This window comes from Pseudarthrobacter sp. H2 (genome assembly GCF_050157045.1).
Classification (GTDB): Bacteria; Actinomycetota; Actinomycetes; order Actinomycetales; family Micrococcaceae; genus Arthrobacter.
Genome location: NZ_CP189594.1, coordinates 4,703,632 through 4,761,302, shown reverse-complemented (window position 1 = coordinate 4,761,302; position 57,671 = coordinate 4,703,632). Strand labels below are relative to the sequence as shown.

The following is a 57,671-nucleotide window of genomic DNA, read 5'->3' as shown; positions in this document are numbered from 1 at the left end:
TTAGCATCACCGTGAGGATGGACAGGACGGCGAACACCGAGATGATCGTCGCAATCACGGGCAGCCCGACGCCGTTGAAGGCGGAGGCGAAGCCTGCCTTCGGGTCGATGTCCCGGTAGTTCTGCATTCCGGTGAGCACCAGCGTGGCGGCGACGTAGAGCAGCATGGCGATGATCAGCGAGAGGATGATGGCCTTGGGCATGTGCTTCTTGCCGTCCGTGGCTTCTTCCGCCGCCGTGCTCATGGCGTCGTAGCCGAACACGGCGAAGAACACGGTGGCTGAACCTGCCAGCACCGGGCCGAAGCCGCTGGGCATGAACGGGCTGTAGTTGTTGGTATTGATGTAGAAGATGCCCAGCCCGATGATGAACAGGATCAGGACCACCTTGATGGCCACGGCCACGAGCTCGAAGCGGCCGAAGGCCTTGGTGCCGCGGGACAGGATCCAGGTCACGATCAGGCAGACCACGATCGCCGGAAGGTTGATGATGCCGCCCTTGCCCTCGTCAGCCGTCGACGTCATCCAGACGGGCATGTGGACCCCGATTCCGGAGAGGAACGCGTCGAAGTAGCCGGAGATGCCGATCGCGACGACGGCCACGATCGCGGTGTACTCGAGCAGCAGATCCCAGCCGATGAACCAGCCGATCACTTCACCCAGCGCCACGTAACCATAGGTGTAGGCGGATCCGGCCCGCGGGATCATGCCGGCGAACTCCGCATAGGACAGAGCGGCCGCTGCCGAGGCCAGGCCCGCGATCAGGAAGGAAAACAGCACCGCGGGCCCCACACCCGGGTTGTCTCCGCTGCCGGCCGCCACCAGCCCGGCCAGCGAGAAAATACCGACGCCGATGATGCCGCCGACGCCGATGGCCGTCAGCTGCCAGAGCCCCAGGCTCTTGAACAAACCGCTGTGTTTGTTTTCCTCTTCGATGTCGTCAATGGGCTTGCGCCGCATGATGGACCGGGTCAAATCGTTTGTGCTCATCACGGTCTCCTGCTTAGGTCATGCCCATCAATCCACCCTGTGATGGGGGTTACTCAGGGACAACAGTATGCAAGCCCGGTTGCATTAGATAAAGTGAATTTTTCTTATCAATAACCATTGGGTTTCACGAAGGAACAGCGATGCTCGACGTCCGGCGATTGCGGCTGCTCCGTGAACTGAAGATCCGCGGAACCCTGGCTGAGGTGGCCGAAGCGCTCCAGTACAGCCCGTCCTCAGTCTCCCAGCAACTGGCGCTGCTTGAAAAGGAAGCGGGCGTCGCACTCCTGCGGAAAACCGGTCGCCGCGTGCAGCTCACGCCCCAGGCCGAAGTCCTGGTGGCCCACACGGCCCAGCTGCTCGAAACCCTCGAACAGGCCGAGGCCGACCTCGCGGCTTCCCTGACCACGGTCACCGGCACGGTGCGGATAGCCGTCTTCCAGTCGGCCGCCCTGGCGCTCATGCCGGACGCCCTGAGCCGGATGTCCGCCAGCTACCCGGAGGTGCGGGTGGAAATGACCCAGCGGGAGCCTGAAACGGCACTCCACGAGACCTGGGCGCGCGACTTCGACCTCGTGATCGCCGAGCAGTACCCCGGCCACGCGGCCCCCCGCTACGCCGAACTGGACCGCATCCCGCTGACCAGCGACGCCATCCGGCTGGCCGTCCCGCCGCCCTCGCCGGACCGGCCGGCCATCATGACCCTTGCGGATACGGCAGAGCTGCCCTGGGTGATGGAGCCGCGCGGGGCGGCGTCGCGGCACTGGGCCGAACAGGCGTGCCGGAGCGCCGGCTTCGAACCCGATGTCCGCTTTGAAACAGCGGACCTGCAGGCGCAGATCCGGCTGATCGAATCAGGCAACGCCGTGGCCCTGATGCCGGATCTCGTCTGGACGGGCCGGGGAACCACAGCCCGTCTGCTGGGCCTGCCCGGCGATCCGCACCGGACCGTCTTCACCTCCGTGCGCCGCTCCAGCGCGAAGCGGCCGGCCATCCTCGCCGCCCGCGAGATCCTGGCCGAGACGGCCGCCGCCCTCGGCCCCGCGGGGCGGCCGCCGGCCGGGACCACCGGGACGGCAGGGACGGCAGGGACCGCCGGGGCGGCCGCCGCCGTCGGCCGGGCCGTAACATCCGTCACAGCGCACCGGGCACCCCCGCGCTAGACTGTTCACGTTATGAATCGCACAATATTCAAATCCAAGATCCACCGCGCCACGGTCACGCACGCGGACCTTCACTATGTCGGGTCCGTCACCGTGGACCTGGATCTGCTGGAGGCCGCCGACATCCTCCCCGGCGAGCTCGTGGCGATCGTCGACGTCACCAATGGCGCCCGGCTGGAGACGTACACGATTGCCGGCGAGCGCGGTTCCGGCGTCATCGGGATCAACGGCGCGGCCGCACACCTGATGCACGTAAACGACATCGTCATCCTGATCACCTACGCCCAGATGACCACCGAAGAGGCACGGGCCTACATGCCCAAGGTCGTCCACGTGGACAGGGACAACAGGATCGTCCAGATCGGCAGTGACCCCGCCGAGGGACATACGCCCGGCCTCATGCGTCCGCCGCACGCCCTGGACAACGCCTCCCTGAACTGACCGGACTGACGCCCCAGGCCCTTGGCCGCCCACCTGCCCAGGCTCCCGGTGTCGCACCGTAACACCCCCGGCCGGATAAAAAGCTGATTACTCTGGGATGGTGACTGCCTCCCCTTATCCGCCTGGACCGCCGCGGACCACCGCGTGCTAGGCGTCCTCGCCGGCTTCTTCGTCGTCTGGTGCATCATCCTGGTCGGCATGTTCGTCGGCCGGCGCAATATTCTGGGGGACAACGCCCGCTCCGTGCTCAGCGCGCTGACCTTCTTTGTCGCGAGCCCCGCCCTGCTGTTCGAGACCCTGAGCAGGGCCAAACTCGTCGACGTCTTTGCGGCGCCGCTGCTGGTGAGCGCCGTCGGCGCCATCGCGACCGCGGCACTGTTCTTCGGCATTGTCCGGCTCCTGCTCAAACGCTCCCTGCCGGAATCCCTGACGTCCGCCATGAGCGCGTCCCTGGCCAACTCGGCGAACCTGGGCATCCCGATCGCCGTCTTCGTCCTGGGCGATGCCAGCTATGTGGCGCCCCTGCTGATCTTCCAGCTGGCCTTCTTCACGCCGGTGTTCCTGATGGCCCTCGATTCCACCACCAGCGCGCATCGGACCACTCCGATGAGCTTCGTGCTGATGATCCTGCGGAATCCGATGATCGTGGGGTCCGCCCTGGGCCTCGTGGTGGCCGGGACCGGCTGGCAGGTGCCCGAGCTCGTGATGCAGCCGATCCACCTGATCGGGGGCGCCGCCATTCCGGCGATGCTGATCGCTTTCGGCATGAGCCTCAACGGTTCCAGGCCCCTGCAGGCCCTGGAGGGACGCCGGCTCGACATCCTGCTGGCCAGCGGATTCAAGCTCATCGTGCACCCGCTGCTGGCCTACCTGTTCGCCCGCTTTGCGCTGGGAATGGACGGGCAGGGACTCTTCGCCGTCGTCGTAACCTCCGCCCTGCCCACCGCCCAGAATGTGTTTGTGATCGCCAGCCGCTACCGGATCGGCCTCGCCGTGGCCAAGGACACGGTGCTGATCACCACCGTGGTTGCGGTGCCGGCCCTGATCGGCGTGGCCCTGCTGCTCGCCTGATACCCGCACGTCGCGCACATCCCTGCGGGAGCTGCGGGAGGGTCGCCGGCAGCTGATCGGCGCGGCACTCCACCCCGGCCCGGCTGCCGCCGCTAGGCTGGAACTGGTCGTGCCAAGCGACCTGCACTCACACATGTATTGGGGAACAATTGCACAGCCTCCGGGAACAGACAGCACGCCGCCGCGGAATCGGAAAGAGCCACGGAATCGGGGCGGTGGACTGGATCGCGGGCAGCCTGGCCGGGCTGCTGCTCATTTCCGCGACTGCCTGCGCCCCGGCCGCCGGCAGTTCGCCGCCCGCTCCCGCAGCCGCCGTCGAAAGCTCCGCGGCCGGCGCTTCGTCCGCCCCGACGGCGAGCGCAACGCCGCCGGAGACCGACGCCGCCCCGCTCGATCCCGAGTCGACGCCCGGAGTCACCCTGTCCGGCGCCAGCGCCCCGCACCAGCAGCCCGCCTACGCCAGCAAGGCCCTGGACGTGCTGGCCGCCCTCCCGGTCAAGGGCCGGGCACCCAAGACCGGATACTCCCGCGACCAGTTCGGCCAGGCCTGGGCCGACGTCGACCGCAACGGCTGCGACACCCGCAATGACACGCTCCGCAGGGACCTCACCGCCATCGCCCTCAAGCCCGGGACCCACGACTGCGTGGTGCTCTCCGGCGTGCTCAACGACCCCTACACGGCGACCCTGATCAACTTCCTCCGCGGCAACACCACCAGCGCCGCGGTGCAGATCGACCACGTCGTCGCCCTCAGTGACGCCTGGCAGAAGGGCGCCCAGCAGCTCAGCGCCGCACAGCGGCTCTCCTTCGCCAACGATCCGCTGAACCTGCTCGCCGTGGACGGCCCCAGCAACCTCAGGAAGAGCGACGGCGACGCCGCCACCTGGCTGCCCCCGAACAAGTCCTACCGCTGCGCCTACGTCGCGCGGCAGATCTCGGTGAAATCCAGCTACGGGCTCTGGGTCACGCAGGCCGAACACGACGCCATGGCACGGGCCCTGGGTGACTGCCCGGACGCCCTGGCACCCACGAGCCTGGCAGCACCCCCGGCGCAGGCGGCACCGGCACCCGGGCTCGTCCCGGCGCAGGCCCCCGTCCCAGTGCCCCCGGCACCCGCCGCCGCCTACTACGCGAACTGCGCCGCTGTCCGCGCAGCCGGCGCGGCGCCCATCCGCGCGGGCCAACCGGGCTACAGCAGCAAGCTGGACCGTGACGGGGACGGCGTCGGCTGCGAGTAACGGGCTGGACAGGCCGGGCCCGATCTGGCGCGTCGGATCGTGAATCCCCGGCAGAAGGGGATCCGCAGCGGCCAGGGCCAGCTGCGCTTATGCCGGCCGGACCAGGCACTCTCCGGTGAGCGTGCCGTTTCTGATGACCATGCCGTTCGCGTCGGTTCTGTTCTCGGAGAGCTGCGCGAAGTACCTGACGGTGGTGCCGGCCCGCCGGTGCAGAAACATGATAACGGTGACGTCTTCGTTTGACTGCACCCCGGTGAAGGCTCCCGTACCGGCTACCTCGCCGTCAAACGTGGGTCCTGTGGTGAGTGTGTCGAACAGGTTGCTCGTTCCCCGGCGCGTCCAGACGACGTCGGCGGCGGGTATGGTCTCGGCGATGCCGGAGACCGGACGCTCCTGGACAAGGAGCCGTGCGGCCTGTGAGGCGAAGGTAGCGAACCGGGGCACGGCGGCCAGTTCCGCCATTGACTCCACCGGGGCCCTGACTGAACCGACTTCGAAACCCCTCAGCTTTGGCAGCCCCAGCAGCGGTGCCACGGTGGAAACCGGGCTGCCCGTGAGGATCACGGAGCGTAAGTCCTGCAGGGCGGCCAACGGTGACAGGTCGGTGATCCCTGCACCCGTGATGCTGATTTCCCGCAGTTTCACCAGCCCTCTCAGGGGCGACAGGTCCGTAACGGGGCCTTCCAGGGTGATTTCTTTGAGCTGCGCCAGGCCCGCCAGCGGGCCAACGTCTTCGACCCTGGTGTTGCCGATGGACAGCTTGGCCAGGTCCGGGAGCCCGGCCACCGGGCCCAGGTCCATATCGAGTTTGTGGCAGGCCCAGCTCGAGAGTGACTGCAGCCGGGGCGTGAACCGCAAGGGCCGGAAGTCTTCGGGGTCTTCATCGCCTGCGCAGCTAAGCGACAGGGCGGTGATCTTGGATTCGGCCATGACGGACCACGCGTTGCTGTTGAACATCTGGGCGGATACGCCGGTCGGGTATCCCCCGTCCATCAGGGCGAGTTTTTGCTGGAGTGCCAGTCCTTGGTCTTCGATGGCGTTGAAATCCACGAAGTCCGCGATCAGGGGCGCGGCGATGTCCTGCAGCGCGTCACGGTCTTTGACCTGCATCTGGGGCAGATTACGCATGTCCCACCATTGCGCGAAGCTTTCCGGGCGCACATCGAACTCTTCCGGAGTGAAGTCCTGCAGCTGTTCGATGACCTCGGCGACTTTGCCGGCGGCGCGGGCGAAGTCGGTGTAACAGACATTTGCGGCTTCCTGGATCAGCGACAGGTTCCGCCCGACGGTTCTCTGCAGGTTCTTGAAATGTTCGAGCTGCCGGGGTGACAGCCTGACCGGTCCGTTGAGGATGCGGCTGACCCGCCGCATGTATCGGGCGTTCTTTTCAAACTCGTCGCTGATCAGCCGCCGTGCCAGGCGCACACCGTCCCCTATGACGGGAGGCACGGAGAACAGGCCAAGTTCTGCCCAGGGGGAGGTCAGGTACGACAGCTGGGCCGGGCCGCCCGGCGAATCCAGAGGCATTTCCGGATCGACCTGGTCCGTGAATTGTTCCCTCCCGTACTTCACGGCTGCATTCAATGCCGCCAGCACCGCTTCGGGATTCTGGAGGGAAGCGACCAGCAGAGGGGCGCCTCCGGGATCGGTTCCGAATACCTCGGAGAGCTTGCGCACGTCCCCGCCGAGCTGGAACGCGGAGAGGCTCAGGCTCGCCGTCTTGCCGAAGCGCTGCGAGGCCATCCGCAGCGAGGCTTCCACCTCCACCGGCGGCCCCTGGAAGTTCACCTCGCCGCTGAAGGCCTGCTTGTCTTCCCGGGTTGCGAATTCGACCTTCACCGCGACCAGGAGCTTCGCGCCCAGGGTGATCTGCGAGACGTATTCGTGGCCGCAGGTGATCGGCCAGTTCTCGCCCACGAACGTGCCCCCGGAGGTGCCGCGGGCCGCCTGGCCCTCGGGCGTCAGGCCGGTGTCGAGGCCGGGGAAACGGAACTTCGCGTTCTTGAAGCTGATCACATGGCTGTAGATCGTCACGTCCGAGTAGTCCGAGGACGCGGACTCGGACGCAAATGTCGCGGCGACACTGCCGGAGAAGAGGCCATACCGCGCTTTGACGCCTACCTCGAATCCGAGCTCGGAAGCGGCTGCGTCCTCGCTCATGCTCCGGTCGAACGTGAGTTGGGACTGCTGGTTGCCGGCAAATTCCATCCCTCCACGCACGCATTGGCCGCAGAACTCTTCGGCCTCAACGTTGTACCCCTGCCCCAGGGAAGCCTTCTCGCTCAAGCTCGCTGACTGTATCTCCATCGATGGTCCCCGAATCGCTTTTCAGAACAAGGCGGCGAACGCCGGAACGCTGATGACCCCCGGACTTCAGGTCAGGACAGCTGCTGGGGCAAAAAATACACCTACCAGCGCACCCCGGCAAGAGCCGATCCCCTGCGCCGCCAACCGAACAGTGAGGAATACGTGCCTGCCCGTAACGGCCTCCCGCGTGTCATGAACCGGTTCCGGTCCGTGGCTAGCTCTTCTGGTGCCGGTCCAGCAGGCGCGCGCAGCGGATGAAACCGAGGTGTGAATACGCCTGGGGATGGTTGCCGAGGTGCGTTTCGGTGCCGGGATCGTATTCCTCCGGCAGCAGTCCGGTGGGGCCGAACAGGTTCACCAGCTGGTCGAACAGGTCCCAGGCCTCCTCGATCCGGCCCACCGCGACATAGGCCTCGATCAGCCAGGTGGTGCAGATGTGGAACCCGCCCTCCAGGCCCGGGAGCCCGTCGTCGTACCGGTACCGGAAGACGGTGGGTCCCACCCGCAGTTCACGCTCCACGGCCGTGACGGTGTCCACGAAGCGCTGGTCGTTGACGTCCAGGAGGCCGGAGAGGCCGATGTGCAGCACCGCCGCGTCCAGATCCGGGCTGTCGTAGGCCACGGTGTAGGAGTTGGCGGTGTCGTCCCAGCCCTCGCGCAGGACTTCCTCCCGGATGGCGGCGGCGGCGGGTTCCCAGTCCGGCAGCGGCGTCCGGCCGTGGCGTGCCGCCGTGTGCAGGGCCCGATCCAGCGTCACCCAGCACATCACCTTCGTGTAGACATGGTGCCGGGGCGCCCGCCGGGCCTCCCAGATCCCGTGGTCCGGTTCGGGCCAGCGGGCCAGGACGGCCGAGGCCATCTGGACCATCAGCTCCCAATGGGGATCCGACAGGACACCCTTCCGTGCGCTCAGCGCAGCGATCAGCTCGGCGATCGGCCCGAACACGTCCAGCTGGACCTGGTGGTCGGCCGCGTTGCCGATCCGGACCGGGCGGGATCCGGCGTAGCCGGGCAGGCTTTCGATGATGGCCTCGGTGGACAGCGGCGCCCCGGTCACCGAGTACAGCGGATGGAGCCATTCCGGTCCGGGCGCATGGGCCAGGATCCGGCCCAGCCAGGCCAGGAATCCGTCGGCCTCCACCGTGGAGCCGAGGTCCACGAGCGCGTTGACGGTCATCGACCCGTCACGCAGCCAGCAGTACCGGTAGTCCCAGTTCCGCGTGCCGCCGATCCCCTCGGGCAGCGAGGTGGTGGGCGCTGCCAGCACCGCGCCGGTGGGTTCGTGGACCAGGGCACGCAGCACCAGCGCCGAGCGCCGGACCAGGGACGGCTTCACGCCGGGCAGCTGCAGGTCCTGGACCCAGCGCCGGGAATGATGCGCGACGGCGGTGCGCCGCCCGGTTTCGTCGTCGGCTGCAGCGGGCTGGGGTCCGGTGTCCCCGCAGCGCAGGTTGAGCACGACGGCGCCCTGCCGGAGGTCGATGTCCGCCGTGGCGGTGGCGTGCCGGCCGTCGGAGGTGATGGTGAAGCTGACGCCGGGCGCCCGCAGGATGATGGGATCCGCCGTCCCCACGATATGCAGCTCCGCCCCGCGGGCCTCCATGCTGAAGGGGGCATTGGCGTAGTCCGGCCGCGGCGCAAACACGATCCTGGCCCCGCCCGTGCCGGAGAGCACCCGGACCAGGCTCGTGACGCCCTCCGGGGCCGGCTCCAGGTAATCGGTCACCGTGACGTCCGCCCAGCGGGTTTCCACGATCATGGTGCTGTCCACATAGCGCTGCCCCAGGACCTGGGAGGGCTTCACCGGCTCCACGGAAAAGTGCCCGGCCGCGTCCCCGCCGAGGAGATGGGCGAAGAGTGAGCCGGAGTCTGGCAGCGGGTGGCTCATCCAACAGATCTTGGCGTCCGGCGTGATGAGGGCCGTGGAGGAACCGTTGCCGATCATGGAGTGGCGTTCCAGGCCCACGGCATCCTCGCCGAAGAGCCAGGCCCGCCGCAGTTCAAAGAGGATGGCCAGGACCCGGGCGAAGGATTCCGGGTCGCGGAGCCGGTGGCCGGCCGCCGTGGGGCCCTCCCCCACCCGCAACCCCATGTCCGGTCCGCGCAGGGTGGCCATGGCGAGCTCATCGCTGAGGGCGTCTCCCGCGTAGAGGGCGGCGCTCACGCCGAGCACTGAGCGCAGGTGCTCGAGCGCGGCGGCCTTGGACGGCTCCACCACGGACAGGTCCAGGACCGAGCCGTCCACGATAAAGAACAGGCCGTGGGCCCGGGCGATGTCCTCCGACTGTTGCGTCGCCTTCCCCACGATCTCCGCCGACGCTTGATGAGTGTGGACTGCCACCGCCGCGGGTTTGCGCTCGATGCTGATACCCCGGTAGGCGCCCACGGTTTCGGCGAGCGCCTGGCTGGCCTGCTGGAGCACGGATTCGGTGGCCAGGGACAGCCCGTATGCATAGCCCATGTCGAATTCGGCGCCGTGCGAGCCGACGAGGTGCACCTCCGCGGGCAGGCGCGAGACGGCGGCCAAGTCGCGCAGGGACCGGCCCGAGATGACGGCCGCGTGGGTGTTGGGGAGGGCCGCCAGCGCGCGGAGGGCGATGGCGGCGCTGGCCAGCGGCAGTGTCTCGGTCGAAATGCCTTCCGCTGCGCACAGCGTCCCGCCGTAGTTGCAGGCGACCAGCAGCCCCGGAGTGCGGGCCAGGATCTTGAGGTCAGCCAGCAGCTGCGGCGTCAGGCCGTCGTCGGCGGCATTCGTCTGCACGAAGGCGCGGAGCAGGCCCAGCGGCAGGGATTTCGTCAGGAGGGCAGAGTCAGCCAGGGACTGGTTGAGCGGAGTGGGCATACGCGGAGTCCTTCGGATAGTCCCCAATGCCTGCATGAGAATCGTCCGTCAGAGGACATGACTCAATTATCCGCCGCAGCCCGTTTCGCGCGGGTGTCCCTGCGGTTCCAACCGTGTAACATCCGCCGGCCTTCGGCTAGCAGTTGCCCGGGCGGTACTCGTAGGCGCCGGAATCAGCCGAACCGTCGCCGGTGCAGTCCCCGTTCACGGCCGCGCCTTGCCCGTCGAGATCCATGGTCGAGGCGCCGGTGCCCGCACGGTCTATCGCGGGGCTCGAGCCGGTCAGGTGCAAATCAGCCGGGGCGTTCACGAAGCCTGCCGGCGCGGTGGTTGAGGTGCTGTCCGGCGCCACGTTGGCGGGCCCGTTGAGGACGTTCTGTTGTTCGGTCCAGCCCGAACCGTCGATCCACAAGGCGTTGCGTACGGCGACCAGGATGTTGCCCCGGATTATTGTCGACGCAGGGCATGTTGCATGGCAGACAACTGCCTGGGAATCCGGCCCGTCCAGCCAGACGGTGTTGTGTTCAAAGGTGGTGTTGTTGGTCGGGCCGAAGGAAGACCTGGGCCCGCGTGCGATCAGGCCCACGGCCTTGGAGCAGTTGGCGCCGCAGGTGGAGCGGATGAGGTTGTACCGGTAGGTGTTTCCGTCCGCGGCGGCTCCCTTGGATCGTCCTATCTCGGAGAAAACGTTGTTGTCCACGGCCGTGTTGTGGTGGATGTTGTTGCGGCTGCCGTTGAATATCTCAAAGGCGCTGCCGTCACGGATGAAGTCGTAGGACTCGGCCGTGGAGCCGGTGATGGTGTTTCCCGAGAATTCGTTGTCGCTGCCGTTAATGAGAATGCCGAAAGCCCCCGAATCGTCGTTGCATTGAACTGCTGCGGGGGTACCGCAGGCCGTCCCCGGGGTATTGGCGTTCATGACGTTGTTGTCGGTCAGGGTGTTGTTCGCGTAAAGGCCGAAATCCGAGCCTTCGCCGACCTTGATGCCGGCAGCATTTTGCGCGGCGGCGGAATTCCTGATCACGTTGTGGTCGCCGGCGACACTGAAGCCCGCGTATCCGCAGGCCTCGGCCCGCAGACCGTCCACCGTGATGTAGTCGCCGTCTATCTTGACGCAGGTTCCGTCCTGCCCGGCGACGATGGTGGGCACGCTTCCGCTGCCGTAACTGCCCAGGGTGATTCCGGACCTGGCCGTCCCGCTGTGGCCGGCCACAAGGACGCCGGTCCACACATCGCCCCTGCGGAAACTGACGGAATCGCCGGGTTGCAGCAAGGTCTCATTGATCTTCGAAAGCGACTTCCACGGGGATTCGACAGACTTCCCGTCATTGTTGTCATCGCCGGCATCGCTGACGAAGTAGGTCGTGCCGGCGGCCGATACCGGCGCCCAGGCGTTAACGAGGAATCCGCCGACCAGCAACAAGGCCGCCAGCACCACGACAATTGTGGTCTTGATCTTCATCGCTACACCTGGATTTGAACGTGTATCCGGAACAGTGGGTGCTGCCACCGGCCAGCGGAGCAAGCCGGCACCCTGAAAACCTAACGGTAGGGGTGCGCCGCGGCTTAGTCAACGATCCGGACGCCGGTGCCCGCCGGCCCCACGCGCAGCCCAACCACCCGAACCGCGTCGGGCCGGCTTTCCAAAATGTTCCTTTTTGCCCCTTGACGTTCCTTATTGTGCGTTTATGATAGATAATTATGTGAGCTGCTTCACGCCGTCCGTGTTTTTCAAAGGAGAAATCATGACCATGCATGAAGACGCCCTGCGCAGGGCTTCCAGCCAAGGCGGCTGGGACCGCCGGACCCTGCTGAAGACCTTCGGGGCGGGCGCGGCAGCCATGGCCGGCATTCCCCTGCTGGCAGCCTGCACGGGCGGCAGCACCCCGTCCGGCAGCGCAGGCGCCAAGACCCTGACCTTCGGATCGGGTTCCTCGGATGAAGTCCCCAAGGCCGCTTACAAGGCCGTCACCGATGCCTTCGAGAAGAAGTCCGGCGTCCAGGTCACCACCAATGTGGTGGCCCACAATGATTTTCAGAACAAGATCAACACCTACCTCCAGGGCAGCCCGGACGATGCCTTCACCTGGTTTGCCGGCTACCGGATGCAGTACTACGCAGGCAAGGGCCTGCTGGCACCGATCGACGACGTCTGGGAAAAGGTCGGAGCCAACTACTCCGACGCCCTGAAGAAGGCCTCCACGGGCGCGGACGGGAAAATGTACCTGATCCCCAACTACAACTACCCGTGGGGCTTCTTCTTCCGGAAGAGCCTCTGGGCAGAGAAGGGCTACGCCGCACCGAAGACCTTCGATGAGCTCAAGACCCTCTGCGCCAAGATGAAGTCCGACGGCCTGATCCCGATCGAATTCGCGGACAAGGACGGCTGGCCCGCGATGGGCACGTTCGACTACCTGAACATGCGCCTGAACGGCTACCAGTTCCATATGGACCACGGCGCACAGGGAGAGCTGGGACCAGAAGAAGGTCAGCGACGTCTTCGATACCTGGAAGGCACTGCTGCCGTTCCAGAACCCGAATGCCCTCGGCATGACCTGGCAGGACTCCGCGAAATCCCTCGCCGACAAGAAGTCGGGCATGTACCTGCTCGGTTCCTTCCTGACACAGCAGTACACGGACAAAGCCGGTGCCGACGACATCGACTTCTTCCCGTTCCCCGAGGTCGCCATGGAGGGCCAGGACTCCATCGAGGCGCCCATCGACGGCCTCCTGCTCTCCAAGAAGGGCGGCCAGAACCAGGCCGCCAAGGATTTCCTGGCCTACCTCGGAACTCCGGAAGGCCAGAACGCCTACGCCGCGGTCGATTCCTCCTACATCGCCACCGCCAAGGGCGCGGACACGTCCAAGTTCACGCCGCTGACCAGGAAGCTTGCCGACTCCATCAGCGGCGCCAAGAACATCAGCCAGTTCTTCGACCGTGATGCCTTGCCCGCCATGGCGAACAACGTGATGATCCCGGCCCTGCAGTCCTTCATCAAGGACGGCGCCGTCGATGTGAAGAACCTGGAAGCCCAGGCCAAGTCCCTGTACGCCGCCCAGTAGCGACGCATCGGCCCGAAACGCATGTCCCAAGCGCTTGATCCGAGCGCTTTTCCCAAAACAAGGAATCGCCATGAGTGTCTCTACCGATCTGTCCGCGCGGGGGCGCGATGCTGTCGCCGCCCCGGGGCGGCGGGTCCGGCGGCTGTCAGGCCGCGACAAGGTGGTGCTCGGCATCATGGTGGGCATCCCCACGCTGATCCAGCTGGTCCTCGCCTGGATCCCCACCCTCATGTCCGTCGGGCTGTCCTTCACGCGCTGGAACGGGCTCGAACTGACTGATATCAAGCCCGCCGGCGTCGAGAACTACCAGTTCGTCTCCCAGGACTACCCGCCGTTCTGGCCCGCCGTGCAGCATAACGTGCTGTGGCTGGTCTTCCTGGCACTCATCGCCACGCCGCTGGGGCTCCTGCTGGCCGTCCTGCTGGACCAAAACATCCGCGGCAGCAGGATCTACCAAAGCATTTTCTTCACACCGGTGATGCTTTCCCTGGCCCTCATCGGGGTCATCTGGCAGCTGTTCTACAACCGCGACAGCGGACTGCTGAACTTCCTGCTCGGCACGGCCGGGACACCCCAAGCCGTCGACTGGTTCGGCGATTCCAGCGTCAACATCTGGGCTGCCCTCTTTGCCGCCACCTGGCGGCACGCCGGTTACGTCATGATCCTGTACTTGGCCGGGCTCAAGGGCGTGGACCCCACCCTGCGGGAAGCCGACAAGATCGACGGCGCCAACGCCGTCCAGACTTTCTTCCGGGTGGTCTTCCCGGCCATGCGCCCGGTCAACGTCATCATCATCGTCATCACCGTCATCGAATCCCTCCGGGCGTTCGACATCGTCTACGTGATCAACCGCGGCACCAACGGCCTGGAGCTCATCAGCGCCCTGGTCGTCCAAAACCTTGTCGGCGAAGGGCAGGTGATCGGCGTCGGATCCGCACTGGCCGTCATCCTGCTGGTCATCTCCCTGATTCCCATCACCTTCTACCTGTCCCGCGCCTTCGGAAAGGACAAAGAGGCATGAGCATCGCACATCCCACCGATGCCGGTGCGCCGGGCATGCCAGCGGCCCCCGCCGGGCCGGCCACTTCCCGCCCAGGATCCAGGGGATCCGCCAACAACAAGCAAGGCAAGCGCCACTACGGAACCCACATCTTCCTGATCGTGATGGCCGCCATCTGGCTGGTTCCGCTGGTCTGGACGATTTTCACGGCGCTCCGGCCCAAGGCCGATACGGACAAGTACGGCTACTTCAGCGTCAACGGCACGTTTAATTTGGACAACTTCGTGCAGGCCTGGACGCAGGGCGGCTTCTCCAAGTTGTTCTGGAACTCCGTGCTGATCACCGTTCCTTCGGTGATCCTGATCCTGCTGTTCGCGTCCATGATGGCGTTCGCCGTCAGCCGGGTGAACTGGAAATTCAACATCACCCTGCTGATCATGTTCACCGCCGGCAACCTACTCCCGCCGCAGGTCCTCGCGGCGCCCCTCTTCGAAATGTTCAGGCACCTCGAACTCCCCTATGCCTTCAGCGACTCCGGGAATCTGCTCAATACCTACGTCAGCGTGATCGCGGTGGACACCGCATTCCAGATCGGCTTCGTGACCTTTGTGCTGTCCAACTACATGAAGTCCCTCTCTCCCGAGCTGACGGAAGCGGCGCTCGTGGATGGCGCCGGCGTCTGGCGCCAGTACTGGGACATCATCCTGCCGCTTTGCCGTCCGGCGCTGGCCGCCATGGGCACCCTCGAGGTCATCTTCATCTACAACGACTTCTTCTGGCCCCTGCTTTTCATCCAGAGCGGCGAACGCCTCCCGGTGACGACAGCTGTCAACAACCTCCAGGGCCAGTTCCTCTCGAACTACAACCTGATCGCGGCCGGCGCCATGATCACGGCCGTTCCCGCCCTCATCATCTACCTGCTCCTCCAGCGGCACTTCGTAGCCGGCCTGACCCTCGGCTCCAGCAAAGGATAAACGTGGACATTGATAACAAGAACGCTGGCATGGACTACATCACCGCCCGCCTCGGCTCCGAGGGTTCCCCGATGCTGGCCTTCGGCGGAGACTACAACCCGGAACAGTGGCCCGAGGAGACGTGGGACGAGGACGTCCGGCTCATGCGGGAGGCCGGCGTCAACCTGGTCAGCGTCGGCATCTTCAGCTGGTCGCTGCTGGAACCCTCCGAAGGCGTGTACGAATTCGGCTGGCTGGACCGGGTCCTGGACCTGCTCCATGCCAACGGCATCCACGTGGACCTGGCCAACGCCACGGCCTCCCCGCCGCCGTGGTTCAGCCACAAGTATCCCCAGTCCCTTCCGGTCACAGCCGACGGCGTCCGGCACAGCTATGGTTCCCGGCAGGCGTTTGCGGCTTCCAGCCCCGAGTACCGCCGGGCCACGGCGGCCCTGACCGAGCAGATCGCCGGCAGGTACAAGGACCATCCCGCCGTCGTGATGTGGCATGTGCACAACGAGTACGGCTGCCACAACCAGCCGGACTACTCGGACGGCGCCGCAGCGGGCTTCCGGTCCTGGCTCGAAAACCGCTACGGGACGCTTGACGGCCTCAACGCCGCCTGGGGCACCGCGTTCTGGTCCCAGCGCTACTCGGCCTGGGAGGAGATCCTGCCCCCGCGCACGTCCGGGACCTGGGTCAACCCGACGCAGCAGCTGGATTTCGCCCGGTACTCCTCCGATGAACTGCTGGAATGCTACAAGGCCGAGGCGGCGATCATCCGCTCGCACTCACCGCATCCGGTCACCACCAACTTCATGGGCTTCAACATGGGCCTGCACCAGCCGGTGGACTACTGGCGGTGGTCAGAGGAGATGGATGTGGTTTCCAACGACCACTACTTGATCGCGGCGGACCGGCGTAACTTCCAGGAGCTGGCGGCAACAGCTGACCTCACCCGCGGCTGGGCCAGGGGAAAGCCCTGGCTGCTCATGGAGCACTCGACGTCGGCCGTCAACTGGCAACCCCGCAACGTCGCCAAAGCGCCGGGCGAAATGCTGCGCAATTCAATGCAGCATGTGGCCCGCGGCGCCGACGGCGCGCTCTTCTTCCAGTGGAGAGCCTCCCGCGCCGGCGCCGAGAAGTTCCACTCGGGGCTGCTTCCGCACGCCGGCACCGATACCAAGGTCTGGCGGGAAGTGGTCCAGCTGGGGCAGGCCCTGCGCAGCCTCGCCGAAGTCAGCGGCTCGGTCGTCACGGGCGCGTCCGGGCACGTCGACGTCGCCATCATCCATGACACCGATGCCCGCTGGGCCTCAGAACTTGATTCACACCCGAGCGTGGACGCCTCGAACATCGCGGAAACACTGCGCTGGCACGACGCCTTCTACCGTGCCGGCATCCCGACCGACTTCCGCCAAAGCACGGATGACCTCTCCGGTTACCGGCTCGTGGTGGCGCCGATGCAGTACCTGGTGAGCGATTCCGGTGCGGCGAACCTGGACGGGTATGTGAGGGCAGGCGGCCACCTCGTGGTCACGTATTTCTCCGGTATCGTGGACGAAAATGACCACATCAGGCTTGGCAGCTACCCGGGCGCGTTCAGCGGGCTGCTGGGCGTGCAGATGGAAGAGTTCTTTCCGCTGCGCGCCGGGGAAGCCGTCCGGCTCAGCAGCTTCGGCACCGGTACCCGCTGGAGCGAGCTGGGGAGGACAACCACGGCCGAGGCCCTCGCCGTCGTGGACGATTGGCCGGCCGCCGGCTCCCCTGCCGTGACCCGCAACCACGCCGGAGACGGCCGTGCCTACTATGTCGCCACGACGCTGGCGCCGGAGGGCCTGGGCGAACTGCTGGCCGTCATCTGTGCCGATGCCGCAGTGCTGCCCCTCGTCCCGGAGCTCCCCGCCAACGTGGAAGTCTCCCGGCGCAGCAAGGGCGGTACGGACTGGACATTCTGCATCAACCACGGAACGGACGAGGTCAAGCTTCCCCTTTCGGGTGTTGAGGTGATCAGTGGGGAAGACCTCGACGGCGGGCTCAGCCTGGCCGCCGGTGCAGTCGCCGTCGTCCGCTCCCACGACTCCCTTCCAGCAAGCCGGTAAGGACGAAAAATGCTAGCCGCAGCCCGCCATTCCGCCATCATTGCGGAGGTCCAGCGTGAACGGATCGTCCGCGTGGCGGACCTCGCACAGATGCTGGGCGTGTCCCTCATGACCGTCCGGCGCGATATCGAGGCCCTGGACGCCGCGGGTGCCCTCGAGAAGATCCACGGCGGGGCCAGGCTGCCCGGCGGTGCCAGCACCCACGAACCCGGCTTCGAGCTGAAGGTGACCCAGCTGCAGGACGAGAAAATGGCGATCGCCCGCGAGGCGGCCGCCCAGGTGCGCGAGGGCATGGCGGTGGGGCTCAGCGCGGGAACCACCACCTGGGCCCTGGCCCAGCTGCTGTCCGCCGGGCCCCGCATCACCGTGGTCACCAACTCCGTGCGCATTGCCGACGTTTTCCACCAGGGCTCCTCCCCGTCCACGGTGATCCTGACCGGCGGCGAGCGCACGCCCTCCGACGCCCTGGTGGGGCCGCTGGCCACCGCCGCCCTGAAGCAGCTGCACCTCGATGTGCTCTTCCTGGGCGTCCATGGCGTGGATGCCGACGCCGGCTTCACCACCCCGAACGTCCTGGAAGCGGAAACGGACCGGGCGTTCGTGGCCGCGGCCCGAAGGGTGGTGGTACTGGCCGACCATACCAAGTGGGGGACCCTGGGCATCAGCACCATCGCCGGCCTAGAGGACGCCGACGAGCTCATCAGCGACGACCGGCTCGCCGGCGAGGCCCGGCGGATCCTCGGCGAACGCGTCGGCCGGCTCCGGCTGGCCCCCACCGGCACGGCCACCGTGGGGCCTGCAGCTGCGGAGGCCACGGTCACCGCCGCTGCCGACGCCACCGCTGCCGGCTGAGCGGACCAGCACCACCACCGAACCCGACGCCCGATGACATCGCCTGGAGCTCCCGTGAACCACCTGCATCCGATCCCCGTCTCCGCGGAGGCACCGCCCCTGCAACCGCCGGACGGGCCGCTGCACCTGCGGCGCTCCGGCACGTCACTGCTCATCGACTTCAGAACCGGCGAGCCGGCCATGTTGCACTTCGGCGCCGACCTCGGCCCCCGCATTCCGGAGCTATCGCTCCTGAGCGATCCGGTGGCGCACTCGTCGCTGGACATTCCTGTCACCCTGGGCCTGATCCCCCAGGCGTCCTCCGGCTGGCGGGGACGCCCCGGCCTCCGCGGGCACCGGAACGGGCAGTCCTTCTCCGCCAGGCTCCGCGTTGTGTCCGTGGAGTTGCAGGACGACGGCTGCTCCGCCGTCGTCACGCAGTCCGACCCCGACGCCGGCGTCACGCTCAGCACCGAGATCAGGATCAACGACGGCGGCCTGCTGCAGCTACGGCACCGCCTGCATAATGACGGTTCGGACGCCTACCGGCTCGAGGAACTCGCCGCAGTGCTCCCCGTGGGGCGTGCCGCCACGGAGATCCTGGACCTGACCGGCCGCTGGTGCCGCGAAGCCCACCCGCAGCGGATTCCCCTGCGGCACGGCACCTGGGTCCGCTCGGGCCGGCACGGGCGCACCGGCCATGATTCCTCGCTGCTGCTGGCCGCGGGAACCGCCGGATTCGGCAACCGCCACGGACAGGTCTGGGCCGTGCACCTGGGCTGGAGCGGCAACCACGAAAGTTTCGTCGAGACGATCGGGGACGGCCGGTCCGTCATCGGCGCCTCGGAACTGCTCGGCTCAGCCGAGATCACCCTGGCCCCGGGGACCGGCTATGAGACGCCGTGGCTGTTTGCCGCCTACTCCGACGCCGGCCTGGACGGCATTAGCGAAGCCTTCTATGCCTGGTTCCGCGGACGCCCGCACCATCCGGGGGCCCGTTCCGGCAAGCCCCGACCCGTGGTGCTCAACGTCTGGGAGGCGGTCTACTTCGACCACCGGCTTGGCACACTGCTGGAGCTGGCCGATGCCGCCGCGGGCCTCGGCGTCGAGCGCTATGTGCTCGACGACGGCTGGTTCCGGGGCCGCCGGAATGACCACGCCGGCCTTGGCGACTGGTACGTCGACGAGGAACTCTGGCCCGACGGGCTCACCCCGCTGATCGACGCGGTCACCGCGCACGGCATGGAGTTCGGCCTGTGGGTTGAACCGGAGATGGCCAGCGAGGATTCGGACCTTGCGCGCGCCCACCCGGACTGGATCGCGGGCCCGGCCCCACGCTCCGCAGGCGGCACCTCCTCCGCCCGGCTGCCGGAGCGGTGGCGGCACCAGCAGGTCCTGGACCTGGTCAACCCCGGTGCGTGGCAGTACGTCTTCGACCGGCTGGACGCGCTCCTGACCCAGTACCGGATCGGCTACCTCAAATGGGACCAGAACAGGGATTTGACCGAGATGGGACATGGGGGCAGCCCGTCCGTCCACGCCCAGACCCTGGCCGTCTACCGGCTCCTGGATGCGCTGCGGAAGGCCCACCCCGGCGTCGAAATCGAGAGCTGCTCCTCCGGCGGTGCGCGCGTTGACCTGGGCATCCTTGAGCGCACCGACCGGGTCTGGGCCTCCGACTGCAACGACGCCCTCGAACGCCAGACCATCCAGCGGTGGACCGAAGTGGTGGTACCGCCCGAGCTCGTGGGAGCGCACATCGGACCGCCGACATCGCACACCACCGCGCGCACCCACGACCTGTCCTTCCGCGCCATCACCGCCATGTTCGGCCACTTCGGCCTGGAATGGGACGTGCGCCAACTCCAGGGGGCCGAACGCAGCGGGCTCGCCGCAGCCATCGCGCTCTACAAGGACTACCGCGGGCTGCTCCACAGCGGGCGCATGGTGCGCGCCGACGAACCGGATCCCTCGTTGATGCTGCACGGCGTCGTCTCCCATGACGGCACCGAAGCGTTGTTCGCGCTGGTGTCCGTGGCGACGTCGTTCTCCGAAGTCCCCGGCCGGGTGGCCCTCCCCGGGCTGCGGCCCGAGGAGAACTACCGGGTGGAGCTCGTCTATCCCGCTGCCGGGAGAGGACCCACCTTCGCCCAGGTCCACCCGCCGGCCTGGCTTTCGCCCGGGGTTGAGGCGAGCGGCCGGTTCCTGGCGGAGTCAGGCTTACCGATGCCCGTCCTGAACCCGGAACACGGCCTGCTCCTGAGCGTCCGCGCCTCCGGCGGCAGCGCCTCCGGCTCGGGTGCGGGTGCGGGTGCGGGTGCCCGCAGCATTTCCGGGAACAGCGGGACGTTGGTCCAGCATGGGTGAGATCATGAAGCGCTCCTATCAGCTCGCCGACGGGCGGGACATCATCTACTTCGACGACGCGGACACCGCCCTCTCCCCCGGGCGGTCCCCGGATCTGCGCGAACCGGCCCCACGCCCGCCGACAGCGGCCATGCGGCAGGACGCGCTGACCGGCGAGTGGATTTCGGTGGCCTCGGCCCGCCAGAACCGGATCGTCCTTCCCCCCGCGCATCTGGATCCGCTGGCGCCGGCCTCGGCGGACAACCCCTCGGAGATCCCCAGCCCCTACGATGTGGCCGTCTTCGAAAACAAGTCCCCTTCGTTTGGTCCCGGCCTGGCGCGCCCCGGAGCACCCGTGGGCCTTGACGATCTGGCCAGGATCGGCCTCGGACGCAGCCGGCAGTCCGTGGGCCGCTGCGAAGTCGTGTGCTTCTCGCCCGAACACACCGGGGTCCCTCGCCGGGAAGCTGGGCCTGGGGCGCCAGGCGCTGGCCAGGATCGGCCAGCTGGCCGAAAATCGGGTCGTCGGCGCCCCGACCGGCATCATGGACCAGTCCGCCTCGCTGCTGGGCGAGCCCGATCACGGCCTTCTGCTGGACTGCCAGAGCCTGCAGGCGGAAAGCGTTCCGCTTGGCTTTGCCGCCGCGGAGCTCGGGCCGCTCGTCATCGACACCCGCACGAGCCACTCGCAGGACCGACGGCGGCTCTGCGAGCCGCCGCCGGTCCTGCGAGGATGGCGCCAAGGCAATGGGCGTCTCCAGCCTCCGGGCGCTCGGCCCCGAGGATCTTCCCCGTGCAGCCGGGGTGCTGGATGGAGAGACCTTCCGCCGGGTCCGCCACGTCGTCACCGAGAACCAGCGGATGCTGGACACGGTCGCTGCGTTGCGGGCGGAAGGGCCGGCCGCCGTCGGGCCTTTCCTCAACGCATCGCACGTGTCCATGCGCGACGACTTTGAAATTTCCACTCCGGAACTGGATCTGGCTGCGATCGCCCTGGTCCGCAACAGCGACGTCCCCAGAGTCAAGGACGGAATCGCCCGGGAATTCGCCCGCGCAGGCTTCACGGCCCCCCGCGTTTTTCCCGTCAGCGCCTCGGCCGGCGCCAGCCGGGAGGAATAGCCGCCCCTGCTACGCCCGCACCAGCCCGGCGGCCCGCGCCAGCAGCTCCACGGACCGCAGCCGCGCTTCGGTGCCGGTGCTCTGGTGCGCCACGATCAGTTCGTCGGCGTCGGCGTGGGCGGTGAACTCATCGAGGTACGCGATCACGGCGTCGGGGGTGTCGACGGCGGAGTACTTCATCATCTGCGCCGTGTGCTGGCCCTGCGGGGAATCCAGGATCATGTCCGCCTCGTCGTCGCTGAACACGCGGCCGTTGCCGAAGAACAGCGAAATCCGGGCGCGCTTGGTGTCCTGGAAGATTGCCTGCGCCTCGGCGGCCGAGTCCGCGGCGATCACGTTGACCCCGGCGATGACGTGCGGGGCATCCAGCTGCGCGGACGGCTTGAACTCCCGGCGGTACAGGGCGACGGCGTCCTGTAGCGCGTTCGGCGCGAAGTGCGAGGCGAACGCGTACGGCAGCCCCAGCTGGGCGGCGAGCCTGGCGCCGAACAGCGAGGAGCCCAGGATGTACAGGGGCACGTTGGTGCCCTTGCCGGGCACCGCCTCCACGCCCGGGATCCGGGTGGGACCCGTCAGGTAGCCCTGGAGCTCCAGCACGTCCTGCGGGAAGCTGTCCGAGGACATCGGATCGCGGCGCAGCGCCCGCATCGTGTTCTGGTCACTGCCGGGCGCGCGGCCCACGCCCAGGTCGATCCGTCCCGGGTGCAGGGTTTCCAGGGTTCCGAACTGCTCGGCGATGGTCAGGGGCGAGTGGTTGGGCAGCATGACGCCGCCGGCGCCGAGGCGGATGGTCTCCGTGTGGGCGGCGATGTGGGCGATCAGCACGCTGGTGGCGGAGGAGGCGATGGCGGACATGTTGTGGTGCTCGGCGTACCAGATCCGCCGGTAGCCAAGCTTCTCGGCGCTCTGCGCCATGGCCACGCTTCCGGCAAAGCTGTCCGCCGCCGTCTGTCCCTTCCCGATGGTTGCCAGGTCAAGGATGGAAAGCGGAACAGTCACGGAAAAGCCGGCCTTTCGTAGCGGAGCAGTGTGTCAAGAGTCAGTCCGGCCCCGCACCGGATCTTCCGGCGCGGGCACACTCTGGTCAACGACGGCGGTGCCCGGGTTATTTCTGCGCTGTTATTTCGTTTCCGGCCGGCCGGCCTCGTGGCGGCACCCGTGGAGGGCGCGGGCCCTTAGGGGCACGCGAAGTTGTAGTCGAGCCCTCCGGAGGGATATTGCGTCACGGCCACGATGCTGCGCGGGGTCAGCCCGGGCAGGGAGCAGTTTGACTTGGCCCCGGACAATGACTGCGCCCCGGCAAGCCAGCTGGGCAGCCCGGCCAGCGGGCTGCTGGACGGGACGGAACCGGCAATCTGCCCCCACTGGAAACCGGTTGAGTACAGGCCCACCGGGGCCCCGATGCTCCCGAAGTAGGCGGTCATGCCCTCAAGGTCGGCGACGTTGGCCGCCTTGTCGGACTGCCAGGTGTTTCCTGTTTCCACGTCAAGCCACCAGAGATACGACGCCGGGCTGCTCACCCCGCGCAGGTTGGCGTCGTCGTAGGCCTTCGCGTAGCCATACATGTAGGAACACGCCTTGAAGTCCTGGGCGGCACTGGTGCACGTCCCATAGGGGTTGGCGACTGCCGCGCCCCCGTAGGTGTTCGAGGTGGGCCACCAGGATCCCTGCAGGCCGGGGTTGGCGGTGTTGACGTAGAGCGCGACTCTCGGTTGCGACGTCACGGCGGGCGATTTTGCCGTGTTGGCCCATGCCAGCTCCGATGCCAGGCACGGGTTCGTCGTGTTGGCGAGGCCGTTGTTGACGCCGACGATCGCGAACGCCGGCTGCTTCGGAAGGGTTTTGCCGCATTGCGGCCAGGACACGTCGATGCCCACGGGGTCGGAGGAGCGGGAGTGGGCCGCCGTCGCCGGGCCGCTGCCCAGGAGGACAAGACCCAGCGTGGTGACAACTGTCAGTACCGTCTTCAAAAGGGAGTTAGCCATGCCAGAGTGTACTGCCGGCATCCGCTGCATATCGTGGAGAAACGCGGGATCACATTTGGCGTGGCGCGGCTATGCTAGCGGCATGGCTATCAAGTCCACTGCAGATAAAGTCGCCACGATCCAGAAGGGGTACACCCTCGAGGGACCCACGATCGAGCTGGGAGCCGCGATTATCGACGGCGAGCTCCACAAAGAGGCGCCCGTCCGGCTGCCGCTGGCCATGATGAACAGGCACGGACTGGTGGCCGGAGCCACCGGCACCGGCAAGACCGTCACCCTGCACATGATGGCCGAGCAGCTTTCCGCTGCGGGGGTGCCGGTGTTCCTGGCGGACATCAAGGGCGACCTCTCGGGGCTGGCCACGGCCGCCACCGCCAGCGAAAAGCTCCTCGCACGCACGGAAAGCATCGGCCAGCCGTGGTCCGGCAAGACGTTCCCGGTGGAATTCCTGGCCCTCGGCGGCGACGGCAACGGCATTCCGGTCCGCGCCACCATCACGTCCTTCGGCCCCATCCTGCTCTCCCGCATCATGGAGCTCAACGAGACCCAGGAATCCAGCCTGCAGCTGGTCTTCCACTTCGCGGACAAGAACAACCTGGAACTGATCGACCTGAAGGACCTGCGCGCCGTCATCCAGTTCCTCACCTCGGACGAGGGAAAGGACGAGCTCGAGGAACTCGGCGGCCTCTCCAAGGCCACCGCCGGCGTCATCCTCCGCGAACTGATCACGCTCGACGCGCAGGGCATGGAGAAGTTCTTCGGCGAACCCGAGTTCGACACCGCCGAGCTGCTGCGCACCGCCCCGGACGGCCGCGGCGTCGTGAGCTGCCTTGAACTGCCCACGCTGCAGACCAGGCCGGTGCTGTTCTCGACCTTCCTGATGTGGCTGCTCGCAGACCTCTTCGAGGATCTCCCGGAGGCCGGCGACCTGGACAAGCCCAAGCTCGTGTTCTTCCTGGACGAGGCACACCTGCTGTTCAACGGCGCCTCGAAGGCCTTCCTGGACGCCATCACCACCACCGTGCGGCTCATCCGGTCCAAGGGGGTGGGCATCTTTTTCGTCACCCAGACCCCCAAAGACGTCCCGGCCGACGTGCTGGGCCAGCTCGCCAACCGGGTGCAGCACGCCCTGCGCGCGTACACCCCCGAGGACGCCAAGGCACTGAAGGCAACGATCTCGACCTTCCCGATCAGCGACTACGACCTCGAGGAGACGCTCACCTCGGCGGGAATCGGCGAGGCCGTCATCACGGTCATGAATGAGAAGGGCGCACCGACCCCCGTGGCGCTGACCCGGCTGCGCGCCCCGGAATCAGTCATGGGCCCCAGCGCCGCAGCGCTGGTCTCAAGCACCGTGGCCGGCTCCGCGCTGCTCCCCAAGTACGGCACGGCCGTGGACAACGTGTCCGCCTACGAGAAGATCACCGGCAAGGCGGCCGGTCCGGCCGCTGCGGAGCGATCCGCTGCGGGGCGTTCCGCTGCGCAGGGCGGCGGCGCCTTTGACCCGAACGACGTCGACGCCGACGCCCGACGGATCGAGGAAGAGATTCTGGGCCGCCCCAGCAGCCGGCCCGCACCGGCCCCCGAGAGGGCCAGGGAACCCGAGCGTGCCGCCCCGCGGCAGTCCCAGCAGGACAACGGAAGCATGGTCGGCGACCTCGCCGGCACTCTGGGGGGCGCCCTCGGTGGCGGCTTCAAGAGCATGGCCCGTTCGCTGGGTACCCAGCTCGGCAGGGAGCTGCTCCGCGGGGTCTTCGGCACCGCCCCCAAGCGCCGCCGCCGCTAGGTCCACGGGGCGGCGAACCCCCCGCGGGAGCCGGGAGCGCCGGCTGCCAGCCCGCGTGGCCGACTGCGTCGGGCCCGGTCCGGCCGCGGTACCGCATGTCAAGGGGCGCCCGTGACAGCGGCAATCCTGTGGGGTTTGACCTGTTGAACTTTTAACACGTTTGAGTACATCCTAGAGCGATTAAGTGCGAGAGGTGCGTGGTGTCTTGATGCTATGCGTTTGAAAGACTGGGCCATTTCGCAGGGTATCCACACGCAAACGGCCTACAAACGGTTCAGGGACGGGACGCTCACGGTTCCGGCGCGCCGCGTCGGCCCCAGGCTCATCATCGTCAGCCCCGAAAGCTCGACCTGCGCAGCGGCGGGAGGCCTTGGCCTGTACACCCGGGTGTCCTCCCCTGACCGGAAGCAGGACCTTGAGCGGCAAATGGCGCGCCTGCAGGCCTGGGCAGGTACGACCGGGCTGCCTGTCATCCGTGCTGAATCTGAAGGCGCGTCAGGCATGAACGGTGCGCGGTCCGGAATCCGCCGCCTGCTGGCGGACCAGGCACCCGGATACGGCGTCGCCAACGCCGCCCGGATGTCGGCGGGCCGGCACCGCTGGGGCTCCACCGACGACGGCTGGTTCCTGAGCCCCGACGGTGAGGCCATCGCCCGGGGGTGAGCACGCGGGGGATGCCGTGTGCTGGGCTGCGCCAGGGAGGTTTTCCACATAGCCCGGACGGGCCCTGGCCCATGCGCACCCTGGTTTGTAGGGTTGGATCATGATGATTCAAGCTGGTTTCGACGTCGGAATTCCTGCCCGCCGCAAGGATGCCGGCGCGTGACAGCATCGCGCAGCGCCTCAGGACTCCGGGTCATTGCCCCGGCGTTCATTGCCGCGGTGCCCGCCGGCGTGCGGATCCGCACCCGGATCCACCCCACGCCCGGGGAGGAAACCGTCCTGCTGGCGGTCGGCACGCACCTGGGATCCCTGTACCGGAAAGACCTGGCCGCACGCATCCGGACGGGGAAGGTCCCGGCCGCCGCGCGCGGCCGGACGGAGCGTAAGCGGGCCCTGACCGCTCTGTCGTCCTCGCGGTGGGCCGGGAGCATCACCCGCGCCGCGGAGGACCAGTACCAGCTTGGCATGCGTGGCCTCGCCGCGGAGGTCGGCACGCTGCGCGCCGCGTGCGCTGCCATTCAGAAGCGGGCCGCCGTGCCGTGCGGGGAAACCGTGGACCGCATCAAGGGTTACCGGACCGCGGCGGAGCGGCACCGGAAGACCCGGCGCCTCGCGGCCCTGCAGGACCGGCTCGCGGCCGGGACGCCCCGCATCGTCGTCGGCGGCGGGCGGCTGTGGCGCGCCCGGAACAACCTCGAGGCGGCAGGCTTCACGCCGGCCGGGTGGGAGGCCCGATGGGCTGCCGCCCGGCTGTTCCTGACCGCCGACGGTGAATCGGGGAAGCGGTGGGGCAACGAGACCATCCGCATCGACACCGGCGGGCGGCTGTCCCTGACAGTCCCCGCCGTGATGACCGCGGAGCATGGTGCGCGGCTGCATCTTTGCGTCCCGGTGCTGTTCCATCACCGCGCCGGCGAATGGCGCGACCGTGCCGCGTCCAACAGGAATATCCGCTACGACATCAGCCACAACCCCGATACCGGGCGCTGGTACATCGACGCGTCCTGGGGATACCGGGACCTGCCGGTACCGTCCCCGGACAGCCTGCACGGCTCGTCCGGGCTCGGCGTTGATCTGAACGCCGATCATCTGGCCGGCTGCGTCATCGACCCGTCCGGGAACCCCGTCGGGGCGCCCCTGAGCATCCCGCTGGACCTGACGGGCGTCCCCGCGGCCACCCGGGACGGCAGGCTCCGCGCCGCCATCACCGCGCTGCTGGACGCCGCCAGGGACGCGGGCTGCGCGGCCGTCGCCATCGAAAACCTGAACTTCCAGGACGCCCGCGCCACCGGCCGCGAAACCATGGGCCGCGGCACCCGCGGCAAAACCTTCCGCCGCACCGTCGCCGGCATCCCCACCGCAAGATTCCGGGACCGGCTCGTGTCCATGGCCGCCAACCGCGGCCTCCACATCATCGTCGTTGACCCGGCGTACACCTCACAGTGGGGCGCCCGGCACTGGCGCCAACCACTCCAACAAACGACCGACAGCACCGTCACCGGCCATCACGGCGCGGCCGTCGCTATCGGACGGCGTGCCGCCGGTTTCCGTATCAGGCGACGGGAGGACGGACCCCGCACCCGACAGAGGACGAGCGCGGGCCAGCCCAGTCCCAGGCCCGGTACGGCACCGCCCGGCACCGCACCCCTCACAGGCCTGGCCCGCCCAACGGTCACGAACCGTCCCGGCCCGCCAGGAACCAGAAGGCGTGCAGCTCCCAAGACCGTCCGGGGAGCAAGTACGAAACCAATTCGTACTAACTAGGAACGGTGCAGGTAACGTAAGGTACGTGCAAATGAGTCAGGCGTTGGTCAGGACCGCAGCAGGGTGGCTGCTGGGCCTGATGCTTGCCGTGGCCGCGGGCATCGTCGCCGTCAACCTGGTGAACGACTCCATCGCGAGCCCGCAGCAGCCCGTGCGCGAGTATTTTGACGCTTTGCAGAAGGGCGAGGGTGAGAAAGCACTCGGCCTGCTGCATGCCTCGGTGCCGCAGAGCAACGCCGCCATGCTCGACGGAACGGCGCTGCAGACGGCCGCGGCACGGACCACGGGCGTGGAGTTCGGCGCCGCGGTGGAACGGGGCGGAAACCAGGTCATGGTCCCGGTTGACTACACGATTGACGGCAGCCGGCTGCACACCGATTTCCTGCTCGAGCGCTCCAGCACGGAATGGCTGTTCTTCCACAAGTGGTCCATCGTCCCGGCTGCGCTTCCGGTGCTGGACGTCACCGTGGTCAATTCCAGCGAGGCCACCCTCAACGGCGTGCCGGTGAACATGCCCAACGGCCGCAACTCCTTCGCGGTTTTCTACCCGGGCGAGTACGAGGCCACCCTCAACGGGCAGTATTTCTCCGCGCCGCCCACCCGGGCCACGCTGTCCAGTAGGGAGGTGCCCGCGGCACCGCTGAACCTCCTGACCGAAGCCACCCCCGCGCTGAAGGACGCCGTGAGCGGCAAGGTCAAAGAGTTCCTCGATTCCTGTGCCGCCGAGGCCGGCAAACAGCAAAAGCTCCAGCCCGACTGCCCGTTCTACCACGCCACGAACAACCGCGTGATCGACGGGACCATCGACTGGAGCATCACCCAATACCCCACCGTCAGGATTGAGCCCTTCGGCGGGCGCTGGGTGGTGGCACCGCTGGACGGCAAGGCGCGGATCAAGGCCCGGCAGGTGGACCTCTTCACCGGCGCCCTCACCGACCTCAATGCGGTCCACGATTTCAGCTTCACGACCCGCCTGGACATCGAGGCGGACACCATCAAGCTCACCCCGCTCCTGAGCTACTGAACCGCCGAGCCACCGAGCCGCCGGGGCTGCTGCCTGGCCGGTTGCATTCAAGCCCGCCAGGGCTGCCAGGACCTCTGCCACCATGGCCCTGGGCCCGTGGACCACGTCGTCGTAGTAATACCGGAGGACGGTGTAGCCCTGGACCACCGAGCGGTTGTTTCGGCGCTGGTCCTTCTTCACCTGGGCCCACTCACCGTGGTGGCGTCCGTCCAGCTCCACGATGAGCCTGCCCTCCAGCAGGAGATCAACGTACCCGACGCCGTCGATGTGGACCTGGGTCTCCACCCGGATCCCGGCCTGGCGGAAATACGTCCGGGCGAGGGTCTCCAGCATGGATTCGGCTCCGCGGTCTACCCACTCGAGGACCTGGCGGGCACGGCCGTTGCGCCTGCCGGGGAGTCCCTGCCGCAGGAAATCAAGGGTCATGTCGCCCCTGCCGACGGCGCAGTCCACCATGACAAGGGATTCCCGGAACGGCAGGCATCTCAGCGCATGGATGAGCACGTCACCGAGGGCTGCAACCGGCCGGTGCGGATGCGGCTCCAGCAGCAGGCCACCGTGCCCTGTCTCTCCGTCGGCGCCCTCGCCGCGTCTGTGGTGGACGTGGCGGGGCCCGGCGGGGTCAACGGTCCAGAGCCGGTAGAACGGTGCCGCGCTGAGGCAGGTCAGCAGCTGCCTCCGCTGCAGCAGCGCCACATAGTCCGGACCCGCCGTCGGAAGCGCATACAGCCCGCGGCAGGGCTGCAGGATTCCGGACCTGACCGCCCGCCGCAGGGCGGCGTCGTCGATCCCCAAACGTGCCAAGGCGGGCCGCCGGGCCGCTCCCCCGCAGATGGTCAGGGCCCTTAAGACATCCATGGGGCAATGATTCCCCCGGCAACGTCAACACCGGCACCCGCAGAGGGCCGCATGTGGACAACTCTCTGTGGACAAGTCCGTCACGCTGAGCAGCGTTCTGATCCCGGCCGGGCCGCAAAACCGCGGGATTCCGCGGTTGTCGGGCCCGCCTGAAGCCAAGAGGCTGCTGTACGTGACACGCCGGTCACGGACAACAGCCTCCGGCCGCCCGGAAGTCAGTCCATGCCGCGCAGGTCCAGCACCAGCTCCGTGTCGCCGTCGGCCGCCAGCAGCACCGGGATGCCCCAGTCCTGCTGGTACAGGTGGCAGGCGGCGTGGTCCGGGATCTCGCCGTCCGCGTCTTCGGGGCCGTCGCAGGCCGCGGCGCGGGCGGTGATGTGCAGCACGCCCTCGGGGATGTCGGCGGCGAGCTCCAGGGTGCGGAGCAGGCCCACCGAGGTTCCGCCGCCGGCCACCAGCAGCCCCGGCGGGGTCGAGGAGATCTTCAGCTGGGTGGGATCGCCCCAGCGGTCGTCCAGCTTCTGGCCGGTCGGCGCGGTGAAACGGACCGTGAGCTCCAGCAGCCCCGGGGCCACGGGGCTCTTGGGCCGGTGGGTCTGCGCCGCGCCCTCGTCCACCTGCTGCGCTTCCTTGGGGATCGGCACGTAGACCAGCTGGTGCTTGTTCGCCTCGACGACCACCAGCAGCGGCTCCGAACCGGCGACGTGCGTGTGGTCCACAATCACGTCGGAGGGTTCGGACAGCCCGCGCGCCAGGGTGGAGACGGTGCCTGCGGCGGGGTCGTAGCGGCGCACGGCCCCGTTGTAGGTGTCGGCGATCGCCACCGAGCCGTCGGGCAGCACGGTGACGCCGAGCGGGTGCTGCAGCATGGCCTCGGCGGCCGGGCCGTCGCGGAAACCGAAGTCGAACAGCCCCTTGCCCACGGCTGATTCCACGGCGATGCTCCCGGCGTCGTCGATTACCAGCTTGCGCAGGGCCGAGGTCTCGGAATCGGCGACCCAGATGTTGCCGGCGGCGTCCTCGGCGAGGCCGGAGGGCTGGGCGAACCAGGCTTCGGCGGCCGGGCCGTCCAGCAGTCCCTCGAGCCCGTTGCCGGCAATGATGGCCACGGCGCCCGAAACGGGGTCGAAGCTGAAAATCTGGTGCACGCCGGCCATCGCGACCAGCACGGCGTTGAGCCTGCCGGACCACACGACATCCCACGGGGAGCTCAGCGACACCGAGAGCGGATCGGCTTCGAGCCGGGCGCCGAAGGCGGCGCCCTCTTCATCCACCCTGGCCGGGCCGGTCTCGAGCAGCCGCTGGATCCCGTTGCCGGCGAGGGTGCTGACGGTTCCGTCGGCGAGCGATAGTCCGCGCAGCCGGTGGTTCACCGAGTCGGCGATGACGACGTCGTACCCGGTTTCCGCCGCGACGTTCTCCGGGAGCAGCAGAAGGCCCTGCGGCTCGTTGAACCGGGCGGTGGCGGCGTTGCCGTCGGCATGGCCCTTTTCGCCGGCGCCGTAGGTCCCCAGGACTGTCTGGAAGTCGGTCGACAGTTCCACCAGCCGGTGGTGGCCGGTGTCCGTGACGAGCCAGGAACCGGCGTCGGGCGCGGTTCCGATACCGCGTCCGGCGGGGAGGTACAGGGCCTTGCCCGGGAACCGCAGGGTGCCCGACGTCGGCTCCGGCGCCACATAGGGGCCGTCGCCGCGGTGCAGGGTGCCCTTGGCCTCGTGCTCGGCGATCAGCTCGGGGATGAGCACGGCGAGGCCGTCCGCGTGGCCTTCACCGGAGAGGTGGGCCACGATGTAGCCCTCGGGGTCGATGACCACCAGGGTGGGCCACGCACGGGCGGTGTAGGCCTTCCAGGTGTCCAGCTCGGGATCGTCCAGGACCGGGTGGCGGATCTCGTAGCGTTCCACGGCCGCGGCCAGCGCCACCGGATCGGCCTCGTGCTCGAACTTGGGCGAGTGCACTCCGACGGTCACCAGGACGTCGGAGTACTGCTGCTCGAGCGGGCGGAGTTCGTCCAGCACATGCAGGCAGTTGATGCAGCAGAACGTCCAGAAGTCCAGAAGTACGATCTTGCCGCGCAGGGATTCGAGGTCCAGGGACTGGCCGCCGGTGTTCAGCCAGTTCCGGCCCACCAGTTCGGAGGCCCGGACCCGGAGGTGGGTGCGTACGGTTTCGCTCATCAGCGTCCTTCCAGCTTTGAGTTGCGTTCGTCGAGCCTGGCATCGCGCTCCGCCAGCCTGGCAAACATATCGTTGTAAGCGGTGAGGTCGGCGTCGTTATTCCTGTCCGCCGCCCGGTCGGTGCGTTTGGACTCGCGCGCATCCGAACGGGACCACATGACGGCGACGCCGATCGCCACCAGGAGTGTGGGCACTTCGCCGATGCCCCAGGCCACCGCGCCGCCCAGCTGCTGGTCCAGCAGGGCCGAGGGGCCCCAGGTCCGGCCGAGGTTGCCGAAGTAGTCCGCGGCAAGCAGCCCGGTCCCGCCCATGATCGCGACGCCGAAGAAGGCGTGGAAGCCCATCGTGGCCAGCAGGAGCAGCAGCCGCATGGGGTAGGGCGCGCGGCGCGGCAGCGGATCGGTGCCGACCATGGTCAGCACGAAGATGTAGCCGGTGAGGGCGAAGTGCAGGTTCATCAGCTCGTGGCCCACATGGTCCCGCATCGCGTAACCGAACGCGTCCGAGTAGTAGAAGAGGACGATCGAGCCGGCGAAGTTGGCGGCGGCGAACAACGGGTGCGTCACGAGCTGGGAGAACTTCGAGTGCACGAAGATCAGCAGCCATTCGCGCGGCCCGCGGGAACTGTCCCGCCGCGGCGTCAGCGCCCGCAACGCCAGGGTGACGGGGGCGCCCAGCACGAGGAAGAGCGGGGTCACCATGGTCAGCGCCATGTGGTCCACCATGTGCGCCGAGAACAGCACGCGGCCATAGACCGACGGCGGGCCGGAGGTCACGTAGGTCAGGAGAACGAGACCGATCACCCAGTTGACGGACCGGAACCAGGACCAGGAGTCCCCGCGCTTCAGGACCTTCCGGATGCCGAGGAAATAGGCCACGAGGCCAAAGAGTGCGACGGCGACCCAGAGCCAGTCGAGGCGCCATTCGGTCAGCCACCGGCCGGGTGTCAGTTCAGGCGGCAGGTCGTAGCCGGACAGGATGAAGGCAGGGGAAGCGTCGGGGGCGAAGGTGGTGGGCTGGGGCGGGGCGGAGCGGCCCAGCGCGACGGCGATACCCGACGTCGCCCCCATGATGACCAGTTCCGCGAGCACCAGCTGCCACAGGAGCCTGCGCGCGGATCTGCCGACCCCGCGGTCACCCAGCTGCGGAACGACCCAGCGGCGGTGCATCAGCCCGATGCCGCCAAGCACCAGGGTCGCGGCGGCCTTGGCCAGGATCAGCTGCCCGTAGGACGAGCCGAAGAGGTCCCCCCAATTGGTGACGCGGATGCTGGCATTGACCACGCCGGAGGCGAAGACCAGGGCGAAGGCGAAGCCGGCCAGGGCGGAGAACCGGCGGAGCGTCGGTTCCGTGATGTCAGGGTTGCCTGCGGCTTTGGTGCCGGTGCCGGACTTGGCGCTGGCTCCGCCCAGGATCCCGGACAGGAGCGCGAGCATGATGATGCCGCCGACCCACGTCGACACTCCCACCAGGTGAAGGCCGAGGGAGTTGATCGCACCTTCGTGGTCGCTGGAGCTTGACGAGTGGCCGATCAACGCAGCGGGTACCAGCCCCACCAGCGAGAGCAGCAGGGTTGCTGCCAGTGCGCCGCGGGATCGGACCCCGAAGAGCGCGGTGGTGACCACGGCAGCGATGATGACCACAGTCAGCCAGGCCCTTCCGGTCTCGATATCCGTCATGAAGTAGACCAGGGACCGGGTGAACTCCGGGTCGCCGGATATCCCTTGACCGGCGATGTCCGCGTACCCCAGGACCAGCACGGCGATCGCGGAGAGTGTCCAGGCGGCGCCGGCGGCCGCGGAGATAGCCAACGCACGGGTGAAGGCCGGATGCTCCGAAGCGTCCCGGTCTTTGGACCGCGAGCCGTTCAGGGTCCGCGGCAGGATGGCGACGGCGAAGATCAGGCCGCCGATCACGGTGGCCAGGGAGACGTTGTGGATCGCTTTGCTCACCGGCAATCCCCAGCGGACCAGGGCGCCGGGGTCCGAGACGCCACGGGCGGCTGCGGCGCCGGAGAAGAGCAGGGCCGCTGCAAGGCCCAGAAACAGCGCGGCAAGGCCGGCGAGCTGCCAGGGGCGGGTGATTCCGCCCGGGCCGGCAACAGGGCCCCGCGCACCCCCGCTGGGGTTTGGCGCTGCGGCTGGGGAAGAGGATTCTGCTGCAGAAGGCACAAGTCCATTGTCCGCTACGCCTGCCTGCACACCGAATCGGCATGGGCGGCGGGTGGGACCGACTGCAATGCCGCTCGATGCAAAAGGAGCGGCAACCCTGGGGTTGCCGCTCCTTTCAAGCATTCGGGAAGAAGACTACTTCTTCTTGGCGACTGCAGCCTTCAGCTTGGAGCCGGCGGTCAGCTTGACGCTGTGGCCGGCGGCAATCTGGATGGTTTCGCCGGTCTGCGGGTTGCGGCCGGTGCGGGCCGCACGGTCGGTGCGCTCGACTGCGAGCCAGCCCGGGATGGTGATCTTTTCGCCCGAGGCGACAGAGGTCTCGAAAACCTCGAACAGTGCATCGAGCACGGAGTTGACGGCTGCCTGGCTGGTGCCGGCCTTGCCTGCTACCTCTGCAACAAGTTCACTACGGTTCTTAGCCATTTATGTCCTCCTGGACGGTCATGATTTCTGGAGCCTGCACACGGCGTGCGTACAAGTCACTGTTCGAAAACTTACCAGCTTGGCAGGGCAGAGACCGCAAATTCCGCGTGTTTTCGGCCTTTTTTGGGGAAAATCACCCGAATCGGCCGCTTTCGGGGGTGAAATCGGGCCACCAACTGACGCTCCCTCACTTCCTGCGGGTTCGGTGTCGGACGCTCCCTCACGTTCCGCAGGTTCCCTGCCGGCAGCGCGGGAGGGTCGGTCGTTTCCCGGCGAGAGGTGCGGGAGGGTCGGTCTTTGCCCTGCGGGGGGAGGGTTTTTGGGGTTTGGGGTTAAATGCGGGAGAGCCCCGACCGTGTGGTTGGGGCTCTCGACCGTTTATAAATGGTTGTCCGGCGGTGACCTACTCTCCCACACCCTCCCGGGTGCAGTACCATCGGCGCTGTGGGTCTTAGCTTCCGGGTTCGGAATGGGACCGGGCGTTTCCCCCACGCTATGACCGCCGTAACCCTTGCTCCGCACCCTGGCTTCCGCCGGGGGTGGGAAATCTGGTGTTACAACAGGGACGCTGCGGATGCAGCTGTGGTGTTGTTATTCAGTTGTCGGTTCCCTGCAACGTGCCGTCCGGGACGGGTTTGTTGTCTGGGAACCACATAGTGGACGCAAGCAGTCTTGTTTCTTTGTACCCTCCCCTGGGTGTAAACCCCTTTTGAATGGGTTTACGGGGAGAGTGTGTGGTGTAAGTTATCGGCCTATTAGTACCGGTCAGCTTCAACAGTCTTTAGTCCTGTCTTCCACGTCCGGCCTATCAACCCAGTGGTCTGGCTGGGGGCCTCTCACACCCGGGGGTGTATGGAAATCTCATCTCGAAGCGGGCTTCCCGCTTAGATGCTTTCAGCGGTTATCCCATCCGAACGTAGCTAATCAGCGGTGCACTTGGCAGTACAACTGACACACCAGAGGTTCGTCCGTCCCGGTCCTCTCGTACTAAGGACAGCCCTTCTCAAATTTCCTGCGCGCGCAGCGGATAGGGACCGAACTGTCTCACGACGTTCTAAACCCAGCTCGCGTACCGCTTTAATGGGCGAACAGCCCAACCCTTGGGACCTACTCCAGCCCCAGGATGCGACGAGCCGACATCGAGGTGCCAAACCATGCCGTCGATATGGACTCTTGGGCAAGATCAGCCTGTTATCCCCGAGGTACCTTTTATCCGTTGAGCGACGGCCATTCCACAATGTACCGCCGGATCACTAGTCCCGACTTTCGTCCCTGCTCGAGATGTCTCTCTCACAGTCAAGCTCCCTTGTGCACTTACACTCGACACCTGATTGCCAACCAGGCTGAGGGAACCTTTGGGCGCCTCCGTTACTTTTTAGGAGGCAACCGCCCCAGTTAAACTACCCATCAGGCACTGTCCCTGACCCGGATTACGGGCCGAAGTTAGATGTCCAAAGTGACCAGAGTGGTATTTCAACGATGACTCCACCATGACTGGCGTCACGGCTTCAACGTCTCCCACCTATCCTACACAAGCCACTCCGAACACCAATACCAAACTATAGTAAAGGTCTCGGGGTCTTTCCGTCCTGCTGCGCGTAACGAGCATCTTTACTCGTACTGCAATTTCGCCGAGTTTATGGTTGAGACAGCGGGGAAGTCGTTACTCCATTCGTGCAGGTCGGAACTTACCCGACAAGGAATTTCGCTACCTTAGGATGGTTATAGTTACCACCGCCGTTTACTGGGGCTTGAATTCTCAGCTTCGCCTTGCGGCTAACCGGTCCTCTTAACCTTCCAGCACCGGGCAGGAGTCAGTCCGTATACATCGTCTTGCGACTTCGCACGGACCTGTGTTTTTAGTAAACAGTCGCTTCCCCCTGGTCTCTGCGGCCCCTGCACGCTCCGGACAGCTCGTGTCCATCACGCTGGGGGCCCCCCTTCTCCCGAAGTTACGGGGGCATTTTGCCGAGTTCCTTAACCATAATTCTCTCGATCGCCTTAGTATTCTCTACCTGATCACCTGTGTCGGTTTGGGGTACGGGCGGCTGGAACCTCGCGTCGATGCTTTTCTCGGCAGCATAGGATCACCGGATCCCCCCTCACGGGGGTCCCATCGGGTCTCAGGCATCATGAACGGCGGATTTGCCTACCGTTCGCCCTACATCCTTAGACCGGGGCAACCATCGCCCGGCCCGGCTACCTTCCTGCGTCACACCTGTTAATACGCTTGCCTCCCAGGATCAGGTCCCGCGCTCCACCAAAACCCTTCACCCACAAGGGGTGTCGGGCAGGTCTCGGGCGGTTAGTGTCCCCTGTTCAGCATGGGCGGTTCTTCGCCGGTACGGGAATATCAACCCGTTGTCCATCGACTACGCCTGTCGGCCTCGCCTTAGGTCCCGACTTACCCAGGGCAGATTAGCTTGACCCTGGAACCCTTGATCATTCGGCGGACGGGTTTCTCACCCGTCTTTCGCTACTCATGCCTGCATTCTCACTCGTGTGGGCTCCACCGCTGGTTTACACCGCGACTTCACTGCCCACACGACGCTCCCCTACCACTCCAGACACCTGAACCAACCCCGCAAAGGGGGCGGCTGGGTTATTGCCTGAAATCCACAACTTCGGCGGTGTACTTGAGCCCCGCTACATTGTCGGCGCGGAATCACTTGACCAGTGAGCTATTACGCACTCTTTTAAGGATGGCTGCTTCTAAGCCAACCTCCTGGTTGTCTTCGCAACTCCACATCCTTTCCCACTTAGCACACGCTTAGGGGCCTTAGTTGGTGGTCTGGGCTGTTTCCCTCTCGACTATGAAGCTTATCCCCCACAGTCTCACTGCTGCGCTCTCACTTGCCGGCATTCGGAGTTTGGCTGACGTCAGTAACCTTGTAGGGCCCATTAGCCATCCAGTAGCTCTACCTCCGGCAAGAAACACGCAACGCTGCACCTAAATGCATTTCGGGGAGAACCAGCTATCACGAAGTTTGATTGGCCTTTCACCCCTACCCACAGCTCATCCCCTCCATTTTCAACTGAAGTGGGTTCGGTCCTCCACGACGTCTTACCGTCGCTTCAACCTGGCCATGGGTAGATCACTTCGCTTCGGGTCTAGATCACGCCACTGCAACGCCCTGTTCAGACTCGCTTTCGCTACGGCTTCCCCACACGGGTTAACCTCGCGACGTAACACTAACTCGCAGGCTCATTCTTCAAAAGGCACGCCGTCACCAGAATCAGACTGGCTCCGACGGATTGTAAGCACACGGTTTCAGGTACTGTTTCACTCCCCTCCCGGGGTACTTTTCACCTTTCCCTCACGGTACTGGTCCGCTATCGGTCATTAGGGAGTATTTAGGCTTATCAGGTGGTCCTGACAGATTCACGGGATTTCTCGGGCCCCGTGCTACTTGGGATACTTCCCAGGCGGTATGACAACATTTCGGTTACGGGGCTCCCACCCTCTCTGGCCGGCCTTTCAAGACCGTTCACCTATGCCCACACTTCGCACCTCACCAGTCCGGCAGAACTGGTATGGAAAGTCCCACAACCCCGACCATGCAACGCCCGCCGGCTATCACACATGGAACGGTTTAGCCTGATCCGCGTTCGCTCGCCACTACTGACGGAATCACTATTGTTTTCTCTTCCTGCGGGTACTGAGATGTTTCACTTCCCCGCGTTCCCCCCACACACCCTATGTGTTCAGATGCGGGTCACCAGGCAGCTCGCGCCCCTGGCGGGGTTTCCCCATTCGGACACCCTGGGATCACAGTCCGGTTATCGACTCCCCCAGGCTTATCGCAGATTCCTACGTCCTTCTTCGGCTCCTAATGCCAAGGCATCCACCGTGTGCTCTTAAAAACTTGACCACAAAAGATCAAAAAAACTACTTCACGAGAGAACCACGAAAACCAACCACACCCGAAAGTGCAGCCAGATCCAGGTTCATATTCTTGGAAATTGCTTCTTATAAAAGATGCTCGCGTCCACTATGTAGTTCTCAAACAACAACCCCATACCACACACCCCACACACAACCCCGCAAAGGGGCCAACCCGTCAGGGCTGATCATGTGTGATCGGTGCAGCCAGGAAACCAGAAACACAAGTCCCACACCACAACCCCGCCCCCCCGAAAGGAAACGCAGCCGCGCCATGGTCCTGTTGTCTCAGGACCCAACAGTGTGCCAAACACTAAACCGCCCGTACCCTCCCCGCACCGTTCCAGATGACCAGGGACCCCCGAAGGAGAACCCTGAAACACCGTACTGGGTGCCGGGAAAAACCGGCGGCCGCTGTTCGTTGATATTCCACCCGTGAGCACCCGCCGCAGAACTAGCGTCTGCGCAGCGGGCATATACTCCTGGCAAACGTCCGCATCCCGCATACACGGGGCGTGGCTTGCAGGTGCTCCTTAGAAAGGAGGTGATCCAGCCGCACCTTCCGGTACGGCTACCTTGTTACGACTTAGTCCCAATCGCCGGTCCCACCTTCGACAGCTCCCTCCCACAAGGGGTTAGGCCACCGGCTTCGGGTGTTACCAACTTTCGTGACTTGACGGGCGGTGTGTACAAGGCCCGGGAACGTATTCACCGCAGCGTTGCTGATCTGCGATTACTAGCGACTCCGACTTCATGGGGTCGAGTTGCAGACCCCAATCCGAACTGAGACCGGCTTTTTGGGATTAGCTCCACCTCACAGTATCGCAACCCTTTGTACCGGCCATTGTAGCATGCGTGAAGCCCAAGACATAAGGGGCATGATGATTTGACGTCGTCCCCACCTTCCTCCGAGTTGACCCCGGCAGTCTCCCATGAGTCCCCGCCATTACGCGCTGGCAACATGGAACGAGGGTTGCGCTCGTTGCGGGACTTAACCCAACATCTCACGACACGAGCTGACGACAACCATGCACCACCTGTGAACCGGCCGCAAGCGGGGCACCTGTCTCCAGGTGTTTCCGGTCCATGTCAAGCCTTGGTAAGGTTCTTCGCGTTGCATCGAATTAATCCGCATGCTCCGCCGCTTGTGCGGGCCCCCGTCAATTCCTTTGAGTTTTAGCCTTGCGGCCGTACTCCCCAGGCGGGGCACTTAATGCGTTAGCTACGGTACGGAGAACGTGGAATGTCCCCCACACCTAGTGCCCAACGTTTACGGCATGGACTACCAGGGTATCTAATCCTGTTCGCTCCCCATGCTTTCGCTCCTCAGCGTCAGTTAATGCCCAGAGACCTGCCTTCGCCATCGGTGTTCCTCCTGATATCTGCGCATTTCACCGCTACACCAGGAATTCCAGTCTCCCCTACATCACTCTAGTCTGCCCGTACCCACCGCAGATCCGGGGTTGAGCCCCGGACTTTCACGGCAGACGCGACAAACCGCCTACGAGCTCTTTACGCCCAATAATTCCGGATAACGCTTGCGCCCTACGTATTACCGCGGCTGCTGGCACGTAGTTAGCCGGCGCTTCTTCTGCAGGTACCGTCACTTTCGCTTCTTCCCTACTGAAAGAGGTTTACAACCCGAAGGCCGTCATCCCTCACGCGGCGTCGCTGCATCAGGCTTGCGCCCATTGTGCAATATTCCCCACTGCTGCCTCCCGTAGGAGTCTGGGCCGTGTCTCAGTCCCAGTGTGGCCGGTCACCCTCTCAGGCCGGCTACCCGTCGTCGCCTTGGTGAGCCATTACCTCACCAACAAGCTGATAGGCCGCGAGTCCATCCAAAACCACAATAAAGCTTTCCACCCCCCACCATGCGGTGAGAGGTCATATCCGGTATTAGACCCGGTTTCCCAGGCTTATCCCAGAGTTAAGGGCAGGTTACTCACGTGTTACTCACCCGTTCGCCACTAATCACCGGTGCAAGCACCGGATCATCGTTCGACTTGCATGTGTTAAGCACGCCGCCAGCGTTCATCCTGAGCCAGGATCAAACTCTCCGTTGAAGTAAAACAAAAACAGACACAACCACAGGCCCGCGGGAAAACGCGGACCCGGGCTGCACAAAATTTGAAACCGGCTGTAAAAACCAGACCACACCACGGGGTGGCGCACCCTGGCAAAACAACCAATCCATCATACAATAAATTGGTATCAACAAACTTGGCACACTATTGAGTTCTCAAACAACAGACACACCCGGCACCACCACAACCATCACGGTCGCGGCTCGCTCCGGAGCAACTTCCCAAACTTACCCGATCCCGCGAAACTTTGCAAACCAGCGTCTCCGCGATCCACAGCCTCACACAACCGGCCTCACCAACATCCGGCGGCGCACGAAACGCCGAACCAGAACCTGGTTTGAAAATTTTTGGGGATTGGCCGCCGTGGTTCCCAGCGTTTCCGCTGGTCTCCCTCTCGGCGACTTAGAAAACAATACACCCGAATGGCCGGCAATGCAACCCAACCCGGGTATCACCCCCGATGTCAGCCTGAATCCCCGCCAATCCGGGCCAAACCCCCACGTATCGTCCAGACCAACCGCTGTCCCACAGCCAGGATACGTATGACCCGCAACGGCAGCAGTCCCCCGCCGCGGTTAGCATCACGGGCGAGGCCGAACGTCGGCGCCAGACCTTCCCGGCTCCGTCACCGGGTGTCCCGCCGGCAGATTTTTCCGGACCAACGTGCAGACGCTGTTCACAGCTGTCCTCGACGCGGACCTCGCGGTGCTGCTCATGCTCGGTCGCAGGTAGGCCTGAAACTGCCAGCTGGTGACCCGGTCACGGCCGATGCCCGCGTCGTCGGCGTGCTCGAGGGTGGTGAATGTCCATACAGGCGACGCGGACCCGTGGGCAAGGACGCGGGAACCGCGGTGCTCTTTCGTCCGTCATTGTCGCCGGGTCCGTACCCAGCTGCTCACGGCAGACACGCAACATTTTTCCTCGATGCCAAATCCGCTGCAGCCTGTACCGTGTCCCGCGAGGGATCGCCGGGGCGCTCCTGGCTGTCGTTGTCTTCGTGGCAGAGGGTGACGTCCGGCGGGGCGGCTGGGAGCCGGCCGCCGCCCCCTCGTGGACATCCGCGATGGAGGGCGTGATCGGCGTGGCTCTGGATCCCCGGGACATGGTGCTGGCGAAGCACGACGGCGTGGCGGGCACCATAGAGTGCATGGCTCCGGCGTCGGGCGATGTACTCGGCTGCCGAAACGCTGGGTGAGGCGAGGCTGCGGACATTGCTGCCCGCCCCTGCAACGGACACGGCTTCCCGCCAGCGATCAGGTGGAGCTGCCCGCCATAACCGGCGACTCCGTCAACGACGCGCTAGCTTAGAAGGCCACGGACGTTGGCGCAGCGATGGATTCCGCTTCCAGCGGTCATCGCCCACGTCAGGCGGCGCCGGAGTGGCAACGGGAACGGATGTCCGGGCCGTGTTACTGCTGCCGGAGTCGGGGCAGCCACGGGCCAGACCTGGATCTTTTCAGGAGCACCATGGTGGACGCTGACTCACGCCAACCGGTGCCGGTGCCCAGGACCCCTATGGCCAGCTCCAGCGTGCTTTTACAGGCGGCCCAGCCACCGGCACTCTGGCATGCATGCTGGCGCTCATGTCCAATAGGCGCCGCTGACCTCGGTTCCGTGCCGGACGCTCCCTCACGTCCTGCCAGGTTCCCGGGCGACGCTCCCTGAGATGTTGCTTGGCCGGCGCCGGGAGCTGCGGGTGGCCTGGATCCGGGACGGGAGGTGAGGGAGGGTTTGCTGTTTTGCTTCGGTGGAGTCTCATGATCGGCGCTTCCGGTCTTAGGCCTCGTGGCCACCCTGTCTCATGACCTCGTGGGGGCGGTGTTTGCTGCTGCGCGGGAGCAATCCCGACCCGGTTGTCAGGATCCGTGATGCCGTGGCCGCCGGGCCCGGGCCTCCGGCGCGGCGCCTGGTGCCTGGCGATGCGCAGATTTCCTGTCGCTACCGGAATTCAGGTAGCGCCAGGAAATCCGCGCATCGCGGGGCGGGTCGCGCGTCACCAGCCGCACCGGACCACGAAACGCCGGAGCCCGCCAACGGACGTGACCCGCAAAAAACAAACACGCTGCCGGCGAAAAACCTGCGCCACCCCTCCGCCGGCAGACGAACCACAAACCGTCCACGAAGTCCTGGGACATGACACCTGGATCCGGCGCGGGGGGAGGGTTTTTGGGGTTTGGGGTTAAATGCGGGAGAGCCCCGACCGTGTGGTTGGGGCTCTCGACCGTTTATAAATGGTTGTCCGGCGGTGACCTACTCTCCCACACCCTCCCGGGTGCAGTACCATCGGCGCTGTGGGTCTTAGCTTCCGGGTTCGGAATGGGACCGGGCGTTTCCCCCACGCTATGACCGCCGTAACCCTTGCTCCGCACCCTCAGGCCGTGGCCGCGGGGTGGGAAATCTTTGGTTACAACATCCTGCACCGTCCCTTGTCGGGGTGGTGGTGCAGTTGTGGTGTTGTTATTCAGTTGTCGGTTCTCAGCAACGGGTTTGTTGTCTGGGAACCACATAGTGGACGCAAGCAGTCTTGTTTCTTTGTACCCTCCCCTGGGTGTAAACCCCTTTTGAATGGGTTTACGGGGAGAGTGTGTGGTGTAAGTTATCGGCCTATTAGTACCGGTCAGCTTCAACAGTCTTTAGTCCTGTCTTCCACGTCCGGCCTATCAACCCAGTGGTCTGGCTGGGGGCCTCTCACACACAAGGTGTATGGAAATCTCATCTCGAAGCGGGCTTCCCGCTTAGATGCTTTCAGCGGTTATCCCATCCGAACGTAGCTAATCAGCGGTGCACTTGGCAGTACAACTGACACACCAGAGGTTCGTCCGTCCCGGTCCTCTCGTACTAAGGACAGCCCTTCTCAAATTTCCTGCGCGCGCAGCGGATAGGGACCGAACTGTCTCACGACGTTCTAAACCCAGCTCGCGTACCGCTTTAATGGGCGAACAGCCCAACCCTTGGGACCTACTCCAGCCCCAGGATGCGACGAGCCGACATCGAGGTGCCAAACCATGCCGTCGATATGGACTCTTGGGCAAGATCAGCCTGTTATCCCCGAGGTACCTTTTATCCGTTGAGCGACGGCCATTCCACAATGTACCGCCGGATCACTAGTCCCGACTTTCGTCCCTGCTCGAGATGTCTCTCTCACAGTCAAGCTCCCTTGTGCACTTACACTCGACACCTGATTGCCAACCAGGCTGAGGGAACCTTTGGGCGCCTCCGTTACTTTTTAGGAGGCAACCGCCCCAGTTAAACTACCCATCAGGCACTGTCCCTGACCCGGATTACGGGCCGAAGTTAGATGTCCAAAGTGACCAGAGTGGTATTTCAACGATGACTCCACCATGACTGGCGTCACGGCTTCAACGTCTCCCACCTATCCTACACAAGCCACTCCGAACACCAATACCAAACTATAGTAAAGGTCTCGGGGTCTTTCCGTCCTGCTGCGCGTAACGAGCATCTTTACTCGTACTGCAATTTCGCCGAGTTTATGGTTGAGACAGCGGGGAAGTCGTTACTCCATTCGTGCAGGTCGGAACTTACCCGACAAGGAATTTCGCTACCTTAGGATGGTTATAGTTACCACCGCCGTTTACTGGGGCTTGAATTCTCAGCTTCGCCTTGCGGCTAACCGGTCCTCTTAACCTTCCAGCACCGGGCAGGAGTCAGTCCGTATACATCGTCTTGCGACTTCGCACGGACCTGTGTTTTTAGTAAACAGTCGCTTCCCCCTGGTCTCTGCGGCCCCTGCACGCTCCGGACAGCTCGTGTCCATCACGCTGGGGGCCCCCCTTCTCCCGAAGTTACGGGGGCATTTTGCCGAGTTCCTTAACCATAATTCTCTCGATCGCCTTAGTATTCTCTACCTGATCACCTGTGTCGGTTTGGGGTACGGGCGGCTGGAACCTCGCGTCGATGCTTTTCTCGGCAGCATAGGATCACCGGATCCCCCCTCACGGGGGTCCCATCGGGTCTCAGGCATCATGAACGGCGGATTTGCCTACCGTTCGCCCTACATCCTTAGACCGGGGCAACCATCGCCCGGCCCGGCTACCTTCCTGCGTCACACCTGTTAATACGCTTGCCTCCCAGGATCAGGTCCCGCGCTCCACCAAAACCCTTCACCCACAAGGGGTGTCGGGCAGGTCTCGGGCGGTTAGTGTCCCCTGTTCAGCATGGGCGGTTCTTCGCCGGTACGGGAATATCAACCCGTTGTCCATCGACTACGCCTGTCGGCCTCGCCTTAGGTCCCGACTTACCCAGGGCAGATTAGCTTGACCCTGGAACCCTTGATCATTCGGCGGACGGGTTTCTCACCCGTCTTTCGCTACTCATGCCTGCATTCTCACTCGTGTGGGCTCCACCGCTGGTTTACACCGCGACTTCACTGCCCACACGACGCTCCCCTACCACTCCAGACACCTGAACCAACCCCGCAAAGGGGGCGGCTGGGTTATTGCCTGAAATCCACAACTTCGGCGGTGTACTTGAGCCCCGCTACATTGTCGGCGCGGAATCACTTGACCAGTGAGCTATTACGCACTCTTTTAAGGATGGCTGCTTCTAAGCCAACCTCCTGGTTGTCTTCGCAACTCCACATCCTTTCCCACTTAGCACACGCTTAGGGGCCTTAGTTGGTGGTCTGGGCTGTTTCCCTCTCGACTATGAAGCTTATCCCCCACAGTCTCACTGCTGCGCTCTCACTTGCCGGCATTCGGAGTTTGGCTGACGTCAGTAACCTTGTAGGGCCCATTAGCCATCCAGTAGCTCTACCTCCGGCAAGAAACACGCAACGCTGCACCTAAATGCATTTCGGGGAGAACCAGCTATCACGAAGTTTGATTGGCCTTTCACCCCTACCCACAGCTCATCCCCTCCATTTTCAACTGAAGTGGGTTCGGTCCTCCACGACGTCTTACCGTCGCTTCAACCTGGCCATGGGTAGATCACTTCGCTTCGGGTCTAGATCACGCCACTGCAACGCCCTGTTCAGACTCGCTTTCGCTACGGCTTCCCCACACGGGTTAACCTCGCGACGTAACACTAACTCGCAGGCTCATTCTTCAAAAGGCACGCCGTCACCAGAATCAGACTGGCTCCGACGGATTGTAAGCACACGGTTTCAGGTACTGTTTCACTCCCCTCCCGGGGTACTTTTCACCTTTCCCTCACGGTACTGGTCCGCTATCGGTCATTAGGGAGTATTTAGGCTTATCAGGTGGTCCTGACAGATTCACACGGGATTTCTCGGGCCCCGTGCTACTTGGGATACTTCCCAGGCGGTATGACAACATTTCGGTTACGGGGCTCCCACCCTCTCTGGCCGGCCTTTCAAGACCGTTCACCTATGCCCACACTTCGCACCTCACCAGTCCGGCAGAACTGGTATGGAAAGTCCCACAACCCCGACCATGCAACGCCCGCCGGCTATCACACATGGAACGGTTTAGCCTGATCCGCGTTCGCTCGCCACTACTGACGGAATCACTATTGTTTTCTCTTCCTGCGGGTACTGAGATGTTTCACTTCCCCGCGTTCCCCCCACACACCCTATGTGTTCAGATGCGGGTCACCAGGCAGCTCGCGCCCCTGGCGGGGTTTCCCCATTCGGACACCCTGGGATCACAGTCCGGTTATCGACTCCCCCAGGCTTATCGCAGATTCCTACGTCCTTCTTCGGCTCCTAATGCCAAGGCATCCACCGTGTGCTCTTAAAAACTTGACCACAAAAGATCAAAAAAACTACTTCACGAGAGAACCACGAAAACCAACCACACCCGAAAGTGCAGCCAGATCCAGGTTCATATTCTTGGAAATTGCTTCTTATAAAAGATGCTCGCGTCCACTATGTAGTTCTCAAACAACAACCCCATACCACACACCCCACACACAACCCCGCAAAGGGGCCAACCCGTCAGGGCTGATCATGTGTGATCGGTGCAGCCAGGAAACCAGAAACACAAGTCCCACACCACAACCCCGCCCCCCCGAAAGGAAACGCAGCCGCGCCATGGTCCTGTTGTCTCAGGACCCAACAGTGTGCCAAACACTAAACCGCCCGTACCCTCCCCGCACCGTTCCAGATGACCAGGGACCCCCGAAGGAGAACCCTGAAACACCGTACTGGGTGCCGGGAAAAACCGGCGGCCGCTGTTCGTTGATATTCCACCCGTGAGCACCCGCCGCAGAACTAGCGTCTGCGCAGCGGGCATATACTCCTGGCAAACGTCCGCATCCCGCATACACGGGGCGTGGCTTGCAGGTGCTCCTTAGAAAGGAGGTGATCCAGCCGCACCTTCCGGTACGGCTACCTTGTTACGACTTAGTCCCAATCGCCGGTCCCACCTTCGACAGCTCCCTCCCACAAGGGGTTAGGCCACCGGCTTCGGGTGTTACCAACTTTCGTGACTTGACGGGCGGTGTGTACAAGGCCCGGGAACGTATTCACCGCAGCGTTGCTGATCTGCGATTACTAGCGACTCCGACTTCATGGGGTCGAGTTGCAGACCCCAATCCGAACTGAGACCGGCTTTTTGGGATTAGCTCCACCTCACAGTATCGCAACCCTTTGTACCGGCCATTGTAGCATGCGTGAAGCCCAAGACATAAGGGGCATGATGATTTGACGTCGTCCCCACCTTCCTCCGAGTTGACCCCGGCAGTCTCCCATGAGTCCCCGCCATTACGCGCTGGCAACATGGAACGAGGGTTGCGCTCGTTGCGGGACTTAACCCAACATCTCACGACACGAGCTGACGACAACCATGCACCACCTGTGAACCGGCCGCAAGCGGGGCACCTGTCTCCAGGTGTTTCCGGTCCATGTCAAGCCTTGGTAAGGTTCTTCGCGTTGCATCGAATTAATCCGCATGCTCCGCCGCTTGTGCGGGCCCCCGTCAATTCCTTTGAGTTTTAGCCTTGCGGCCGTACTCCCCAGGCGGGGCACTTAATGCGTTAGCTACGGTACGGAGAACGTGGAATGTCCCCCACACCTAGTGCCCAACGTTTACGGCATGGACTACCAGGGTATCTAATCCTGTTCGCTCCCCATGCTTTCGCTCCTCAGCGTCAGTTAATGCCCAGAGACCTGCCTTCGCCATCGGTGTTCCTCCTGATATCTGCGCATTTCACCGCTACACCAGGAATTCCAGTCTCCCCTACATCACTCTAGTCTGCCCGTACCCACCGCAGATCCGGGGTTGAGCCCCGGACTTTCACGGCAGACGCGACAAACCGCCTACGAGCTCTTTACGCCCAATAATTCCGGATAACGCTTGCGCCCTACGTATTACCGCGGCTGCTGGCACGTAGTTAGCCGGCGCTTCTTCTGCAGGTACCGTCACTTTCGCTTCTTCCCTACTGAAAGAGGTTTACAACCCGAAGGCCGTCATCCCTCACGCGGCGTCGCTGCATCAGGCTTGCGCCATTGTGCAATATTCCCCACTGCTGCCTCCCGTAGGAGTCTGGGCCGTGTCTCAGTCCCAGTGTGGCCGGTCACCCTCTCAGGCCGGCTACCCGTCGTCGCCTTGGTGAGCCATTACCTCACCAACAAGCTGATAGGCCGCGAGTCCATCCAAAACCACAATAAAGCTTTCCACCCCCCACCATGCGGTGAGAGGTCATATCCGGTATTAGACCCGGTTTCCCAGGCTTATCCCAGAGTTAAGGGCAGGTTACTCACGTGTTACTCACCCGTTCGCCACTAATCACCGGTGCAAGCACCGGATCATCGTTCGACTTGCATGTGTTAAGCACGCCGCCAGCGTTCATCCTGAGCCAGGATCAAACTCTCCGTTGAAGTAAAACAAAAACAGACACAACCACAGGCCCACGGGAAAACGCGGACCCAGGCTGCACAAAATTTGAAACCGGCTGTAAAAACCAGACCACACCACGGGGTGGCGGGCCCGGCAAAACAACCAATCCATCATACAATAAATTGGTATCAACAAACTTGGCACACTATTGAGTTCTCAAACAACAGACACACCCGGCACCACCACAACCATCACGGTCGCGGCTCGCTCCGGAGCAACTTCCCAAACTTACCCGATCCCGCGAAACTTTGCAAACCAGCGTCTCCGCGATTTCCAGTTCCACGAGGGGATCCCCACCCGGTTCCGGCACACACAAAGTGCGCCATATTCCAGGCTGTTCATCAAGGGGGTCGGTCGCTATCTTTCCGCATCAGCGGCGGCGACTCGAATTACTTTACACGGCACCAGGACCAAGCACAAATCCACCCCAGGGGCGGCTGGGATCCGCGGCAATCCGCCGCAAAAGGGGCCATTTGGCGCAGAACCGGGGCGTCGGCGTCGTAATTGCAGCCTGTGCGGTGCATCACCTGGAGGAGACCAGCAAAGCACGTAGGGCTGCTGGCGGGAGCCGCCCGGATGCAAGTTAAAGCAAAGAAGGGCCGGCAACAAACGGTTGCCGGCCCTTCTCAAGCCACTGGCTTCAGGGGCGCTGAATTACCAGGAAGACTTCGTGATGCCCGGGAGCTCACCGCGGTGAGCCATGTCGCGGAAGCGAACACGGGAGATGCCGAACTTCTGGAAGGTGCCGCGGGGACGGCCGTCGATGATGTCGCGGTTACGCAGACGGACGGGCGATGCGTTGCGGGGCAGCTTCTGCAGGCCGAGGCGTGCGGCTTCGCGCACTTCATCGGTTGACTTGGGGTCAACCAGAGCCTTCTTCAGCTCGAGGCGCTTTGCAGCATAACGCTCGACGATGACTTTACGCTGTTCGTTCTTAGCGATCATTGACTTCTTAGCCATGTGTTTAGCGCTCCTCTCGGAATTCGACGTGCTTGCGGATTTTGGGGTCGTACTTCTTCAGAACCATGCGGTCCGGATCGTTACGACGGTTCTTGCGCGTCACGTAGGTGTAACCCGTGCCCGCGGTCGACTTCAGCTTGATGATCGGACGTACGTCCTTGTCCTTTGCCACTAGAGCTTCACTCCTCGTGCCAGGATGGCGGCGACAACTACGTCGATGCCACGTACGTCGATGGTCTTGATGCCACGAGCAGAGACCTGCAGCGTGACGTTACGGCGCAGGGACGGAACCCAGTAGCGCTTCTTCTGGATGTTCGGGTCGAACCGGCGCTTGTTGCGGCGGTGCGAGTGCGAAATGCTGTGTCCAAAGCCCGGCTCGGCTCCGGTCACCTGGCAGTGTGCTGCCATGACGACTCTCCTCAAAATAAATGAAACGGATGGCGGAGTTCCCGCCCAACCGTGCGGCAGGCAGCGTCCGCATCCAGCTCCCGCCCACATGATTACGCCGCCGTGGACCAGACCAAAAAATTCCGGCTGGTTCCTCAGTGCGGCGAAGATTATGGGCCCACGGGCACCAGGCTGTGGCGATCAAAGGAAAGCCACTGCGAAGTACCGGGATGCTGGGCGAATACAGGAGTGCGCGCAACTTGAGCCCCTAACTACCGGCCATCGGAACCGTCGATTTCTCAGACAGATCCCGCCAACCGGAGCAATTGCACACGCTCCGCGCCACCTAGCGCCTACCAAGTCTACGAGCCAGGCGAATTAAAGACCAATCCTGCGTTGTGGGGAGCGGTCCCCGGTGTATAAGGGCCGGCCGCGCTCAGCGGATGTCATATCCCCGCCGAAGCGTTTTCACAGCCAAATGATAGGCGGCGGGTGGACTCTGGAGGCATGAACACACCACTCCTGGCGGCCCGGCCCGCGGTTCCGCGCCGCTCCCCCGGCGCCGCGAATCCGTTCAGGGGCCAGCATCGACGGCGGTTGCTGACCGCGGACCTGCTGACAGTATTCTTCTGGGCGTCACTGGCCCTCGCCGTCGCGTTGTGGCTGGCCGACGGCGGCGCAGCGGGATTCTCGACCCTGGCCGGGTCCTTCACTGCCCTGGGCATCACCGCCGGCCTGGCCGGCATGGACCTCGTGTTGTGCATGCTGCTGCTGGCAGCCCGCATCCCGGTCGTCGACCGCACCATGGGACACGACCGCGCCCTTGAGGTCCACCGCAAACTCGGTAAACCGGCCCTCTACCTCCTGCTCGCCCACGCGGTCCTGATCGCGATCGGCTACGGGATGGCCGAGGGGCTCGATCCTGTCAGCGAACTGGTCGCGCTGTGGGTCCTCGTTCCGGACATGTGGCTGGCCGTCGTCTCGATCGGCCTGTTCATCGCCGTCGTGGTCACCTCCCTGGTGGCCGTCCGTCGTCGTTTCCCCTACGAGTTCTGGTACGCCGTCCACCTGCTGACCTACGCCGCCGTCCTGGCCGCGCTGCCCCACCAGTTCAGCGTCGGTGCGCTCTTTGCCGAGGGCACCTGGCAGCGCTGGTACTGGCTGGCCCTGTGCATCGCCACCGGGGCCGCGCTGCTGTACTGCCGGGTGGCGCAACCCCTGCTGGCAACGTTCCGGCACCAGCTGACCGTCAGCCGGGTGGTACCGGTGGCGCCCGGCGTCGTCAGTATCGAAATGTCCGGACTGCACCTGGACCGGCTGGCCGGCAGCGGCGGCCGGTTCTTCATCTGGCGGTTCCTCGCTCCGGGCCTCTGGTGGCATCCCCACCCGTTCAGCCTCTCGGCAGAGCCCGTGACGTTCGACGCCGGCGGTCGGGGTTCGCTGCGGGTTACGGTCCGCAACCTGGGCCGGGGCTCGGCGCAGCTTGCTTCGCTGAAGCGCGGGACGAAGGTTGCGGTGGAAGGCCCCTATGGGCTGTTCAGCACGGCGGCCCGCAGCCGGAACCAGGTGGTCATGATCGGGGCCGGCATCGGTATCACCCCCATCCGCGCCCTGCTGGAGAGCACGCCGTTCCAGCCGGGGAACGCCACCGTGATCCTCCGCGGACACGGCGAAGCCGAGCTCTATTTGGGCGCGGAAATCCTGGAACTCTGCAGGCGCAGGGGCGCCACGCTCTTCCACCTGACCGGGTCCCGGCCGGCCGGTGTCCAGACCTGGCTGCCGGAAAGCGCGTCCCGCGCGGGACACCGGCTGGCGAGCTACGCCCCGCAGGTGGCCGACGCGGACGTGTACATCTGCGGACCCGCAGCCTGGGCCCGGAGCGTCCTCCACGACGCCCGCACTGCCGGCGTCCGCGAGGACCAACTCCACTGCGAAAGGTTCGACTGGTGAGGGCACGCTCAGCAGTCGCAGCGGCGCTGGCTTCCGCGGGCATTCTCCTGGCGGGCTGGCAGGCAGGCGTCCGCGTCGAAGACACCGGAAGCGGCGCCGTCGGGACGTCGTCCGGGGCGGACGGCACCGCCGGGTCTTCCGGCTCCAGCGGCTCTTCCGCTGCCTCGGGCGCCTCCGGTTCCTCCAGCCCCTCCGGTGCCGCCGCAAAGGCGGGCGGAACCTACGCCGGCGCGGTGGTCCAGACGCGCTTCGGCGCCGTCCAGGTGCAGATCACGGTGAAGGCCGGCGCGATCACCGACGTCACGGCGCTCCAGCTCACCGACGCGGAGCGCAAGTCCATCCAGATCAGCAACCGGGCCGCTCCCCTGCTGCGGGCCGAGGTCCTCACGGCCCAGTCCGCCAAGGTGCAGACCATCAGCGGGGCCACCGTGACCAGTGCAGCGTACCTGACCTCGCTCCAGGCGGCCCTTGATGCAGCAAACCTCTGAGCCCAGGGGGCCGGCGTGAACAGTTCCGGCCTGAAAACCAGGACCTTCGGCTGCATGGGCACGGTCATCAGCCTGACCGTTCCGGCAGGAACTGAGCCGGGAACTGTCGGGCCCGACGGCGGACTCGCGGCGGCCGCCGCCGCCGTCGAACGCGTGTTTGCCGGCCTGGACGGGATCTTCAGCCTGTACCGCCGCGATTCGGAGGCCAGCAGGGTGGCCCGGGGCGAAATGTCGCTCCGCGCGGCCTCAACCCAGATGCGCGGCCGCTACGCGGACGCGGTCGGCTGGCGCCTGCTGACGGAGGGAGCCTTCTCCCCGGAGCGGCCCGACGGCGTCCTGGACCTTTCCGGACTCATCAAGGGTTACGCGATCGAACAGGCGGGCGACGCGCTGCTCACCCTGGGCATCGGGGACTGGTGCCTGAACGCCGGGGGCGATGTGCTCGTGAACGGCTCGCCCCGACCCTCGACGGGGGCACCATGGCAGGCGGGGATCGTTGATCCGCAGGACCGTGACACGCTGATTGCCGGTTGCCCCCTGGGCGGACCCGGCACGAAGCGCGCCCTGGCGACCTCGGGCTCCGCGGAACGTGGCGAGCACATCTGGGGCGCCCGCAGCTGGGGCGCCCGCAGCTGGACAGGGCCCGCGGGCGCCGGGTTCCGCCAGGTGTCGGTCGCTGCGCCGGATATCATCACCGCCGATGTACTGGCGACGGCGATCGTGGCCGGCGGGACACCGATGCTGGACCGGGCCACCGACGGGTGGGAGATCGAGGTGCTCGCCGTCCGTGGCAGCTGCGAACTGCTGGCGACGCCGGGTTTCCGGGCTAAGTCGCTTAGAGGTGCGTGAGCTGGCTCAGAGGTGCGTGAGCTGGCCGTACCGCGGCGCCAGGCCGTCGCCCGAGGACTTCCCCGTGACCCGCCGGACCACCCACGGCGCGGCGAATTCCCGGACCCAGCGGGCGTTCGCGCGGATTGCTGCGGCCCGGCTCGGCTCCGGCACCGGTGTCATCGGCGGGACGTCGATCGAGTGGTCGTGTGCCAGGACAGCCAGGACGCGTTTGGCCATGTTCGCGTGGCCGGCGGGGGACATGTGCATCCGGTCCGTGGCCCACATGCCCCAGTCGTGGTATTCGCTGAATCGCCAGTAGTCCACCAACAGCGCTCCGTGGTCCCCGGCGATGCCGCGGACCAGCTCGTTGTAGATGGCGGTCCGGCCGCGCGTGGTGCTGAAAAGCTTGGAGCCCCGGGAGTCGAAGCCGGTGAACATCACCACGGTGGCGCCGGTGGCCGTCAGCTTGCGGATGCCGGCATCGTATTCCACCAGCAGGTCATCGATATTGATCCTGGGCCGGAGGATGTCATTGGCGCCGGCGTAGATGCTCACGAGCGTGGGTTTGAGTTCGACGGCGGCGCCGAGCTGCTCGGCCATGATCTGGCGGAGCTTCCTGCCGCGGATGGCGAGGTTCGCGTACCCGAACCCCGGGTCGGCGGCGCCGAGCTGCTCGGCCACCCGGTCCGCCCAGCCCCGGACGCCGTTGGGGCGCCCGGCGTCGTCGTCGCCGACGCCTTCCGCGAAGGAGTCTCCAAGGGCCACATAGCGGGAGGTGAAATCCATGGATCCAGTCTGCCAGCAGTTGCCGCGGGCAACAAAGCCGGCCCCGGCGAACCCAACTGGGTCGCAGTTGTTGTCGTTCTGAGCGCTCAAAACGGCAACAACTGCGAGCTACTTGGGCGGTCTACCTGGGCGTGCGCCGGCCCGGCGGAATCAGTTGTCCCGCAGGATCCAGTGGTCGTCATCCAGGCGGCCCACGATCTTCTCGCCGATCCGGGCCAGGTCCGCGACGTCCGCCGGGCTGAGGGCGTCGAGGAACAGCGAACGGACCGCCTCGACATGCCCGGGGGCGAGCTCCTCGATGGTGGCCATTCCGGCGTCGGTGAGGTGCGCCGTGGTGACGCGGGCGTCGCCCGGGTGCGGCTGGCGTTCCAGCCAGCCACGGTTCTGCAGCTTGGTGACCACATGGGAGAGCCTGGAGAGGGAGGCGCTGGTGCGCGCGGCGAGTTCACTCAGCGGCAGGAACCGGCCCTCGGCCTCGGAAAGCATCGCCAGGACGTTGTAGTCGAACAGGGAGAGCTTGCCCGCGGAATGAAGCTGGGAGTCCAGCGCAGCCGGCAGCAGGGTATTGATGCTCAGCTGGGCCAGCCAGGCTCGGCGTTCGTCGGCATTGAGCCAGCGCGGTTCGGTCATGGCTCCATTCTAGACGAAGCTTGACATTTCAACCTCTCGGATGCGGGGACCGCTCCGGGGCTCCCCAAAAAACTTCCTCCCTGCGCGCAGCAGGCTCCGGGTAGGCTGACCGTATGTACGTCGTCTCCCTGACTTATAAGGTGCCCGAAGAGATCGTGGACTTCCACCTCCCCGCGCACGTCATCTGGCTGCAGGACGCCTTCGACGAGGGCGTTTTCATGGTCGCCGGGCGCAAGATCCCCCGCACCGGAGCGCTGCTGCTCTCCAACGCGGAACGGGACATCCTCGACACCGCCCTGTCCAAGGACCCTTTCTACGTCAACGGAGTGGCCGATTTCGAGGTCATGGAGTTCCACGCCAACCGGGTTGCCGCCGGCTACGAAAACCTGATGGACAGCTGAAGCCTGGGCCCGATTCCGCAGCGCTCCTGAGCCCGGCCGCCCGCGGTCCGGTCCGGCCGGCGCTCACTCCGGAAGCAGCTTCTTCAGGCCGCCCTTGCGCGGAACCCTGACGGGTTCGGGCCAGCGCGGCCCAAGTTGGTCCCCCAGGGTGACGCCGCGGAGCTTGCGCCCGAAGAGCGGCAGCACCCAGTCCCGGATCCAGCGGCGCTGCCGGCGCTCCCACTCCCGGAGGCCCAGCTTGGCTGGCGGCTCCCAGTCCTTCGACTTGATCTTGTGCGGCACGCCAAGATGGTCCAGGACCTGCCCGGCGAGGTACTTGTGGCCCGCCTTGGACATGTGCAGCCGGTCCGAATCCCACATCCGCGGGTCGTAGAAGGCGTCAAAGCACCAGTAGTCCACGAGCACTGCCTCGTACCGGGCGGCCACCTCGCGGACGCGCCGGTTGTAGACGGCGTTTCGTTTCTTCAAGGGTTCCAGCAGCGGTGAGACGCGGACATCGAATCCGGTGAACAGCACCACCGTGGCCCCGCTGGCGGCGAGCCGGGCGACGAGGAACTCGTAGTCCTTCAGGAGTGCCTGGATGTCGGTACCGAGATCCAGGATGTCGTTCCCACCCGCGTACAGCGTGATCAGCGCGGGCTCCATGGCGAGCGCCGGTTCCAGTTGTTCGGCGATAATGTGGCGCAGCCTCTTGCTGCGGATCGCAAGGTTGGCATACTCCCAGCCCGGCTCCGCCTTGGCCAGCCTTTCCGCGACCCGGTCCGCCCAGCCCCGCACCCCGTTCGGCAGCCTCCTGCTCCGGTCCCCGACACCCTCGGTAAACGAATCCCCCAGGGCAACGAAGACCCGCCGTCCGCCAGGCTCCGGGAGCAAAGGATTGTCGGCCATCCCAACAAGCTACCCAACCCAAACGGCCGGCAGGGAACACCGGGGTTAACAGTTGAGAACGGCGGGTGAGCGGCCGCGGCGCCCAAGCCGGTGCCGGAGGTGAGGGAGCGTCGGAATCAAACCCGCCGGACGTGAGGGAGCGTCGGTGCCGGCCGGCGCCGTGACCGAACAAACACGCGCTTGCCTTGCCCTGCAGGGGTGAACGATGGTTCACTCAAGAGAGAGTAAACGCGCGTTCACCCTTTGGGCTGCGCCCGCCGCCCCACCCACCGCATGCCAGAAGGCCCCGCCATGTCACGTCCCACGTCCCGCACCCCGTCCCCGGGGCTCATTACCGCCGTCCTGGCTCTCAGCGGCACGGTGGTGGCGCTGATGCAGACCCTTGTGGTGCCACTCCTCCCCGATTTTCCTGGGATTCTGGGAGTCACCGCCGACGACGCGTCGTGGCTGGTCACGGCGACGTTGCTGTCCAGCGCGGTGGCCACGCCGATCGTTTCCCGCAGCGCCGATATGTACGGCAAACAGAAGATGATGGTGGTCTGCATGGCCATCATGGTGGTGGGCTCCATCGTGGCGGCCGTCGGCGGAAGCTTTCTTTGGCTGATCATCGGGCGGGCCATGCAGGGCTTCGCCTCGGCCCTGATCCCGGTGGGAATCAGCATCATGCGCGATGAATTGCCCAAGGAGAAAATGGGTTCGGCGGTGGCGCTGATGAGCGCCACGCTGGGCATCGGCAGCGCCCTGGGGCTGCCGATGGCCGGGATACTTTACGAAGGCCTGGGCTGGGAATCGATCTTCTGGGTCTCGGCAGGTGCCGGCACATTGCTGTTGCTGGCCGTGATCCTGGTGGTGCCAGAATCAAAGGTCCGGACTCCCGGCCGGTTCGACTACACCGGCGCCGTGGTGCTCTCTGCGGCCTTGGCTGCACTGCTCCTGGCCATCTCCAAGGGGGGATCCTGGGGCTGGGGCTCCGAGCCGGTGCTGCTGCTTTTCCTTGCCGCCGCGCTGCTCCTGGCTGTCTGGGTTCCTTATGAGCTCAAGGCCGGGCAGCCGATGGTGGATCTCCGCACCTCCTCCCGCCGGCCGGTGCTGCTGACCAACCTGGCCTCCCTGCTGATCGGTTTTGCCATGTTCGCCAACATGCTCCTGACCACCCAGCAACTCCAACTGCCCACGTCCACCGGCTACGGATTCCAGCTGAACGTCATCACGGCCGGCCTGTGCATGGTCCCGTCAGGGCTGGCCATGGTGGTGTTCGCGCCGGTCTCCGGTGGCATCATCAAGCGCTTCGGCGGGAAGGCTGCCCTCATCGCCGGGGCGGCAGTCATGGTTGCGGGATACGTCGGGCGGGTCTTCTTCTGGGACTCCATCGCCTGGGTCATCATCGGTTCCACCGTCGTCAGCATCGGCACAGCCATTGCGTACGCTGCCATGCCGACGCTGATCATGGGCGCCGTGCCGATTACGGAAACGGCCTCCGCCAATGGGCTCAACAGCCTGGTGCGGTCCATCGGAACCTCGACGTCGAGCGCTGCCGTCGCCGCCGTCCTCACCTCCGTCACCGTGACCGTCGGAGCCGCGAAGCTCCCGTCCTTCCAGGCATTCCAGGACGTCTTCTGGATGGCGACGCTCGCGTCCGCGGCATCGATCGCTGCCGCTGTCTTCATTCCCGCGGTGGTGGCGGGCCGGAAGGCTGCTATTCCGTCGGCCGTCGCCGGCGAGCTCGTCGTGCAGGGCCGCGTGCTGGCCGGCGACCACCGCCCGGCGACTCCCGCCGTCGTCTCCGTGCTGCAGACCAGCGGCGAAGCCGTGGACTGGAGCCGGGTGGACAGCGAGGGAAACTATTCGGTGGCGCTGCCCGGCGCCGGCACGTATCTGATGGTGGCCAACGCAGCGGGCTGGGCACCCATGGCGGAAGTGTTCGACTTCGATGGCCGCACCCTGGCGCAGAACTTCCACCTGAACGACCGGCTGGAACTCGGCGGCCTGGCCAGCGCGGCCGGCACACCGCTCCCGGGCGCCGTCGTGACACTGCTGCAGGCCTCCGGCGAACACGTGGCCACCACCAGGACGGACAGCCAGGGCAGGTATTCGCTGCCGCTGCCCGCCGCCGGCCGCTACATTGTCACCATGCTCCATCCCGTGACCCATCAGGCGATGGCGCGGAAGCTGGCCGTGGACAACCGCTCGGTGAACGCCAATCTGGAGCTGGACATGCCCACCGGCCAGCTGGTGGACGCATGAGCGGCCCCAG

At 65.3% G+C, this 57,671-nt stretch carries 37 protein-coding genes, 6 rRNA genes and 4 pseudogenes (2 of these 47 only partly in view); 25 read left to right on the top strand and 22 right to left on the bottom strand.

Going from position 1 to position 57,671, the window contains the following annotated elements:
* Positions 1 to 988, bottom strand: partial view of an amino acid permease gene (locus ACQCSZ_RS22125; protein ID WP_427005745.1) — the 5' portion only. The gene continues 476 nt to the left of window position 1, outside the view; 988 of the gene's 1,464 nt are visible here — the first part of the coding sequence; the start codon lies at positions 986 to 988; its stop codon lies off the left edge, out of view.
* A 140-nt stretch (positions 989 to 1,128) separates the two neighbouring features.
* On the opposite strand from ACQCSZ_RS22125, the gene ACQCSZ_RS22120 reads away from it, so the two are divergent.
* The 4 genes from ACQCSZ_RS22120 to ACQCSZ_RS22105 all read left to right on the top strand — a co-directional run bounded on the left by ACQCSZ_RS22120 (position 1,129) and on the right by ACQCSZ_RS22105 (position 4,898).
* Positions 1,129 to 2,148, top strand: a complete 1,020-nt coding sequence (locus ACQCSZ_RS22120) for a LysR family transcriptional regulator (RefSeq protein ID WP_427005744.1) — start codon at positions 1,129 to 1,131, stop codon at positions 2,146 to 2,148.
* Positions 2,149 to 2,160: 12 nt separating this feature from the next.
* Positions 2,161 to 2,589 carry an aspartate 1-decarboxylase gene (gene panD / locus ACQCSZ_RS22115; RefSeq protein WP_211881553.1) on the top strand — a complete coding sequence of 143 codons (429 nt, stop codon included), beginning with the start codon at positions 2,161 to 2,163 and terminating at the stop codon, positions 2,587 to 2,589.
* 144 nt (positions 2,590 to 2,733) lie between these two features.
* Complete coding sequence (locus ACQCSZ_RS22110) at positions 2,734 to 3,660, top strand: AEC family transporter (RefSeq protein ID WP_427005743.1); 927 nt, start codon at positions 2,734 to 2,736, stop codon at positions 3,658 to 3,660.
* A gap of 215 nt (positions 3,661 to 3,875) precedes the next feature.
* Positions 3,876 to 4,898 carry a GmrSD restriction endonuclease domain-containing protein gene (locus tag ACQCSZ_RS22105; RefSeq protein WP_427005742.1) on the top strand — a complete coding sequence of 341 codons (1,023 nt, stop codon included), beginning with the start codon at positions 3,876 to 3,878 and terminating at the stop codon, positions 4,896 to 4,898.
* Between the two features lie 87 nt (positions 4,899 to 4,985).
* Here the strand turns inward: ACQCSZ_RS22105 and ACQCSZ_RS22100 are convergent, their stop codons facing one another.
* The 3 genes from ACQCSZ_RS22100 to ACQCSZ_RS22090 form a co-directional block, all read right to left on the bottom strand.
* The gene (locus ACQCSZ_RS22100) at positions 4,986 to 7,184 is read right to left on the bottom strand and encodes a leucine-rich repeat domain-containing protein (protein ID WP_427005741.1); all 2,199 of its coding nucleotides are present in this window, start codon (positions 7,182 to 7,184) and stop codon (positions 4,986 to 4,988) included.
* Positions 7,185 to 7,419: 235 nt separating this feature from the next.
* Positions 7,420 to 10,047: a trehalase-like domain-containing protein gene (locus tag ACQCSZ_RS22095; RefSeq protein WP_427005740.1), complete on the bottom strand. Its 2,628-nt coding sequence runs from the start codon at positions 10,045 to 10,047 to the stop codon at positions 7,420 to 7,422.
* 136 nt (positions 10,048 to 10,183) lie between these two features.
* Positions 10,184 to 11,509, bottom strand: coding sequence for a hypothetical protein (locus ACQCSZ_RS22090; protein WP_427005739.1), 1,326 nt, complete (start codon positions 11,507 to 11,509; stop codon positions 10,184 to 10,186).
* A 226-nt stretch (positions 11,510 to 11,735) separates the two neighbouring features.
* Here ACQCSZ_RS22090 and ACQCSZ_RS22085 point away from each other — a divergent pair.
* The 10 genes and pseudogenes from ACQCSZ_RS22085 to ACQCSZ_RS22040 all read left to right on the top strand — a co-directional run.
* Positions 11,736 to 12,455: pseudogene (locus tag ACQCSZ_RS22085) on the top strand (ABC transporter substrate-binding protein); the annotation flags it as partial.
* A gap of 37 nt (positions 12,456 to 12,492) precedes the next feature.
* Entirely contained in the window at positions 12,493 to 13,110 is a 618-nt protein-coding gene (locus ACQCSZ_RS22080) for an extracellular solute-binding protein (protein WP_427008420.1), read from the top strand.
* A gap of 70 nt (positions 13,111 to 13,180) precedes the next feature.
* A complete protein-coding gene (locus ACQCSZ_RS22075; protein ID WP_427005738.1) occupies positions 13,181 to 14,131 on the top strand; it encodes a carbohydrate ABC transporter permease in 951 nt (316 codons plus the stop codon).
* Complete coding sequence (locus ACQCSZ_RS22070) at positions 14,128 to 15,084, top strand: carbohydrate ABC transporter permease (RefSeq protein ID WP_427005737.1); 957 nt, start codon at positions 14,128 to 14,130, stop codon at positions 15,082 to 15,084. Before ACQCSZ_RS22075 ends, ACQCSZ_RS22070 begins: the two co-directional genes overlap by 4 nt.
* A gap of 2 nt (positions 15,085 to 15,086) precedes the next feature.
* Entirely contained in the window at positions 15,087 to 17,165 is a 2,079-nt protein-coding gene (locus ACQCSZ_RS22065) for a beta-galactosidase (RefSeq protein ID WP_427005736.1), read from the top strand.
* Positions 17,166 to 17,174: 9 nt separating this feature from the next.
* Entirely contained in the window at positions 17,175 to 18,017 is an 843-nt protein-coding gene (locus ACQCSZ_RS22060) for a DeoR/GlpR family DNA-binding transcription regulator (RefSeq protein WP_427005735.1), read from the top strand.
* 63 nt (positions 18,018 to 18,080) lie between these two features.
* A complete protein-coding gene (locus ACQCSZ_RS22055; protein ID WP_427008419.1) occupies positions 18,081 to 20,363 on the top strand; it encodes an alpha-galactosidase in 2,283 nt (760 codons plus the stop codon).
* Positions 20,356 to 20,793: pseudogene (locus ACQCSZ_RS22050) on the top strand (galactose-1-phosphate uridylyltransferase); the annotation flags it as partial. The gene ACQCSZ_RS22055 and the pseudogene ACQCSZ_RS22050, both read left to right, overlap by 8 nt.
* A pseudogene (locus ACQCSZ_RS22045) lies at positions 20,780 to 20,854 on the top strand (hypothetical protein); the annotation flags it as partial. The pseudogenes ACQCSZ_RS22050 and ACQCSZ_RS22045, both read left to right, overlap by 14 nt.
* 235 nt (positions 20,855 to 21,089) lie before the next feature.
* A complete protein-coding gene (locus tag ACQCSZ_RS22040; protein ID WP_427008483.1) occupies positions 21,090 to 21,461 on the top strand; it encodes a hypothetical protein in 372 nt (123 codons plus the stop codon).
* Between the two features lie 9 nt (positions 21,462 to 21,470).
* Here ACQCSZ_RS22040 and ACQCSZ_RS22035 read toward each other — a convergent pair whose 3' ends face one another.
* Both ACQCSZ_RS22035 and ACQCSZ_RS22030 read right to left on the bottom strand, forming a co-directional pair.
* On the bottom strand, positions 21,471 to 22,460 hold the full coding sequence (locus ACQCSZ_RS22035) for an LLM class flavin-dependent oxidoreductase (protein WP_427005734.1): 990 nt from the start codon (positions 22,458 to 22,460) through the stop codon (positions 21,471 to 21,473).
* 176 nt (positions 22,461 to 22,636) lie between these two features.
* Positions 22,637 to 23,446 carry a hypothetical protein gene (locus tag ACQCSZ_RS22030; protein ID WP_427005733.1) on the bottom strand — a complete coding sequence of 270 codons (810 nt, stop codon included), beginning with the start codon at positions 23,444 to 23,446 and terminating at the stop codon, positions 22,637 to 22,639.
* 82 nt (positions 23,447 to 23,528) lie between these two features.
* Here ACQCSZ_RS22030 and ACQCSZ_RS22025 point away from each other — a divergent pair, with 82 nt between their 5' ends.
* The 4 genes from ACQCSZ_RS22025 to ACQCSZ_RS22010 all read left to right on the top strand — a co-directional run bounded on the left by ACQCSZ_RS22025 (position 23,529) and on the right by ACQCSZ_RS22010 (position 28,683).
* Positions 23,529 to 25,232 (top strand): helicase HerA-like domain-containing protein, encoded by a 1,704-nt coding sequence (locus ACQCSZ_RS22025; RefSeq protein WP_427005732.1) that lies wholly within the window; start codon positions 23,529 to 23,531, stop codon positions 25,230 to 25,232.
* Between the two features lie 213 nt (positions 25,233 to 25,445).
* A complete protein-coding gene (locus tag ACQCSZ_RS22020; RefSeq protein ID WP_427005731.1) occupies positions 25,446 to 25,895 on the top strand; it encodes a recombinase family protein in 450 nt (149 codons plus the stop codon).
* Positions 25,896 to 26,054: 159 nt separating this feature from the next.
* Complete coding sequence (locus tag ACQCSZ_RS22015) at positions 26,055 to 27,659, top strand: hypothetical protein (RefSeq protein WP_427005730.1); 1,605 nt, start codon at positions 26,055 to 26,057, stop codon at positions 27,657 to 27,659.
* A 31-nt stretch (positions 27,660 to 27,690) separates the two neighbouring features.
* The gene (locus ACQCSZ_RS22010) at positions 27,691 to 28,683 is read left to right on the top strand and encodes a hypothetical protein (protein ID WP_427005729.1); all 993 of its coding nucleotides are present in this window, start codon (positions 27,691 to 27,693) and stop codon (positions 28,681 to 28,683) included.
* Positions 28,684 to 28,800: 117 nt separating this feature from the next.
* Here the strand turns inward: ACQCSZ_RS22010 and ACQCSZ_RS22005 are convergent.
* From ACQCSZ_RS22005 to ACQCSZ_RS21975, 7 genes and pseudogenes are all read right to left on the bottom strand, one after another.
* Positions 28,801 to 29,016 (bottom strand): annotated as a pseudogene (locus ACQCSZ_RS22005) (endonuclease domain-containing protein); the annotation flags it as partial.
* A gap of 740 nt (positions 29,017 to 29,756) precedes the next feature.
* The gene (locus tag ACQCSZ_RS22000; RefSeq protein WP_427005728.1) at positions 29,757 to 31,718 is read right to left on the bottom strand and encodes an NHL domain-containing thioredoxin family protein; all 1,962 of its coding nucleotides are present in this window, start codon (positions 31,716 to 31,718) and stop codon (positions 29,757 to 29,759) included.
* Positions 31,718 to 33,889 carry a cytochrome c oxidase assembly protein gene (locus tag ACQCSZ_RS21995; protein WP_427005727.1) on the bottom strand — a complete coding sequence of 724 codons (2,172 nt, stop codon included), beginning with the start codon at positions 33,887 to 33,889 and terminating at the stop codon, positions 31,718 to 31,720. The genes ACQCSZ_RS22000 and ACQCSZ_RS21995 overlap by 1 nt, the downstream gene beginning before the upstream one ends.
* 135 nt (positions 33,890 to 34,024) lie before the next feature.
* Entirely contained in the window at positions 34,025 to 34,312 is a 288-nt protein-coding gene (locus tag ACQCSZ_RS21990; protein WP_330189157.1) for an HU family DNA-binding protein, read from the bottom strand.
* A gap of 390 nt (positions 34,313 to 34,702) precedes the next feature.
* Positions 34,703 to 34,819 (bottom strand): 5S ribosomal RNA (gene rrf / locus ACQCSZ_RS21985).
* A gap of 227 nt (positions 34,820 to 35,046) precedes the next feature.
* Positions 35,047 to 38,184: ribosomal RNA gene (locus tag ACQCSZ_RS21980) — 23S ribosomal RNA — on the bottom strand.
* Between the two features lie 548 nt (positions 38,185 to 38,732).
* A 16S ribosomal RNA gene (locus ACQCSZ_RS21975) occupies positions 38,733 to 40,258 on the bottom strand.
* Together the 16S, 23S and 5S rRNA genes form the textbook arrangement of a ribosomal RNA operon.
* Positions 40,259 to 41,276: 1,018 nt before the next feature.
* On the opposite strand from ACQCSZ_RS21975, the gene ACQCSZ_RS21970 reads away from it, so the two are divergent.
* Complete coding sequence (locus tag ACQCSZ_RS21970) at positions 41,277 to 41,474, top strand: hypothetical protein (RefSeq protein ID WP_427005726.1); 198 nt, start codon at positions 41,277 to 41,279, stop codon at positions 41,472 to 41,474.
* Positions 41,475 to 42,516: 1,042 nt separating this feature from the next.
* Here ACQCSZ_RS21970 and rrf (ACQCSZ_RS21965) read toward each other — a convergent pair.
* The 6 genes from rrf (ACQCSZ_RS21965) to rpmB form a co-directional block, all read right to left on the bottom strand.
* A 5S ribosomal RNA gene (gene rrf / locus ACQCSZ_RS21965) occupies positions 42,517 to 42,633 on the bottom strand.
* A 232-nt stretch (positions 42,634 to 42,865) separates the two neighbouring features.
* Positions 42,866 to 46,004: ribosomal RNA gene (locus ACQCSZ_RS21960) — 23S ribosomal RNA — on the bottom strand.
* Positions 46,005 to 46,552: 548 nt separating this feature from the next.
* Positions 46,553 to 48,077: ribosomal RNA gene (locus tag ACQCSZ_RS21955) — 16S ribosomal RNA — on the bottom strand.
* A gap of 673 nt (positions 48,078 to 48,750) precedes the next feature.
* Positions 48,751 to 49,056: a 30S ribosomal protein S14 gene (rpsN, locus tag ACQCSZ_RS21950; protein ID WP_211882643.1), complete on the bottom strand. Its 306-nt coding sequence runs from the start codon at positions 49,054 to 49,056 to the stop codon at positions 48,751 to 48,753.
* Positions 49,057 to 49,060: 4 nt separating this feature from the next.
* Positions 49,061 to 49,228 carry a 50S ribosomal protein L33 gene (gene rpmG / locus ACQCSZ_RS21945; RefSeq protein WP_078026306.1) on the bottom strand — a complete coding sequence of 56 codons (168 nt, stop codon included), beginning with the start codon at positions 49,226 to 49,228 and terminating at the stop codon, positions 49,061 to 49,063.
* Entirely contained in the window at positions 49,228 to 49,464 is a 237-nt protein-coding gene (gene rpmB, locus ACQCSZ_RS21940; RefSeq protein WP_011693744.1) for a 50S ribosomal protein L28, read from the bottom strand. Before rpmB ends, rpmG begins: the two co-directional genes overlap by 1 nt.
* A gap of 486 nt (positions 49,465 to 49,950) precedes the next feature.
* Here rpmB and ACQCSZ_RS21935 point away from each other — a divergent pair, with 486 nt between their 5' ends.
* Genes ACQCSZ_RS21935 through ACQCSZ_RS21925 form a run of 3 tightly spaced genes read left to right on the top strand, consistent with a single transcriptional unit; the run spans position 49,951 to position 52,730 of the window.
* Positions 49,951 to 51,393, top strand: a complete 1,443-nt coding sequence (locus ACQCSZ_RS21935; RefSeq protein ID WP_427005725.1) for a ferredoxin reductase family protein — start codon at positions 49,951 to 49,953, stop codon at positions 51,391 to 51,393.
* Positions 51,390 to 51,881 (top strand): FMN-binding protein, encoded by a 492-nt coding sequence (locus ACQCSZ_RS21930; RefSeq protein WP_427005724.1) that lies wholly within the window; start codon positions 51,390 to 51,392, stop codon positions 51,879 to 51,881. Before ACQCSZ_RS21935 ends, ACQCSZ_RS21930 begins: the two co-directional genes overlap by 4 nt.
* Before the next feature lie 54 nt (positions 51,882 to 51,935).
* Positions 51,936 to 52,730, top strand: coding sequence for an FAD:protein FMN transferase (locus ACQCSZ_RS21925; RefSeq protein WP_427008418.1), 795 nt, complete (start codon positions 51,936 to 51,938; stop codon positions 52,728 to 52,730).
* Positions 52,731 to 52,736: 6 nt separating this feature from the next.
* On the opposite strand, the gene ACQCSZ_RS21920 is transcribed toward ACQCSZ_RS21925, so the two are convergent.
* The gene (locus tag ACQCSZ_RS21920; protein ID WP_427005723.1) at positions 52,737 to 53,498 is read right to left on the bottom strand and encodes an SGNH/GDSL hydrolase family protein; all 762 of its coding nucleotides are present in this window, start codon (positions 53,496 to 53,498) and stop codon (positions 52,737 to 52,739) included.
* A gap of 150 nt (positions 53,499 to 53,648) precedes the next feature.
* Positions 53,649 to 54,128, bottom strand: a complete 480-nt coding sequence (locus ACQCSZ_RS21915; protein ID WP_427005722.1) for a MarR family winged helix-turn-helix transcriptional regulator — start codon at positions 54,126 to 54,128, stop codon at positions 53,649 to 53,651.
* Positions 54,129 to 54,241: 113 nt separating this feature from the next.
* Here ACQCSZ_RS21915 and ACQCSZ_RS21910 point away from each other — a divergent pair, with 113 nt between their 5' ends.
* A complete protein-coding gene (locus ACQCSZ_RS21910) occupies positions 54,242 to 54,529 on the top strand; it encodes a YciI family protein (protein WP_427005721.1) in 288 nt (95 codons plus the stop codon).
* Positions 54,530 to 54,592: 63 nt separating this feature from the next.
* On the opposite strand, the gene ACQCSZ_RS21905 is transcribed toward ACQCSZ_RS21910, so the two are convergent.
* Positions 54,593 to 55,417 carry an SGNH/GDSL hydrolase family protein gene (locus ACQCSZ_RS21905; protein ID WP_427005720.1) on the bottom strand — a complete coding sequence of 275 codons (825 nt, stop codon included), beginning with the start codon at positions 55,415 to 55,417 and terminating at the stop codon, positions 54,593 to 54,595.
* Between the two features lie 291 nt (positions 55,418 to 55,708).
* On the opposite strand from ACQCSZ_RS21905, the gene ACQCSZ_RS21900 reads away from it, so the two are divergent.
* Positions 55,709 to 57,661 (top strand): MFS transporter, encoded by a 1,953-nt coding sequence (locus ACQCSZ_RS21900; protein WP_427005719.1) that lies wholly within the window; start codon positions 55,709 to 55,711, stop codon positions 57,659 to 57,661.
* On the top strand, positions 57,658 to 57,671 hold the 5' portion of the coding sequence (locus ACQCSZ_RS21895; RefSeq protein WP_427005718.1) for a TetR family transcriptional regulator. The gene runs 553 nt beyond the window's last position; the window shows 14 of its 567 coding nt (coding positions 1-14); its start codon is at positions 57,658 to 57,660; its stop codon lies off the right edge, out of view. The genes ACQCSZ_RS21900 and ACQCSZ_RS21895 overlap by 4 nt, the downstream gene beginning before the upstream one ends.

Bases quoted from the DNA above. Each gene is read 5' to 3' on its own strand.
- ACQCSZ_RS21900 (WP_427005719.1), top strand. From the start codon at position 55,709: ATGTCACGTCCCACGTCCCGCACCCCGTCCCCGGGGCTCATTACCGCC.
- ACQCSZ_RS22075 (WP_427005738.1), top strand. From the start codon at position 13,181: ATGAGTGTCTCTACCGATCTGTCCGCGCGGGGGCGCGATGCTGTCGCC.
- ACQCSZ_RS21915 (WP_427005722.1), bottom strand. From the start codon at position 54,128: ATGACCGAACCGCGCTGGCTCAATGCCGACGAACGCCGAGCCTGGCTG.
- ACQCSZ_RS21990 (WP_330189157.1), bottom strand. From the start codon at position 34,312: ATGGCTAAGAACCGTAGTGAACTTGTTGCAGAGGTAGCAGGCAAGGCC.
- ACQCSZ_RS22090 (WP_427005739.1), bottom strand. From the start codon at position 11,509: ATGAAGATCAAGACCACAATTGTCGTGGTGCTGGCGGCCTTGTTGCTG.
- ACQCSZ_RS22040 (WP_427008483.1), top strand. From the start codon at position 21,090: ATGGGCGTCTCCAGCCTCCGGGCGCTCGGCCCCGAGGATCTTCCCCGT.
- ACQCSZ_RS21925 (WP_427008418.1), top strand. From the start codon at position 51,936: ATGGGCACGGTCATCAGCCTGACCGTTCCGGCAGGAACTGAGCCGGGA.
- ACQCSZ_RS22010 (WP_427005729.1), top strand. From the start codon at position 27,691: ATGAGTCAGGCGTTGGTCAGGACCGCAGCAGGGTGGCTGCTGGGCCTG.
- rpmB (WP_011693744.1), bottom strand. From the start codon at position 49,464: ATGGCAGCACACTGCCAGGTGACCGGAGCCGAGCCGGGCTTTGGACAC.
- rpsN (WP_211882643.1), bottom strand. From the start codon at position 49,056: ATGGCTAAGAAGTCAATGATCGCTAAGAACGAACAGCGTAAAGTCATC.
- panD (WP_211881553.1), top strand. From the start codon at position 2,161: ATGAATCGCACAATATTCAAATCCAAGATCCACCGCGCCACGGTCACG.
- ACQCSZ_RS22120 (WP_427005744.1), top strand. From the start codon at position 1,129: ATGCTCGACGTCCGGCGATTGCGGCTGCTCCGTGAACTGAAGATCCGC.
- ACQCSZ_RS22025 (WP_427005732.1), top strand. From the start codon at position 23,529: ATGGCTATCAAGTCCACTGCAGATAAAGTCGCCACGATCCAGAAGGGG.
- ACQCSZ_RS21905 (WP_427005720.1), bottom strand. From the start codon at position 55,417: ATGGCCGACAATCCTTTGCTCCCGGAGCCTGGCGGACGGCGGGTCTTC.
- ACQCSZ_RS22000 (WP_427005728.1), bottom strand. From the start codon at position 31,718: ATGAGCGAAACCGTACGCACCCACCTCCGGGTCCGGGCCTCCGAACTG.
- ACQCSZ_RS21935 (WP_427005725.1), top strand. From the start codon at position 49,951: ATGAACACACCACTCCTGGCGGCCCGGCCCGCGGTTCCGCGCCGCTCC.
- ACQCSZ_RS22060 (WP_427005735.1), top strand. From the start codon at position 17,175: ATGCTAGCCGCAGCCCGCCATTCCGCCATCATTGCGGAGGTCCAGCGT.
- ACQCSZ_RS21920 (WP_427005723.1), bottom strand. From the start codon at position 53,498: ATGGATTTCACCTCCCGCTATGTGGCCCTTGGAGACTCCTTCGCGGAA.
- ACQCSZ_RS22070 (WP_427005737.1), top strand. From the start codon at position 14,128: ATGAGCATCGCACATCCCACCGATGCCGGTGCGCCGGGCATGCCAGCG.
- ACQCSZ_RS22030 (WP_427005733.1), bottom strand. From the start codon at position 23,446: ATGGCTAACTCCCTTTTGAAGACGGTACTGACAGTTGTCACCACGCTG.
- ACQCSZ_RS21910 (WP_427005721.1), top strand. From the start codon at position 54,242: ATGTACGTCGTCTCCCTGACTTATAAGGTGCCCGAAGAGATCGTGGAC.
- ACQCSZ_RS22095 (WP_427005740.1), bottom strand. From the start codon at position 10,047: ATGCCCACTCCGCTCAACCAGTCCCTGGCTGACTCTGCCCTCCTGACG.
- ACQCSZ_RS22020 (WP_427005731.1), top strand. From the start codon at position 25,446: ATGCGTTTGAAAGACTGGGCCATTTCGCAGGGTATCCACACGCAAACG.